The sequence below is a fragment of the Mycobacterium sp. IEC1808 genome, assembly GCF_002101935.1.
Taxonomy (GTDB): domain Bacteria; phylum Actinomycetota; class Actinomycetes; order Mycobacteriales; family Mycobacteriaceae; genus Mycobacterium.
Window position 1 is genome coordinate 57,672 of sequence record NZ_LQPV01000067.1, and the last position, 56,727, is coordinate 114,398.

Consider the following 56,727-nt stretch of genomic DNA (forward strand, 5'->3'; position numbering starts at 1 on the left):
GCTGACCTCCCCGGCGGGGATATCCAGCGTCACGTCTTCCCAAATTCTCGAGGGACCGAACGACTTCGTGAGTCCCCTCACCTCGATTGCGACGCCCATGGGGAATCCTTCCGTCGACGCTCGTGCCCGCCACCTGCCCTTTTGTGTGGCATCAGTCACTGTAGCGCACGTCAGGCACCCCGCATCAGGCTTGGATCGGACCGCTGACAAAAATTGCCCGACCTGAGACCGCTGGCGCCAGGTTTATTTGACGCGAGTGTTAGCTAGCGGGCGCCCAATTTCCGTGGAAGCCCATCGGCACCCGCTGCGGCAGGTGCACGGTAGCCACCGATTCGAGGGTCTGCGCATCCAGCAGCACCAGCTGTCCTTCGTCGCGGCCGCGGTGGTAGCCGTAGCCCATCAGGATTCCGTCGTCCTCGGTGGCCGCCGCGGGGTTCGGCACGAATGACATCTCGCCGAGCAAAAGCTCGGGGTCGATTGGGGCCACCGTGGCCGACCCCGTGACGTAGTCGTGCTTGTACAGCGGCGCCTCGGCGCCCTGGAAGGACGCGCCGACGGTGTAGCCGTAGCGGTGCCGCCCGCCGAGGCGGGTCTCGTTGATCCGCGGGAATTCCTGGGGCCGGTCGTCGCGGCATTCGGTGGCCACCGCGCCGGTCGCCAGGTTGATGGTCCACCGGTCCAGCCTGGGCGCGGTGTCGCCGGGGCCGCGCCGGTCGCGGTCGAACATCCGCGCGTAGCGCACCACGTCGACCACCAAAACCTCTGCGCCGTAGTGCATTTCGGAATAGGCGTTGAGCGGGTGGTAGACGTAGCAGGGTTCGATGTCGAACCAGCGGACGTCGGAGTTGGCGCCCTCGCGCGGCATGACGCCGATGCGCGCCGGGTAGTTGGGGTTCCAGGCGTACGGCATCCGGTCGTCGTGCCTCGGGTTGCGGTTCATCATCGCGGTGATCGGGCCCGGCACCCGGACCCGCCCGATCAGCGACTGCAGCGCCAGCCGGGCCGGCACGCCCAGCCAGCGCGGAACGTTCGCGGGCAGCACCTGCACCGGGTCGAACGTCACCGGCAGGTCATAGAGCACGACGTATTTGTCGGTCAGCGAGAAGTCGTGCATCATCGGCGACCCGGACACCTCGATGTCGACCGTGCGGCGGGCCCGCCCGCGGTTGTCGATCACCGAGTACTGCACGGTGCGCCCGCGCGCGAAAGAGTAAGACACGGCGTGCAATTCGCCGGTGTGCGGATCGCGGTGCGGATGGGCGGCGTACCCGCCCTCCAGGGTGCCGTCGAAGTCGCAGGTTCCGATGGTGTCGAGCTCGTCGGTCAGCTCGTAGTTGGCGGCCCCGCCCTCGACCAGCGCCAGGGTGCGGCCGGCGTGTGTCAGCACGTTGGTGTTGGCGCCGAAGGACAGCATGCCCGCACGCGGGTTGAGGCGGTCCGGCGCCGGCTCGCCGAGGGTGGCGCACACCGAGAGGCTGCGCACCCAGCGGTTGCGGTACCACCGGGCCTTGCCGTCGCGCAACGCGACCCCGTGCACCATGCCATCGCCACTGAACCAGTGATAGGTGGCCGGGTCGACCTCTTCGGCCGGGTTCGGCCCGTTGCGCAGGTAGCGCCCGTCGAGGTGCTCCGGGATGTGCCCGGTGACCTCCAGGTCGGTCGCGGTCACCTCGGCGCCCACCGGCGCCAGAACGCCCTCGAGATAGGGATTCCCGGACGTGACGGTTTCAGTCGTCGTCATTGCTGAGCTCCTATAACATTGTTATTTCAGCGTTATTGTGACCGTACGCGCTCGATGAGAAGATGGCAACAATGACTTCAGAGCTTGAGCCCGCCGTACGCGGCGTTCGCGACGAGTTGCTCGACGCCGCCGTCAAGCTGCTCGACGAAAACGGGCCCGACGCGCTGCAGACCCGCAGGGTGGCCGGTGCGGCGGGGACCTCGACGATGGCGGTCTACACCCATTTCGGCGGGATGCGCGGGCTGATTGCCGCGGTCGCCGAGGAGAGCCTGCGCCAGTTCGACGCCGCGCTGTCGGTGCCCGAGACCGACGACCCGGTGGCGGACTTGGTGGCCATCGGCAGGGCCTATCGCGGCTACGCGATCGACCGCCCCCACATGTACCGGCTGATGTTCGGCAGCACCAGCGCCCATGGCATCAACGCTCCGGCGGGCAACGTCCTGAAACTGACGGTTGCCGACATCGAGCGGGACATCCCGAGCTTTTCGCATTTGGTGCGTGCGGTCCGCCGGTCGGGGCTGACGGGCCGGATCAACGTTGGCGGCGCCGACGACGAGTCGGTGGTCGCCATAGCGGCCCAGTTCTGGGCACTGATGCACGGTTTCGTGTTGCTCGAACTCGCCGGGTTCTACGGCGACGACGGCACGGCGGTGCGGCCGGTGCTCGGCGCGCTGTTCACCAATCTTCTTGTCGCCCTGGGAGATTCGCCCGAACGGATTTGGCAGTCGTTCCGCGCGGCGTTCGGCGCGCGCTGAGCGCACGAAACCCCCGGGACCGCAGTCCCGGGGGTTTCGCGACGCAGAACTACTTGACGGTGACGGTGGCGCCGGCGGCCTCGAGCTTGGCCTTGGCCTCGTCGGCGGCCTCCTTGGCCACCTTCTCGAGCAGCGGCTTGGGCGCGCCGTCGACGAGGTCCTTGGCCTCCTTGAGGCCCAGGCCGGAGACGATCTCGCGGACCACCTTGATGACGCCGATCTTCTTGTCACCGGCGGCCTCGAGGATGACGTCGAACTCCGACTGCTCCTCGGCGGCCTCGGCGGGCGCGCCACCCGCGGCCGGACCACCGGCGGCGGCGACGGCGACCGGGGCGGCCGCGGTGACCTCGAAGGTCTCCTCGAACTTCTTCACGAAGTCCGAGAGCTCCAGCAGGGTCATTTCCTTGAACGCGTCGAGCAGGTCGTCGCTAGAGATTTTGGCCATGGTGTGGGTCCTTCCTTGTTTTCCTAAGTTGCGGGTTGGTTGTTATTCGGCTTCGGCCGGTGCTTCGGGGGTTTCCTCGGCGGGCGCCGCGGGTGCCTCGGGTGCCGCGGGTTCCTCGGCGGCCGCTGCGGCAGGCTCCGGCGCAGCGGCTTCGGCGGGCTTCTTCTCCTGCAGGGCGGCCAGTAGGCGGGCCATCTGCGAGGCCGGGGCGGCGAACAGGCCGGCCGCCTTGGCCAGGTTGCCCTTCATCGCGCCGGCCAGCTTGGCCAGCAGCACCTCGCGGGACTCCAGGTCCGCGATGCGCTCGACTTCGGAGACGCTCAGCGGGTGGCCATCCATGTAGCCGCCCTTGATGACCAGCGCCTTGTTCTCCTTGGCGAAGGTCTTGATCGCCTTGGCGGCGTCGACCGGCTCGCCGCTGACGAACGCGATGGCCGTCGGGCCGGCGAACAGCTCGTCGAGGCCCTCGATGCCGGCGTCGGCGGCGGCCCGCTTGATCAGCGTGTTCTTGGCCACCGTGTAGGTGGCCGATCCCGCCAGCGAGCGGCGCAGCTCGGCCAGGTTGGCCACCGTCAAACCGCGGTACTCGGTGATCAGGGTGGCCGTCGAGTCCTTGAACTGCTCCGCGATGTCTGCAACGGCGGTGGCCTTGTCAGCCCTGGCCATGCATGCCTCCTGAGGTCAAAGTTGTCGGTGATTCACCGGCGAACGCCTCAAAACGAAGTACGCCCCGGCGCAGGAAGCGGCCGGGGCGTGAATATGCACCGGCGTGCGCCGGTGTTCTGCCTCGTCCTCCTGCGTGGGCCGCCGGGATGTTCCCGGACCTTCAACCGATTGCTCGGTGACCGACGGTCTTCGGTGGATCGGCAACCAGGATAGCCCGCCGCCCCGCGGTCAGCCAAAACGGCTACGCGAGCCCGGCCAGCCTGGCCGCTCCGATCAGGCCGGCCTCGCCGCCCAGCGCCGCGGGCACCACCCGCAGGCCGGCCAGGAACTGCAGCCCGGCGTACTCGGCCAGCGCCGCCCGGAGCGGGTCGAAGAGCAGGTCCCCGGACTTGGCCACGCCGCCGCCGATGACGACGAGGTCGAGGTCGCAGACCGCCCCGACCGACGCGATCATCGCCGCCAACGCGGTGGTGCCCCGGCGAAACGCCCGCTGCGCCACTGGGTCCCCGGCCGCCGCCGCGGCGGCCAGGTCCCGGGCGCCGGCGCCGGGCGGCGCGGTCCACCCGTTTTCCCGCGCCCAGCGCACCATCCACGGTCCGGACGCGACGGTCTCGACGCAGCCGCGCCCGCCGCACGCGCACGGTTGGCCGTCATCCTCGACCACCACGTGACCGACGTGGCCGGCGTTGCCGGTGCGCCCGGTGTACGGAACGCCGTCGAGCACCAGTCCCCCGCCCACGCCGGTGGACACCACCATGCCGAGCATGAAGCGGGCGTCGCGGCCCGCTCCGAGCCAGTGCTCACCGAGCGCCATGCACACGCCGTCCCCGCCGAGGCGCACGGGCACGCCGGGGACCTCGGCCGCGACGCGGTCGCGCAGCGGGAAGCCGCGCCAGGCCGGGATGTTCACCGGGCTGACGGTTCCGGCGGGCAGGTCGATGGGGCCCGCCGAGGCGATGCCCACCGCGGTGACGGCGCCGTCGGCGACGCGCAGCGTGTCGGCGACGATCGCGGCGACCTCGGCCCACACCTCCTCCGCGGAGCCGCCGGGCGGGGTGGGCCGGATGGCGGTGTGCACCAGCGCGCCGCCCGGATCGACCAGGCCGGCGGCGATCTTGGTGCCGCCGATGTCGAGGCAGAGCGTGAGGGCGGCCATCAGTGGCGGTGGGTGTTGTCGGGTTGGCGTGGGTCGCCCGGGTGCTCGTAGCCGGGGGCGAGGCGGACGAGCTCGGCCCGCCGCCCGTCCAGCCACACCCGGAAGGCGCGCCTGCGCGCCGCGCCCTGCAGGTTCTCGGCGATCGCCGAGCGCACCTCCGCCAGCGGCGGCGCGACCTGCGCGGGGGCCCGCCAGCCGTGGGGTCCGGGGCGCGGCGCGGCGAAGCGCAGCGGGTTGCGGGCGTGGTAGCCGGCCACCTCGTCGTCGCCGACCCCGATCGCGGCGGTGACGTCGGCGAACAGCGCGCGCGCCAACGGGTCCGCCAGCGCGGCGGCGGCCACGCTGCCGATCTCCAGCCGCGCGGTCGCGTCGGGCAGCAGCTCGGCCTCAGCGGGCGCGCCGGCGGCGGTGAGGCCGCGGGCGGCGGCCTCGGCGGCGACCACCCGCTCGGTCACGATCAGTTGGGTGAGCCAGCGCCGCAGCTGCCTGCCCTCCGCGGTGCCCCTCGCCGGCAGTGTGTCCGCCCCGCGGCCGCGGCGCAGCCGTGCCTCGGCCGCGTCGACCTCGTCGACGGGCACCGGGTCGCCGGCCACGGTCGCCACCGGACCGGCGCTCATGTCACCGTCACCCGCACCGCCGGCGAGTACACCAGCCGGCCCGCGCAGCCGACCCGGACCAGCGCCCACCACTGGCCGGAATCCAGCCACGGCGGCGGGCTCAGCTCGAAGCCGAGCTCGACCGTGCCGCGGGCGGGCAGCACCGCGCCGAGCGCGGCGGGCCCCATCCACTCCCAGGTGCCCCAGGGGCTGATCAGGTGCGCCTCCAGCGCCAGCGCGGCGCGGGCGTGGGTGCCGACGGTCACGGTCAGCCGGGCGGTCTTGCCCGCCGCGAGCTCGACGTCGCGCGGCCCGTCGACGAGGTACACCAGCTCGCGCCCATCGGCGTCGGCGTGCGCGCCGACCTGCACCACGCACACGTCCTCGACCTCCTGTCGCCACGGCGCCGGCACGTCCCCGGTCAGGCACAGCCGGGCGCGCAGCGGGTAAAGCCCGGGCTGCGCGCGCGCCGGGATCCGCACCGCCACGTCGGCCTCGCGGTGGTCGCCCGCGTGCAGCGTGAACGGCAGCTCCGCCGGTGTGGCCGACCAGCCGTCCGGGCACAGCACCGTCACCTCGCCGTCCAGCGTGGCGTCGGTGCAGTCACCGGCCACCGTGATCCGCAACACCACCTCGCCGCCCGGTTCGGCGGTCACGCGCTGCGGGTGTAGGTGTGCGACGGCCGGCAGCCCACCAAGCGGCGCGGGTCCGCGGTTGTGCAGCCAGTAGCGCGCGTAAAGCGGCTGGGCGGCCTCGGCTTCCGGCGCCAGCCGCGCGAAACCAGTTGCTGCGCTTTGCGTTTCGAGGTTGGCCAGCACGGTGGCCACCTGATAGCCGTGCAGGTCGACCGGTTCCGCGCGTCGGTGCCGCTCCTCCAGCAGGTCGGCGTAGGCGAGCCCGCGCACCGCGGCCACCTCGGAGGTCAGGTCGACGCGGGTGCGCTGCCCGGTCGTCTGCACCAACCTCAGGGCCACCGCGCTCGGATTGACGGGCCGGCCACTGCCTGTGGCCAGCGGGTTGCCGGCCGCCTTGAGGGCGGCCAGCTGGACCGAGCCGGCGGGCTCGACGCTCAACAGCGACCCGGTCGACGGCAGCACACCCTCCCCTTCGCCGGGCACCAGGGCGAGCAGCGGATGGCCGAATTCCGCACTGCGCGCCGGGATCTCGGCCTCGCGCCAGTCGCCGTCGCCGCAGGCCAGCGCGTAGTCGAAGACGTGGGTCCAGTGCTGGAGCTGGAAGTTCGAGCCGTCGGGCGCCGTGCGGCGCGGATCGTCAATCCAGGTGCCCGACGGCCAGCCGGTGCAGGACCGCATCAGCGCGGTGTGCAGCGTGCCGTCGGTCTCGACGGCGAAGCTGGGCACCCCGCGGTTGAGCAGCGCGACGGTACGCGATTCGAATGCTTCCAGGCCCGACGGCGGCCGCTGGTTGACCGCGATCTCGGCATCCTCGAGGTCGTCGACCAGCGACGCGATCGCGGCGGCCAAGCCGTCCTCGGGGACTTTGGGGTCGCCGTCGACCACCAGGACCGGCAGCGCGCGGGGCGCGCGCAGGTCCGCACCGGGCACCCAGGCCGCGGCCAACGGCGTGGCGGCCGGCACCCAGACCCTGGCCCGCCCCGTCGCCGCCAGCTGGCGCTCCAGTTCGGCCGAGTATTCCGGGTCCGCTTGCGCCAGAACGGCTTTGGCAAACGCGTTGCGGTCCGGCCCGCCCAGCGCGATCCGGACATCGGGCAGGTTCGAGTCGACGTCGAGGCAGCCGTAGCGCGGCTTATCGGCGCCGCTGCAGGTGGCCGTGACGCCGGCGCGCACCAGCGCCACCATCAGCTCGCGCGCCAGCGGCCCGGACACCGCCTCCGCCGGCGACACCACCTCGGCCACCGACACCGCCCGAATCCCGGCGCCGACCCGGATCCGGACCGCCGAGGACAGGCCGAACCAGCCGTAGGCCGGGTTGTCCAGGGTCCACAGGTGTCGCGCGGTGTCCACCGAGCGCGCCCCGTCATGCAGCAGCGCGAAGCCCCGCCCGACGACGGCGTCACCCACCTCGCTGACCGGCATGGCGCCCGGCACCGGGCACGGCCAGCGCAGCCGCAACAAGCGGTCCTCGCCGGTGAATTCGTCGATGGCCGTGCGGCAGTCGAGCCGCGCCAGCCCGTTCCACAGCGTCAGGGTTTGCGTGTAGCGCAGCTGATCGCCGATGCGGCCGCGCACCACCAGGCGCTGACCGAGCGGGCCCCGGTAGGCCCGCACCCGCGCCGACGACTCCGACGAGCACACCACCGGCCCCTTGGGCAGCAGGTGCCAAGGACCCTCCCCCTGCCTGGGATGCGACGGGTATTCCTCGTAGAGGGCCAGCTCGTTGCCCAGGCGGCCCGCCGCGATCAGCTGCCGGTCGCCGGAAACCAGGGACGCGATCCCCCCGCCACGCGCCGGGTCGGCCCGAAGCCGGGAGTGCTCGTTGCCGATTTCGTAGCCGGGCATCGGTTCCCAACCGGCGGGTTCGCCCGCCGGCACCAGTCGATAGGCCCGCCAGCCCAGCGACGGCACGTCGCGCGCCAACCAGGTGACCGACCGCCCGTCGTCCTCCACGTGCGCCGGCAGCTCGGTGCCGTCGGGATCGAGCACGCGCACCCCGGGGCCGAGCGGCGCGCCGAGCCGGGCGGTGACGATGTCGGTCCGCTTGTGCGACAACGGGTTCCACACGACCACGTCGCCCCCGGCCCGACCGTCCACCAAGGCCGACAGCAGCGCCAGCGAGTTGTCCCGGGGGGCACGGCCCAGCTCCCACGCGTCGCGCCAGCCGGTCAGCAGGTCGAGGTAGACCTGGTCGGACTCCGAACCGGTGATGGCGTCATGGTGCGCGCCGTAGGCCAGCTGCACCCACGCCTTGGCCAGCGCGGCATGCGGGTACTCGGCGCCCGTCAGCAGCGCGGCGAACACGGCGAAGCGCTCGGCGGCAAGCACGGCGTTCTCGGCGGCCCGGTTGGCCTGTTTGGTGTCGATGTAGGACACGTCCTTGCCGGTGTAGATCGGGTTCATGTCCCGGGTCTGCGGCGACGGCTCGCGACCGCGCTGCGCGAGTTCGGCGCGCACCGCCGCGAAGAAGTCCCGCGGGATCGCGCACACGAACCGCGGCCAGGTGTAGCGCGCCGCCCAGTCGCGATGGATCGCGGTGACCCACTTGTTGGGCGGCGTGTAGTCGGTCCCGACGGGAAGCAGCACGTTGCGCGTCAGGGCGACCTTCTTGAGCCGATGGAACAGCGCGAGCGTGGCGCCCTCCGCCTCGGCGAGCGAGGCCGACTCGTCCATCCCCCAGCCCGCCCCGTAGTGCGCGGGCATGTAGTGGGTGAGCAGCCCGCGGCCCGACGGCGCGATCCACTCGAACTCGCTGCAGAACTGCATGGCTTCGACGTCGCCGCCCGGGCCCCATTGGTGGTGCGGTCCGCGCGCCCACGAACTGGACGTCAGGCCGGCGTCGGCGGCCAGCCCGGGGAATTGCGGGTCGTGGCCGAACACGTCGAGTTGCCACGCGGTGGCCGGGTCGGCGCCGAGGACACCGCGCTGAAAACCCATGCCGTGCACCAGGTTACGAATCGTCGTCTCCGGGCTGGTGAGGTTGGTGTTGGGTTCGTTGTAGGTGCCGCCCATCACCTCGACGCGCCCCTGCGCGATGAACCGGCGCAGGTCGGCGCGGTCCTCGGGGTGGGTGTCCCAATACGGCTTGAGGTAGTCCACCTCGGCCAGCACGAACTTGTACTCGGGCTCGCGGCGGCCCATCTCGAGGTGCGCTCGGACCAGCGCGAAGCCGTTGGCCTGCCGCCCCGGTGGGTCTTCGGCCCATTCGCTGGTGTAGGCGCCCTGGGTGTTCCACCACACCGGGTCGTAGTGAAAGTGACTGACCATGAACATGGTCCAGCCGGGCTCGGCGATGTCGAACTCGAATGGCCTGCTGACGCGCCCGGCGCGCGCCCGCGCGGCTCGGCGCTCGCCGACGACCGGGCGCTCGACCGCGACCGGGACCTCGACGACGTCGCTCCCGGGCCGGGCGATGGCCTCCCCACTCAGGCCGTCGCCGTCGATGCGGATCGGTGTCGGCTCGACGCAGCCCGTGACACCGATGCGCGCGAGCTGCAGCGGCGCGTCCGGCGGCCCGACGAACAGCTCGGTCGAGCCCGCCGAAATCACCTGCATCCCCGCACCTTACGGCGCAACCGGCCGATGTGTCGGCATCTCGACCTAGGATCGGGCCATGCCCGCACTCGCCCCGCCCGTCACCGACGAACGCAACGCCCTGCGCGAATTCCTGGCGTTCCATCAAAGCGCCTATTTCGCCGTCTCGTACGGTCTCACCGACGAGCAGGCCCGCTCCACGCCGTCGGTCAGCGCGCTGTCGGTCGGTGGGCTGGTCAAGCACGTTACGGCCATGCAACGCAACTGGATGGCCCGCGTCGCCGCCGCGCCGGACCTGCCGCCGAAGGATCCCCGGCCGTTCGAGCAGATCGCCAAGGAGTTCGGCGACCAGCACGTGATGCGGCCCGACGAGACGCTGGCCGGGCTGCTGCGGGCGTTCGAAGCGCGGAACGCGGAGTCGCTGCGGCTGGTCGAAACCGCGGACCTCGACGCCACGGTGCCCGTGCCGCGGGACATCCCCTGGTTCCCGAAGGACCAGAAGGCGTGGTCGGTGCGCTGGGTGATCCTGCACGTGATCAACGAGCTGGCCCGCCACGCCGGGCACGCCGACATCGTCCGGGAATCCATCGACGGCGCCACCATGTACGAGCTGATCGCCGGGCTGGAGAATTGGCAGATCGAGGGATGGGTCCAACCCTGGCGCAAATAGGTCAAATCCAAAGCGGCATCGCGCGCCGCGAGACGCCGCACGGCCCGGTCGAGCTCTACTACGAGGATCTCGGCGACCCGGCGGCGCCGCCCGCGCTGCTCATCATGGGCCTGGGCGCCCAGCTGCCGATGTGGCCCGACGGGTTCTGCGCGCAACTTCTCGACGCGGGTTACCGCGTCATCCGCTTCGACCACCGCGACACCGGGCTGTCCGCCAAGATGCACGGACTGCGGGCCGGCGGCTCGGTGTACCGGCGCGTCGGGCGCTACCTGCTGGGCCGGCCCAGCCCGGTGCCCTACACGCTGATCGACATGGCCGGCGACGTGGTGGCCTTGCTGGACCATCTGGACGTCGGCCGGGCGCACGTGGTGGGCGCCTCGCTGGGCGGCATGATCGCGCAGATCCTGGCCGCTACCGAGCCGCACCGGGTGGCGTCGCTGGGCATCATCATGTCGAGCACCGGCAAGCCGTTCGCCGCGTTGCCGACCTGGCGCGTCATCAGACTGGCCTTCGATCCGCCGGCCAAGGACGCCTCGCTGGAGGAGAAGTTGGCCTTCGAGGTGCGCAACGTCGCGGTGTTCAACGGCCCCAACTTCCTGCCGCCCGAGGCCGAGCTGCGCGAACGGGTGCGCCAACTCGCCGACCGCTGCAGCTACCCGCCGGGCATGCTGCGCCAATTCGACGCCGTGCTGGGTACCGGCAGCCTGCTGGGTTACAGCAAGGCGATCACCGCCCCGACCGTCGTGCTGCACGGTTCGGCGGACCCGATGGTGCGGCCGCGCAACGGGCGCGCCGTCGCCGCGGCCATCCCCGGGGCGCGGTTCGTGGTGATCGACGGGATGGGACACGACCTCCCCAAACAGGTCTGGCGGCCGATCATCGAAACGCTCACCGAGAACTTCGCGCTCGGCGAGAACCGGTGAGCGCGCTCACAGGAATTGGGACTTGACAGTCTCGATTTGGCAGACTGCACAGATGACTACTACCAAGCACCGCGAGGTGGCCAAGCTCGACCGGGTGCCGTTGCCGGTCGAAGCGGCCCGGGTAGCAGCCACCGGCTGGCAGGTCACCCGCGCCGCCGCAAACATCCTGACCAAGCTGCCCAGCAAGGGGCCGTGGCAGCAGAAGGTGATCAAGCAGCTTCCCAACACGTTCGCCGACCTGGGTCCCACGTACGTGAAGTTCGGGCAGATCATCGCGTCCAGCCCCGGCGCGTTCGGCGAGTCGCTGTCGCGCGAATTCCGCGGCCTGCTCGACCGGGTGCCGCCCGCCGACGCCAAAGAGGTGCACAAGCTCTTCGTCGAGGAGCTGGGCGCCGACCCCGCCGAGCTGTTCGCCAAGTGGGACGAAACGCCGTTCGCGTCGGCGTCGATTGCGCAGGTGCACTACGCCACCCTGCACACCGGCGAGGAGGTCGTCGTCAAGATCCAGCGGCCGGGCATCCGCCGCCGGGTCGCCGCGGACCTGCAGATCCTCAAGCGCTTCGCCCAGGCGGTCGAGCTGGCCAAGCTCGGCCGTCGGCTCTCGGCCCAGGATGTGGTCGCCGACTTCTCCGACAATCTGGCCGAGGAGCTGAACTTCCGCCTCGAGGCGCAGTCGATGGAGGCCTGGGTGTCGCACCTGCACGCCTCACCGCTGGGCAAGAACATCCGGGTGCCGCAGGTGCACTGGGACTTCACCAGCGACCGGGTGCTGACCATGGAACGCGTGCACGGCATCCGCATCGACGACGTCGCCGCCATCCGCAAGGCCGGGTTCGACGGCACCGAGCTGGTGAAGGCGCTGTTGTTCTCCCTCTTCGAGGGCGGGCTGCGGCACGGGCTGTTCCACGGTGACCTGCACGCCGGCAACCTCTACGTCGACGATCAGGGCCGCATCGTGTTCTTCGACTTCGGCATCATGGGCCGCATCGACCCCCGCACCCGCTGGCTGCTGCGCGAGCTGGTGTACGCGCTGCTGGTGAAGAAGGACCACGCCTCGGCCGGCAAGATCGTGGTGCTGATGGGCGCCGTCGGCACCATGAAGCCCGAGGCCCAGGCCGCCAAGGACCTGGAGCGCTTCGCCACCCCGCTGACCATGCAGACGCTGGGCGACATGTCCTACGCCGACATCGGCCGGCAGCTGTCGACGCTGGCCGACGCCTATGACGTCAAGCTGCCCCGGGAGCTGGTGCTCATCGGCAAGCAGTTCCTCTACGTCGAGCGGTACATGAAGCTGCTCGCCCCGAAGTGGCAGATGATGTCGGACCCGCAGCTGACGGGTTACTTCGCCAATTTCATGGTCGAGGTCAGCCGCGAGCACCAGACCGACGTGGAGGTCTAGGGCTGCCCGATGGAAATCCGCACCGGCACCGCGATCTCGGGCGACCTCAAGCTCTACTACGAGGACATGGGTGACGTCGACGACCCACCCGTGCTGCTGATCATGGGGCTGGGCGCGCAGCTGCTGCTGTGGCGGACCGCGTTCTGCGAGAAGCTCGTCGCCCAGGGCCTGCGGGTCATCCGGTACGACAATCGCGACGTCGGCCTGTCCAGCAAGACGCCGAAGGCGGGCGCCGGCGAGCCCATGGTCCCGCGGCTGCTGCGGTTCTGGTTCGGGCTACGCGCCGAGGCGGCCTACGCGCTGGAAGACCTGGCCGACGACGCGGCCGCCGTGCTGGATCACCTGGCCATCGAGCGCGCCCACATCGTCGGGGCGTCGATGGGCGGCATGATCGCGCAGGTGTTCGCGGCGCGATTCGCCGAGCGGACCAAGAGCCTGGCCGTCATCTTCTCCAGCAACAATCGCCCGTTCTTGCCGCCGCCCGCCCCGCGCGCCCTGCTTGCGGTGCTCAAGGGGCCGCCGCCCGGCTCGCCGCTCGACATGATCGTCGACAACGTCGTGCGCGTCACCAAGATCACCGGCAGCCCGCGCTACCGCGCGCCCGAGGAGCAGGTGCGCGCCGAGGCGATCGAGGGTTACGAACGCAGCTACTACCCCTGGGGCGTCGCCCGGCATTTCAGCGCGATCATGGCCAGCGGCAGCCTGCTGCGTTACAACCGGCGCACGGTCGCGCCGACCGTGGTGATACACGGCCGCGCGGACAAACTGATGCCACCCTCCGGCGGCCGCGCCGTCGCGCGCGCCATCGACGGCGCTCGACTAGTCTTGTTTGACGGCATGGGCCACGACCTGCCTCAGCAGTTGTGGGATCGGCTGATCGGCGTGCTGACTAGCAACTTCGCCGACGCCAGCTAGAGGCCAGGCTCGGCCGGTTTCCGGAGCGCTTTTGTGATTTCACGGACGCTCTTACCCCGTTGTACGGTATGGCGTTGGGAGGATGTCGAATAATGGCGGAGCTGGAACCGTATTACGCAGACTCGCAAGCGGCGTACGACATTTCGGACGACTTCTTCGGTCTGTTCCTTGACCCAACCTGGGTCTACACCTGCGCATACTTCGAGCGCGACGACATGACGCTCGAAGAGGCACAACTCGCCAAATTGGATCTGGCGCTGGACAAGCTGCAGCTGCAGCCCGGCATGACGCTGCTCGACGTCGGGTGCGGCTGGGGCGGGGCGCTGGTCCGCGCGGTGGAGAAGTATGACGTCAACGTCATCGGACTTACCTTGTCCCGCAACCACTACGAGCGCAGCAAGGCCAGGCTGGCGGCCATCCCGACGACACGACACGCCGAGGCGCGGTTGCAGGGCTGGGAGGAGTTCGACGAGAAGGTCGACCGGATCATCACCATCGAGGCCTTCGACGCCTTCCACAAGGAGCGCTACGGCACGTTCTTCGAGCGCTCGTACGACATCCTCCCCGACGACGGTCGCATGCTGTTGCACAGCATCTTCACCCACCCGCAGACGTACTGGCGCGAGCACGGCATCAAGGTGACGATGAGCGACCTGCGATTCTTTCGCTTTCTCGGGACGGAGATCTTTCCGGGCGGCGGGATGTGCAGCGAGGCCGATATCGTCGACAATGCACGAGCCGCTGGGTTCACGGTCGAAGAGATCCAATACCTGCATCCGCACTACGCGCGGACGCTCGACATGTGGGCGGCCAATCTGCGGGACAATCGGGAACGCGCGATCGCCATCCAGTCCGAAGAGGTCTACGACCGCTACATGCGCTATCTCACCGGCTGCGCGAACCTCTTCCGCAAAGGCATCTCCAACGTGGGCCAATACACCCTGACGAAGTGAGGTGTCCGGCCGGCACCGAGGGAGGAACATAACGCCATGGCCAAGGATCTGACGCCGCACTTCGACGACGTGCAGGCGCACTACGACCTATCCGACGACTTCTTCCGCCTGTTCCTCGACCCGACCCAGACGTACAGCTGCGCCTACTTCGAGCGTGACGACATGACGCTGGAAGAGGCGCAGCTCGCCAAGATCGACCTGGCCCTGGGCAAGTTGGGCCTGCGGGCGGGCATGACGCTGCTCGACGTCGGCTGCGGCTGGGGTGCCACCATGCGCCGGGCGATCGAGAAATACGACGTCAACGTCGTGGGCCTGACGTTGTCGAAAAACCAAGCGGCCCATGTGCAAAAGTCGTTCGACGCCATGGACAGCCCGCGCAACAAGCGGGTGTTGCTGGCCGGCTGGGAGCAGTTCGACGAGCCCGTCGACCGCATCGTGTCGATCGGCGCGTTCGAGCACTTCGGCCACGACCGCTATGACGATTTCTTCAAGCTCGCGCACAGAGTCCTCCCCACCGACGGGGTGATGCTGCTGCACACGATCACCGGGCTGACGGGCCCGCAGTGCGCCGAGCGCGGCATTCCGCTGACGTTCGAGACGGCGCGGTTCATCAAGTTCATCGTCACCGAGATCTTCCCGGGCGGACGGTTGCCGTCGATCGAGATGGTCCAGGAGCGGTCGGCGCAGGCGGGGTTCACGTTGACCCGCCGGCAGTCGCTGCAGCCGCATTACGCCCGGACCCTCGACCTGTGGGCCGCGGCCCTCGAGGCGCACCGGGACGAGGCCATCGCGATCCAGTCCGAAGAGGTCTACGAGCGGTACATGAAGTACCTGACCGGCTGCGCCGACGCGTTCCGGATCGGGTACATCGATGTCAACCAGTTCACGCTGGAGAAATAGCGGTACCGCCAGAAACCCGCGGCATGCGGTCTTAAATGCAAATTATGCGGCTCTGCCCGGTGTAGGGTCCCCGGGGATGGACACCTGGTCCAGGTGTGCGTCCATCGGGAGGGCACATGTCTGACAACTCATCGGTCCCCACGCGCACGCGATCTAATATCGGCGATGTCCAGGCACATTACGACCTTTCGGACGAATTCTTTGCACTGTTTGTCGACCCAACCCGCACGTACAGCTGCGCGTACTTCGCGCGCGAGGACATGACCCTGCAGGAAGCGCAGGTCGCCAAGCTCGACATGACGCTGGACAAGCTGGGCCTCGAGGCCGGCATGACGCTGCTCGACATCGGCTGCGGCTGGGGCTCGACGATGAAGCGCGCCATTGAGCGCTACGACGTCAACGTCGTCGGGCTGACCCTGTCCAAGAACCAGCATGCGTACTGCCAACAACTGCTCGATGGAGTCGACAGCACTCGTTCGCGACGGGTGCTGCTGCGGGATTGGGCGGAGTTCGGCGAGTCGGTCGACCGCATCGTCGTCATCGAAGCGTTGGAGCACTTTGGCTTTGACCGCTACGACGATTTCTTCAAGTACGCGTACGCGGCTCTGCCGGCCGACGGTGTGATGCTGCTGCACACGATCACGGGGTTGCACGGAAGGCAGCTCATTGAGCGCGGCATACCAGTGACGATGGAATTGGCCAAGTTCATCAGGTTCATCGTGACCGACATCTTCCCGGGCGGCCGGCTGCCGACGATCGAGAAAGTCCAGGAACACTCGGAGCGGGCCGGATTCAAAATCGTCCGCATGCAGTCACTGCAGCCGGACTTCGCCCGGACCCTGGATTTCTGGGCCGAGGCGCTCGAGGCGCACAGGGACGAGGCCATCGCGATCCAGTCCGAAGAGGTGTACGAACGGTACATGAAATATCTGACCGGCTGCGCCAAGGGATTCAGGACCGGCTACGTCGACTGCGACCAATTCACGCTCGCGAAGTGACCTTGGGTATCGTTGCAGGCCAGACAACGCCACGCGGCATACCTGCAGTTCAGGCGGCGAACGCGATTTCAGGAGAGCAAGACGAGAATGGCTGAGCAACCGAGCCCGACGAAGACGCGGACGCGCTTCGAAGACATTCAGGCGCACTACGACGTCTCCGACGATTTCTTCGCCTTGTTCCAGGACCCGACCCGGACGTACAGCTGCGCCTACTTCGAGCCGCCGGATTTGACGCTCAAGGAAGCCCAGCTGGCCAAGATCGATCTCAACCTGGACAAGCTCGACCTCAAGCCGGGCATGACGCTGCTTGACATCGGCTGCGGCTGGGGGACGACCATGAAGCGCGCGGTCGAGAAGTACGACGTCAACGTAATCGGCCTGACGCTGTCCAAGAACCAGCACGCCCGCAGCGAGCAGGTGCTTGCGGCGCTCGACACCGGCCGCTCGCGCGAGGTTCGCCTGCACGGCTGGGAGGACTTCACCGACCCGGTCGACCGGATCGTGTCGATCGAGGCCTTCGAGCACTTCGGCCATGAGAACTACCCCGACTTCTTCAAGCGGTGTTTCGACATCATGCCCGACGACGGCCGGATGACCATTCAAAGCAGCGTGAGCTACCATCCCTACGACATGGCCGCCCGCGGCAAAAAGATCACTTTCGAGACGGTGCGGTTCATCAAGTTCATTGTCACCGAGATATTCCCGGGCGGCCGATTGCCGTCCACCGAGATGATGGTCGAGCATGGCGAGAAGGCCGGTTTCGTTGTTCCCGAACCGCTTTCGCTGCGGCCGCACTACATCAGAACGCTGCACATGTGGGGCGATGCGCTCGAAGCCAACCGGGACAAGGCCATCGAAATCACCTCCGAAGAGGTCTACGAGCGGTACATGAAGTACCTGCGCGGCTGCGAGCACTACTTCGACTACGAGTTGCTCGACTGCAGCCTGGTGACCTACCTCAAGCCGGGTGCCGTCTCCGCCTCCTAAGTTTTTTGCGGCGACTGTCGGATCGGGGCTGCGCCGTTCGTCGAGTAGGTAGAGAGTGGAGCACGAGGCTTCGCTCACTACCCGGAGGTGACGAACATGCAGTACTTCGCCCTGTTGATCGGCCAGGAGCAAGACCGCTCACCCGACGACGCGGCCGCCGCGATGGCGGAATGGGAGAGCTTCCACGCCAAGGCCGGCTCCGCGATCAAGTCCGGCGACGCGCTGGCTCCCGCCGCCGCGGCCGCGACCATCACCGGCGGCCCGGACGCGCCGATGGTGACCGACGGGCCCTTCGCCGAGGGCGCGGAGGTGGCCTGCGGCTACTACGTGTTCGAGGCGGAAAACCTCGATGAGGCGCTGGCACTGGCGCGCGACGTCCCGATCGCCAAGTGGGGGGCCGTGGAAGTCTGGCCGACCGTCCACTCGGTTGAGCTGTCCCGCAAGCTCACCGGCAACGACTGGCTCGCGCTGCTGCTGGAACCGGCCGAATCCGCGCACACCCCGGGCACGCCGGAGTGGGAGGCGGTGGCCGCCAAGCACGCCGATCTGCATGCGGCCGCCGGCGATCGCATCATCGGCGGTGCCGCGTTGCACGACCGGTCCACGGCGACGACCGTGCGGGTGCGCAACGGCGAGGTCCTGATCACCGACGGGCCGTATGTCGAGGGAGCCGAAATCGCTACGGGCATCTACCTGCTCGGCGCCGCGGATCGCGACGAGGCCGTCAAGGTCGCGTCGATGATCCCCGCCTCGACCGTGCAGTTGCGGCAGCTGGCCGGGATCTCCGCGCTCTAGCTCAGCCGATGACAGGCCTGGACGGCGTCTTCCGCCGGGAGTGGGGTCCGGCCGTCGCCGCGCTCGCGCGGTGGTCCGGCGACCTCACGGTTGCGGAGGACGCCGTCCAGGAGGCCTGCGCCGAGGCGTTGCACACCTGGTCTCGCGACGGCGTGCCGGACAGCCCCGGCGGCTGGCTGGTGACCGTCGCGCGCAACCGCGCGCGGGACCGGCTGCGCCGCGAATCGGTGCGCCCCGGAAAGGAATTGGCGGCTGTGGTGGACGAGATTCGGGCGCGCACCGATCACACCGACCCGCACCCCGTCGTCGACGACGAGCTGCGGATGATGTTCACCTGCGCGCACCCGGCGCTGGACCGGCCGTCGCAGCTGGCGCTCACGCTGCGGTTGGTGTCCGGGCTGACCGTCGCCGAGATCGCCCGCGCGCTGCTACAGAGCGAGGCTGCCGTCGGGCAGCGAATCACCCGCGCCAAGAACAAGGTTCGGCACGCCAACATCCCGCTGCGGGTGCCACCCGCCGAGCTGCTGCCCGAGCGCACACCGCACGTGCTCGGCTGCATCTACTCGGTGTTCACCGAGGGCTATTGGTCGACCGCCGGCCCGTCGGCGATCCGCGACGAACTGTGCGACGAAGGGGTCCGGCTGGCACAGGAGCTGTGCGGGCTGATGCCGCACGAGCCCGAGGCGCACGCGCTGGCCGCCCTTGTGCTGCTGCACGATTCGCGGCGCGCGACCCGGGTGGACGCCGACGGGCTGCTGGTGCCGCTCGAGGAGCAGGACCGCCGCCGCTGGGACCGCGGCCGCATCGCCCGCGGGCTGGACCGGTTACGGCGGGCCGAGGGATCGACCGGCCCCTACCTGCCGCAGGCGGTGATCGCCGCGCTGCACGCGACGGCGCCGTCCTGGGAGCAAACGGATTGGGTCACCATCTGCGCGGCCTACGACCGGCTGCTGTCGATGACGGACTCCCCGGTGGCCCGCGCCAACCGCGCGATCGCGATCGGCTTCCGCGACGGCCCCGACGCGGGCCTTGCGGCGCTGGACAAGGCAGCGGACGATCCCCGGCTGGGCCGCTCGAATCTCGTGGCGACGCTGCGCGCCGATCTGCTTCGGCGCGCGGGACGGCTCGCCGAAGCCGTGCAGTGGTACCGAACGGCGTTGCAGTCCAACGGCTCCGAGCCGGGCCGCGAGTTCCTGCGGCGCCGCATCGCCGAGTGCGGCGGTTAGGCCTCCGCGAAGTTGCGGGTGACGGCCGGGTCCACCGGGATGCCCGGGCCCGTGGTCGTCGACACCGTGATCTTCTTCAGGTAGCGACCCTTCGATGACGACGGCTTGAGCCGCAGCACCTCGTCGATCGCGGCGCCGTAGTTCTCCGCCAGGCTCTTCTCGTCGAACGACGCCTTGCCGATGACGAAGTGCAGGTTGGCCTGCTTGTCCACGCGGAAGTTGATCTTGCCGCCCTTGATGTCGGCCACGGCCTTGGCGACGTCGGGCGTGACGGTGCCGGTCTTGGGGTTGGGCATCAGGCCGCGCGGACCCAGGATCCGCGCGATGCGGCCGACCTTGGCCATCTGGTCGGGGGTGGCGATCGCGGCGTCGAAGTCGAGGAACCCGCCCTGGATCTTTTCGATCAGGTCGTCGCTGCCCACGATGTCCGCGCCGGCGGCCTGCGCCTGTTCGGCCTTGTCGCCGACGGCGAAGACCGCGACCCGGGCCGTCTTACCGGTGCCGTGCGGCAGGTTGACGGTGCCACGGACCATCTGGTCGGCCTTGCGCGGGTCGACGCCGAGCCGGATCGCCACCTCGACGGTCGCGTCCTGCTTGGCCGACGACGTCTCCTTGGCGAGCTTGGCCGCCTGAAGCGGGGTGTACAGGTTGTCGCGGTCCACCTTCTCGGCGGCGGCGCGGTATGCCTTGCTGTTCTTGCTCATTGATTCATCCAATCTGGTGTTGGGTCGTGGTTAGCGGGCCGAAGCTGGCCCTCCCACGAGGTCTGATTTGTCGGATTCCTCCTCGGGCCGTACCGGCCCGCATCGTCACCCGACGGGTGGTGCTATTCGACGGTAATGCCCATCGACCGGGCGGTACCGGCGATGATCTTGGCGGCGGCGTCGATGTCGTTGGCGTTGAGGTCCGCCTTCTTGGTCTCGGCGATCTCTTTGACCTGATCCCAGCTGACCTTGGCGACCTTGGTCTTGTGCGGCTCGGCCGAGCCCTTGCCCACGCCGGCGGCCTTGAGCAGCAGCTTGGCGGCCGGCGGCGTCTTGAGCGCGAAGGTGAAGCTGCGGTCCTCGTAGACCGTGATCTCCACCGGAATGACGTTGCCGCGCTGGTTTTCCGTCGCGGCGTTGTACGCCTTGCAGAACTCCATGATGTTGACGCCGTGCTGGCCGAGCGCGGGCCCGACCGGCGGGGCGGGGTTGGCCTGCCCGGCCTGAATCTGCAGCTTGATCAGCCCAACGACTTTCTTCTTCGGGGCCATGAGATGTTGTGGTTCCTTCCTTGCTACTGGGCTGAATTCGCCCGGCTAAATCTTCGAGACTTGGCTGAACGTCAATTCGACGGGGGTTTCGCGGCCGAAGATCGATACCAGCACCTTGAGCTTCTGCTGTTCGCCGTTGACCTCGCTGATGGTGGCCGGCAACGTCGCGAACGGTCCGTCCATGACCGTCACCGATTCGCCGACCTCGTAGTCGACCTCGACGGTCGGGCGCTCCAGGCCACCGGCCTCGGCGACCGTGGCGGCGCTGGCCGCGCCCTTGGCGGCCTTCTTCGCCGCCCCCCGCGGCAGCAGGAACTTCACCACGTCGTCGAGCGCCAGGGCCGACGGGCGCGATGTCGCGCCGACGAAACCGGTGACGCCCGGGGTGTTGCGCACCGCGGCCCACGAGTCGTCGGTCAGATCCATCCGCACCAGGATGTAGCCCGGCAGCACCTTGCGGTTGACCTGCTTGCGCTGGCCGTTCTTGATCTCGGTGACCTCTTCGGTGGGCACCTCGACCTGGAAGATGTAGTCGCCGACGTCCAGGTTCTGCACGCGGGTTTCCAGGTTGGCTTTCACCTTGTTCTCGTAACCCGCGTAGGAGTGGATGACGTACCAGTCGCCGGGCTTGCTGCGCAGGTCCGCCTTGAGCGCGGCGGCGGGGTCGTCCTCGACCTCCTCGCTCGGCGCGGCCTGCGCCTCCTCGCCCGGGGCGTCGGTGGTCTCGAGGGTCTCGCTGGTCTCGGCGGCCTCGGTGGTCTCGGCGACGTCTTGCACGTCGACCGCTTCACCCGCGGACGTGTCACCGTCGAAGGTAGTCACGGTTCTCGGTCCTTCCTATAACTCAAGCTCAGCCGAACACCAGCAGCACCAGTTTGGCCAGGCCGAAATCAGCCAGGCCGACCAGCGCCACCATGAACGCCAGGAACGCCAGCACCACGGAGGTGTAGGTGAGCATCTGCCGGCGGTTGGGCCAGATCACCTTCCGCATCTCCGCAACGACCTGCTTGAGGTAGTTGTAGACGAATGCGAACGGGTTGACCGAACGGGCGCCGGGCTTCTTCGCGGTCTTGGCCTTGGTCGTCCGAGCCGTCCGGCCCTTCTTGGCCTTGCCCTCCTTGGCGACCTCGACCTCGTCCGGCGACTCCGCGTCGACGGACGAACCCGAGTCGTCGGCCACGCGTTGCCGCGTCCGCTTGCCGGTCGGCCGTTGGGGCCGGGTCACCACGGCCGTCCGACCACCGCTGTCGCGGCTCTCGTCAGTGTCGCCGCCGTCGCGTGCGGCGTCGTTGGCAGCGTCGCCCTCGTCGCTCACCGCATGCTCCTTTGTTTGCTAGTTTCCTGCGAGCCGTCCCGCATGATGGGGCACTTCTTCCAGTGTCCACCATGGCACGGACCGCATGCGTCCGTCAGCAGGGGCGACAGGACTTGAACCTGCAACCTGCGGTTTTGGAGACCGCTGCTCTGCCAGTTGAGCTACGCCCCTTCGCGGTTGGCAGGCCAACCTGCGCTTACCTGCCGGGGCTTACATGACAGGCGCGCTCCCCGATTACTCGAATCCCGGAAAGCGCGCTGATGCTGGGAAAACCCCGAGGTCCGAGTGTACATCGGCGTGGGAGTCAGATACTAATTACGCGGTTCTGACGACCTGGCCGGTTTCCTTGTCCCACCTGAGCTGGATGGAATTGTCGCCCTCGTGGCCCATCAGGGTGGTGTAGGCGAGCAGCAGCACCTCGCCATTCTCGTTTGTGCAGGTGTTCTTGGTGACGACGATGTCGGCGCCGAAACGCTCGTCCACCGATTCGATGTCCATACGACCGAAGAGCTTGTGGCCGACCAGCAAGGGCGTGTGGTACTGGAATCGCTGGTCGACCTGGACGATCTGCATGGTCTCCATGCCCACATCGACGTTCCGGAAGAAATCGTCCTGGATGATTTTCGCGAATATCGACACAAAGGTGAGCGGTACGACCAAGGCGTCGTACCCCAACTCGGCGGCCGCTTGCTCGTCGAAACAGGCCCGGTCGGTGCACTTGATCGCCCGCGCAAAGGCGCGATTCTGCTCCCGGCCGATCTCGAAGTAGTCCGGGTATATCCACGTCATCCCTCGGACGTCGGTTTTGAGAGCCATGGATTACGCCAGCTTGGCCGACGCGATCGCCCGACCGAAGATCTTCTTGCCGCCGGTGGTGGCCGTGAGGGCGATGGTGACCGACTTGCTGTCCGGATCCACCGATTTCACCCTGCCGCTGAAGACCAGCTCGGCGCCCTTGCCGTCGTTGGGCACCGGGACCACAGCCGTGAACCGCACGTTGTATTCCGTGACGGCGCCGGGGTCGCCGACCCACGACGTCACGTAACCGCCGCCGATGCCCATCGTCAGCATGCCGTGCGCGATCACGGTGTCCAGCCCGACGACCTTGGCGATCTCGTCGTCCCAGTGGATCGGGTTCAAGTCGCCGGAGACCCCCGCGTAGTTCACCAGGTCCTGACGGGTCAGTGGGTAGGTCTTCTCCGGCAGCCGGTCCCCGACCTTCACCGAACTGAACTCACGCAGCGCCATCAGAAAATCCCGCCTCCCCGTTTTCGCCGGCACGGCCCGCCAGGGTCGTGTAGGTCTCCTGCACGATGTCACCTGCCTCATCGGTGATGATGTTCTTGGTCACGATGATCTGCGTGCCGTGCGCCTCGCGCATCGAGTCCAACCACACATCGCAGTAGAGCTTGTCACCCGCCACGATCGGCTTCGCAAACTTCAGCACCTGGTCGACCTGGACGATCTGCGCTTCTTCGACCGAGATGTTGGCGTATTGGAAGAACGCCGACTGGGCCTTGTAGCCGAAAACGCAAATGAAGGTCAGCGGGGCCACCAGGGCCTTATAGCCGAGCTCGGCGGCGGCGTCCTCCTCGTAAAACGACTTGTCGTCGTTTTGCACCGCCACCGCGTACTCGCGGATCTTCTCCCGCTCCACGACGTAGTAGTCGGGGTAGCGGTAGTGCATCCCGACGATGTTTGCGCTCAATGACACAGGTCTAGAACCTACCTAGCCAATCTCGATGAATGCCTCGGGGCTACCGCGTTTCCCGGTGGGGCTGGTGCTTGCCGCAGTTCGGGCAGAACTTCTTCAGCTCCATGCGGTCGGGGTCGTTGCGGCGGTTCTTCTTGGTGATGTAGTTGCGGTGCTTGCACACCTCGCATGCCAAGGTGATCTTGGGCCGCACGTCGGTACTGGAAGCCATGTCCGTTCTCTCTCAAATCTCTCGCGTCGCGCTGTTGTGCTGTTGTGCTGTAGCGATGGCCGGACTCGAACCGGCGACCTAACGATTATGAGTCGTTCGCTCTAACCGACTGAGCTACATCGCCTCTGGTCCACCCCGCTTCGGGGTGTTGGCCGCCTGCCTGCTCGGCGTCCGCCGAGCCCCCTAACGGAATCGAACCGTTGACCTTTTCCTTACCATGGAAACGCTCTACCGACTGAGCTAAGGGGGCCGTTCACCCAAGCGACAGTCCTGCCGCGGGCCAAAAAGAGGGTACAGCCTGGGACGCAACGTCACCAAACCACCGACGTGGCCGTGGTCGGCTCCCGCAACGAGTTGGCGGCCGGTGGGGTAATCGATCACCCGCCCTCGCCGTGACGGGGTTGCCACGCGCTGAGATCGCTGAACTCGTCGTACTCCTCGCCGTCCTTCTCTTCCGGGTCCGACTCACCGAGCAAGGTCCGCAACGCGAGATGAACGGCCTCGCGGGTGTCGGCCAGATGGAACCGACGTATCGCCTCTTGGACCAGCTCGTCGTCGATTTCGATCTCGACCTTCCTCATGGGCCAACAATACCCACTGAGGGTGACCGGAACCGAGCGGCGAGTCGCGGACGAGCCACTAGTCTGGTCGGGTGTCAGAGGACCGGTTGTACTTTCGCCAACTGCTCTCGGGTCGCGATTTCGCCGCCGGTGACATGTTCGCGACGCAGATGCGCAACTTTGCCTACCTGATCGGCGACCGCCAGACCGGCGACTGCGTGGTGGTCGACCCCGCGTATGCCGCCGCTGATCTGCTCGACGCGCTCGAGGCCGACGGAATGCACCTGTCCGGCGTACTGGTGACGCACCATCACCCCGACCACGTGGGTGGCTCGATGATGGGCTTCCAGATGGAGGGCCTGGCCGAGCTGCTGGAGCGGGCGGCCGTCCCGGTGCATGTGAATACGCATGAAGCCGTGTGGGTTTCGCGGGTCACCGGGATCGGCCTCGGCGACCTCACCACCCACGAGAGCCACGACAAGGTCAGCATCGGCGATATCGAAATCGAGCTGCTGCACACGCCGGGGCACACCCCCGGCAGCCAATGCTTCCTGCTCGACGACCGCCTGGTCGCCGGTGACACGCTGTTCCTCGACGGCTGCGGGCGCACCGACTTCCCCGGCGGGGACTCCGATGAGATGTACCGCAGCCTGCAGCGGCTCGCCGCACTGCCCGGCGACCCGACCGTCTTTCCGGGACACTGGTATTCGGCCGAGCCGAGCGCTTCGCTGTCTGAGGTCAAGCGCACAAACTATGTGTATCGCGCCGCCGACCTCGATCAGTGGCGAATGTTGATGGGCGGGTAATTGACGTGGGGCAATTTAATGGGCCGAATACCTCTACGATCGGTTCAGCGAAATTTCCCGCCAGATCACTGTGATATAAGCGGAGGGTGGATTCAATGGGGTGGATCCAGGGCGGCTGGCACGGGGTGACAAATGTGGGGTCCAGCACCTGGTTGGCGTGGGCGGCGTGGGCCGCGATCTTGCTGGGTATCGTCGCGCTGATCTTCACAAATCGCCAGCTCAGACTCAACCGGCGGGTGGCCGCGGAGCGGATCCGACCACACGTCGCAATGTTCATGGAACCGCATCCCGCCGACTGGCACGTCATCGAACTCGTGGTCAGGAATTTCGGCCAGACGGCGGCCTACAACATCCGTTTTTCATTTCCGAATCCGCCGACGGTGGCCGAATACGAAAACGCCGCCGACGGCTACGCCGACGTCGCAGAACTGCAGCTTCCGAGCGAGTTGCCGGTGCTCGCGCCCGGGCAGGAATGGCGCATGGTGTGGGACTCGGCGCTCGACCGCGCCGAAATCGGAACCGGCATCGAATCCCGCTTCACCGGGACACTGATCTATTACGACCGCCCCGGCAAGCCGCGCGGTTGGCGGTTCTGGCAGGGCGAGCGACCCGCCCTGCAGACGAGCGTGGTGCTGGACTGGGATGCCCTGCCGCCGGTCCAGCGCATCGAGTTGATGACGACGCACGACCTGGCGAAACGGGAAAAGCAGAAGCTGGAGCTGTTGCGCGGGCTGCTGACCTACTTCCACTACGCGAGCAAGGAGACGCGCCCCGAGGTGTTCCGCAGCGAGATCGAGCGGATCAACGGCGCCGTGCAGGAGACGCAGGAGCGTTGGCGCACCCGGCTGCTCGACCAGCCCACCGACGTCAGCGTGCGCTGGGGCAACGCCGAAGCGGATCTGGCCAAACACCGCAGCCAGCACGTCTGACGCGGGGATAAAAGGAGCAACTTATGAGCGGCCCGGTCCACTACAGCAAGCAGGACTCCATCGCGGTCATCAGGATGGACGACGGCAAAGTCAACGCGCTGGGCCCGACCATGCAGCAGGCGCTGGGCGAGGCGATCGACCGGGCCGACAGTGACAATGCCGGGGCGCTGGTGATCACCGGGAACGACCGGGTGTTCAGCGGCGGCTTCGACCTGAAGATCCTGACCTCGGGCCAGGCGCAGCCCGCGATCGACATGCTCCGGGGTGGCTTCGAGCTGGCCTACCGGCTGCTGTCCTACCCCAAGCCGGTGGTGATGGCCTGCACCGGCCATGCCATCGCGATGGGCGCGTTCCTGCTGTCGTCCGGCGACCACCGGGTGGCCGCCCACGCCTACAACATCCAGGCCAACGAAGTCGCGATCGGCATGGTCATCCCGTACGCGGCCCTGGAGATCATGAAACTGCGGCTGACGCAGTCCGCCTACCAGCAGGCCGCCGGGCTTGCCAAGACGTTCTTCGGCGAAACCGCCCTCGCGGCGGGCTTTGTCGACGAAATCGTGCTGCCCGAGATCGTGGTCAGCCGCGCCGAGGAGGCCGCGCGTGAATTCGCCGGCCTGCACCAGCACGCCCACGCCGCAACCAAATTGCGCGCCCGCGCCGAGGCGCTCAAAGCCATCCGCGCCGGAATCGACGGGATAGAGGCCGAGTTCGGGCTCTGAGGCGCAGGCGCTGATGAACCGAGCAAGCGAACGCGGTGGCAGGTGAAAGACCTGGCCACCGCGTTGCTCGCCTCCTCGTGGCCAGTGTGACACGGACGCCGCGCGCCGTCACTTCACCTTCGTGGGTCAGTCGTCCGCCGACGTCCATTGGTAGGGAAGGAATTTCCCGTCGAATGTCACCACCACCCGGTCACCCGACGCGTGCGGCCGCTTTTGCAGGTCGACGCTGAAGTTGATCGCGCTCATGATGCCGTCGCCGAACTGCTCGTGGATGAGTTCCTTGATGGCGCCGCCGTACACCTGCAGGGCTTCGTAGAAGCGGTAGATGGTCGGGTCGGTCGGCACGGCGGTGGGCAGGCCGCCGCGCATGGGCGGGGCCGCCAGCACCGGCACCGCCGACTCGTCGAGGCCGAGCATTTCGACGAGGACCTTGCCGAGCTCGGCGGGGATCGGGTGCTGGCCCAGCAACGCCGACGTGGTCCATAGCACCGGCCTGTCGATCGCGTCGGCCAGCTCCTGCCACGTCAGCCCCCTGGCCAACCGCGCGACGACGACCTGTTCGGTGAGTTCGTTTCTCGTCATGCGTATCAGCATTGCACTGGACTGGACCACCAGGCACTTTGCGAATTCGATATCACCCGCGCTATCAAGTTCTGCGGTGACCTATATCCCGCACCTGCCGCGCACCCGACCGCACCTCACCCCGGCTTGGTGGCAGTGACGAGGCGAGTCGCAAACCAGGGGCCGCCGTACCACATGCGCCATCCGAGGTTGCGCCGCTTGACGTTTCGCCAGCCCAGCTCGCGCAGCCGGGCCGCGTGGTTGCCGGTCTCCCACAGGTCGGCGATGGCGAGCCGACCGCCCGGGCGCAGCACGCGAACCGCTTCGTCGAGGGCCTTTCGCCGGCCGGCGTGGGTCGGGATGTTGTGGATCGCCAGGTTGCTCACGATGACGTCCACGCTTTCGTCGGCCAGCGGCAGGGCCGTCATGTCACCGGTGCGAACCTCGACGCGGTCGGCGACCTCTTCCAGCGCCGCGTTGGCCAGCGTTGCCTGCTGCGAGTTGTCGGTCTGGTCCGCCCGCCAGAGGTCGACACCGATCGCCCGGCCCCGCGGCAGCCGCTTGGCCGCGGCCATCAACACCGCGCCGCGCCCGCACCCCAGGTCCAACACCGTCTCGTCGCCGCGCAGCCGCAGCTCGTCGAGCACCCGGTCCCAGACGACGAACTTGCCCGAGCGCGTCGCGTAGATGTACCAGAACATCGCCGCGAGCATGGCCGCGCTCGATCCCCCCGCCAACGCCGGCCGCGCCCGCCTGCCGCGCGCCCAACTGAGCCCGGCCCACGCGGCCAGGGCGGCGGCCTGCGCGACGACGCCCATGGCCTGGGCGCGCGCCGAGAGGGTCTTGAACGAACCGTCGATTCCGTAGTCGCCGCGGTGATCATGCACGAGCACAAGCATATTCGGTCGCCTGCGCTCACCACCGCCCGTGGTGAACGACCTCCGCGAACGGGCGCCGATTCGGCTTGCGGATCGGGGTGAGCGGACGGTCGGCGGGATACCCGAGGCCGAGCAGGAAGGCCACCTGGTGGTCGTCGGGCACGCCCAGGATGGCACGCGCCTTGTCCTGATCGCCCACCGACGAATGGCCCGTCCCGATGCCCAGGTCGGTGGCCGCGATCATCATCGCCATCGTGGCCTGGCCGATGTCGTAGGTGTCGGTGACCAGCCTGCGCTGGTCCGGCGGCTCGGGCACGACGATGGCGATCGCGGCCGGGGCCGCGGCGATGTGTCCGGCGCCCTGCCAGACCGTGGACAGCTGCTGCAGCTGGTCACGGTCGGTGACGATGACGAAGTCCCACGGCTGCCGGTTTTTCGCCGAGGGCGCCCGCCAGCCGGCCTCGGCGATGCGGTTCAGGTCGTCTTCCGACACCGGCTCTGCTTTGTACTGCCGCACGTTGCGCCGCGCGCTGATCGCGTCCCAAGCTTCCATAACCGTTTCGAACCGCATGTCGGCGCGGAATCATCCCCGCCCGTCGGTGCGGCGTTCTATGGTGGCAGCGCAATGGCCCTCCATCTCCACCGCGCCGAACGCACCGACTTACTCGCCGACGCTCTCGGCGCCCTGCTGGCCAACCCCCAGGCGGACCCGTTCGCCGAGGAGCTGGTGCTGGTGCCGGCGCGCGGCGTGGAACGCTGGCTTTCTCAGCGGCTGTCGCACGTGCTGGGGTCCGGGCCCGCCGGCGGTGACGGGGTGTGCGCGGGGGTCGCTTTCCGCAGCCCGGCGTCGTTGATCGCGGAAATCACCGGCACCGTCGACGACGACCCGTGGGCGCCGGACGCGATGACGTGGCCGCTGCTGGAGGTCATCGACTGCAGCCTCGACGAGCCGTGGTGCGCAACGCTGGCAACACATTTGGGCCACTTCCATACCGGCGAGGAGTCCGAGCTGCGCCGGGCCCGGCGGTATGCGACGGCCCGCCGGCTGGCGGGGCTGTTCGCGTCGTACGCCCGGCAGCGCCCGCAGCTGCTCGCCGACTGGCTGGCGGGCAACGCGGGAAACCTGGACGAGGACCTGCGCTGGCAGCCGGAAATCTGGCGGGCGCTGGTCCGGCGCGTGCCGGCCGACCCCCCACACGTGCGCCACGAAAAGACCGTCGAGCGGCTGCGGGAGGGACCGAGTGACCTGCCGGCGCGGTTGTCACTGTTCGGCCACACCCGCCTGGCGTGCACGGACGTGCAGTTACTCGACGCGCTGGCCAGCCACCACGACCTGCACCTGTGGCTGCCACACCCCAGCGACGAACTCTGGGGGGCGCTGGCCGGCGCCCACGGCGCGATTCCCCGCCGCGCCGACGTCAGCCATCGCGACGTGGGACATCCGCTGCTGGCGACGCTCGGCCGAGACCTGCGCGAACTCCAGCGCAGCCTGCCGGCGGATCCGCGGACCGACGAATATCTTCCCGGCCCGGGGCACCCCCACACGCTGCTCGGCTGGCTGCAGTCCGACATCGCGGCCAATGCCGTTCGCCCCCAAGGGCGAAAGCTCGCCGCCGACGACCGCTCCGTCCAGATACACAGCTGCCACGGCCCGGCCCGCCAAGTCGATGTGCTGCGCGAGGTGCTGCTCGGCCTCCTGCAAGACGACCCGACGCTGCAGCCGCGCGACATCCTGGTGATGTGCCCGGACATCGAGACCTACGCCGCGCTGATCGTCGCCGACTTCGGCCTCGGCGACGTGGTGCACGGCGCGCATCCCGCCCACCGGTTGCGGGTGCGGCTCGCCGACCGCTCGCCGATCCAGACCAATCCCCTGCTCGGCGTGGCCGCGCAACTGCTGGCGCTGGCGGGCAGCCGGGTGACCGCCAGCGAGGTGCTCGACTTCGCCGAGGCCGCCCCGGTGCGCGCCTGCTTCGGCTTCACCGACGACGACCTGGAGGCCATCGCCCGCTGGGTCCGCCAGGCGAACATCCGGTGGGGCTTCGATCAGGAGCACCGGCGCCCATATCACGTCGACTTCGTGCACAACACTTGGCGTTTCGGCATCGACCGGGTACTGACCGGGGTCGCGATGTCGGACGACTCGCACGCCTGGATCGACGCCACCCTCCCCCTCGACGACGTCAGCAGCAACCGCGTCCAGCTGGCCGGGCAGTTGGCCGAATTCGTCTGCCGGCTGCAACACGTCGTCGACTCGCTCACCAGGGCCCGGCCGCTGCGCGAGTGGCTGGGCGCCCTGACCGAGGGGATCACCCTGCTGGCCCGCGTCGACGATTCGGACCTGTGGCAGACCAGCCAGATGCAGCGTGAGTTCGCCCAGGTGCTGGCCGACGCCGGCACGCGCGCCGACACCGTGTTGCGGCTTCCCGACGTCCGCGCCCTGCTCGACCGGCATCTCTCCGGGCGCCCGACTCGGGCCAACTTCCGCACCGGCACGCTGACGGTGTGCACGATGGTGCCGATGCGCTCGGTGCCGCACCGGGTGGTGTGCCTGGTCGGCCTCGACGACGGCGTGTTCCCGCGCCTGGGCGTCGTCGACGGCGACGACGTGCTGGCGCGCAACCCGATGACCGGCGAACGCGATATCCGTTCGGAGGACCGGCAATTGCTGCTCGACGCCATCGGCGCGGCCACCGAGAAGCTGGTGATCACCTACACCGGCGCCAACGAGTACTCCGGCCAGACGCGCCCGCCGGCGGTGCCGCTGGCCGAATTGCTGGACACCCTCGACATGACCGTGCCGGACGGCGTCCGCGAGCGGGTTCTCGTCGAGCATCCGTTGCAGCCGTTCGACATTCGCAACGTCACCCCCGGCAAGCTGGTGCCGAAGGTCCCGTTCAGCTTCGACCCGACCGTGCTGCGCGCGGCGCGGGTGGCCGGCGGCGAACGGGGCGAGCGGCCCCCGTTCATCTCCGGGCCGTTGCCGCCACCGCCGCCCGACGACGTGATCCTCGCCGACCTCGTCGACTTCTTCAAGGATCCGGTGAAGGGCTTCTTCCGCGCCCTGGAATTCACGCTGCCACGCGACGTCGACGGGGTGCAGGACGCAATGCCCGTGGACCTCAACGCCCTCGAGGAGTGGACGGTCGGCGACCGGATGCTCGGCGACATCCTGCGCGGCATGACGCCCGACGACGCGCGCCAGGCCGAGTGGCGCCGCGGCACGCTGCCGCCGGGTCAGCTGGGCTGGCGCAAGGCGGCCGAGATTCGCGATCAGGCCGCCCTGCTCGCGACCGCAGCGCGGCGGCACCGGCGGGCGGACGCACGGGCCTACGACGTCGACGTCGAGCTCGGCCCCGGGCGCCGCCTCACCGGCACGGTGTCGCCGGTGTACGGCGACAGGCTGGTTTCGGTCACCTATTCCAGGCTGGACGGCAAGCACCTGCTCGAGTCGTGGATCCCGTTGCTGGCGTTGATCGCTCACGACCCGGGCCGCGACTGGACGGCGGTGTGCCTCGGCCGCGCCCGGCGGGGCACCACGCCGCGGGAGGAGGGGCTGGGGCGGCCGGCGGGCGATCCCGTCGATGTCTTACGCGACCTGGTGACGATCTACGATGCCGGCCGTCGGGAGCCGATTCCATTGCCCGTCAAGACATCCTATGCCTGGGCGGCCGCCCGTCATTGCGGTGACGACCCCGTCCGCGAGGCCGAATATCGCTGGAAATCCGCCAATTATCCGGGCGAGAACGAGGCCCCCGCGCACGTGCGGGCCTGGGGCCGCAACGCGCGGCTGGAGGACCTGATGCAGGCCCCGCGGCCCGGCGAGCAGTACGACGGCGAAGACACCCGCCTCGGCGCCTACGCCGCCCGCCTCTGGCTGCCGATGCTGCGCGCCGAGCGGAGGCCGACCTAGATGGAGCGCTTCGACCTGCTCGGCCCGCTGCCCGCCGACCGCTCGACCACGGTGCTGGAGGCCAGCGCGGGAACCGGCAAGACCTTCGCGCTGGCCGGGCTGGTGACCCGCTACCTCGCCGACGGCGCGGCGACGCTCGACCAGATGCTGCTCATCACCTTCGGCCGGGCCGCCAGCCAGGAACTGCGCGAGCGGGTGCGGTGTCAGATCGTCGCCGCCGTAACGGCATTCGACGGCCCGAGCTTGGTCGGCGACAATGAGTTGGTCGCCCACCTGCTGGACGGCACCGACGACGAGCGCGCGGCGCGCAGGCAGCGGCTGCGTGACGCGCTCGCCGGATTCGACGCGGCGACCATCGCGACCACCCACCAGTTCTGCCAGCTGGTGTTGCGCTCGCTCGGCGTGGCCGGCGATACCGCCGCCAGCGTGACCCTGATCGAGAGCCTCGACGAGCTGGTCACCGAGATCGTCGACGACCTGTACCTGGCCCACTTCGGCCAGCAGCGCGACGATCCGGCGCTGGCCTACCGCAACGCGCTGCGCCTGGCACGCGAGGTGGCCAACAACCCGTCGGCGCAGCTGCGGCCGCGGGACCCCCAACCCGGCTCGCCGGCGGCGGTGCGCGCCGGCTTCGCGAAAGATGTTCTCGCCGAATTGGACACCCGCAAGCGGCAATTGGGCGTCCTGAGCTATGACGACCTGCTGAGCCGGCTGGCGGACGCGCTGGCCACCGGCGATTCACCCGCCCGCGCCCGGATGCATCAACGCTGGCCGATCGTGATGGTCGACGAATTCCAGGACACCGACCCGGTGCAGTGGCAGGTCATCGATCGCGCGTTCAGCGGGCGCTCCACCGTCGTGCTGATCGGGGATCCGAAGCAGGCCATCTACGCGTTCCGCGGCGGTGACATCGACACCTACCTGCGGGCGGCCGAGACTGCGGGCGAGAAGAAGACGCTGGGCACCAACTGGCGCAGCGACGCGGCGCTGGTCGAACGCCTGCAGGTGGTGCTGCGCGGCGCCCAACTCGGCGACCCCGCGATCGTGGTCAGCGAAGTCGAGGCGCACCACCGGGGTCACCGCCTGGCCAGGGCCCCCCACAACGATCCGTTCCGGTTGCGGGTGGTGCCGCGAACGGCGTTGGGGCGCAGGGGGTTGGCGAACATGCCGATCGAGGATTTGCGGCAACACATCGGCGCCGACCTGGCCGCCGACATCCGCGCCCTGCTCGCCGCCGGGGCGACATTCGACGGACATCCGCTGCAGGCCCGCGACATCGCCGTGATCGTGGAAAGACACAAGGATGCCGCCGCCTGCTTTCGGGCGCTGTGCGATGCGGGCATTCCGGCGGTGTACACCGGCGACTCCGACGTCTTCACCTCGGACGCAGCCGAGGATTGGCTATGCCTGCTGGAGGCGTTCGATCAACCGCACCGGCCCGGCATGGTCCGCGCCGCGGCGGCAACGATGTTCTTCGGCGAGACCGCGGAATCGCTGGCGGCCGGCGGTGATGCGCTGACCGACCGGGTCGCGGAAACGTTGCGGGAGTGGGCCGGCCACGCCCGCGAACGCGGCGTCGCGGCGATCTTCGAGGCCGCGCAGCTGCGGGGCATGGGCGATCGCGTGCTGTCCTGGCAGGACGGCGAGCGCCACCTGACCGACCTGGCACACGTCACGCAGCTGCTGGGAGACGTCGCGCACCGCGAGCACTACAGCCTGCCCGCGCTGCGCGACTGGCTGCGCCGCCAGCGCGACGAGCGCAGCGGCTCGACCGAACGCAACCGGCGGCTCGACAGCGACGCGGCCGCCGTTCAGATCATGACGGTGTACGTGAGCAAGGGGCTGCAGTACCCGATCGTGTACCTGCCGTTCGCATTCAACCGCAGTGTGCCGAAACGCGACATCGTGCTGTTCCACGACGACAGGGTGCGCTGCCTGCACGTCGGCGGCGGCGACAGCCCCGACTTCGCGAGGGTCGAGACGCTGGGGCGCCGGGAGGACGCCGGTGACGCGAGCCGGCTCACCTACGTCGCGATGACCCGGGCGCAGTCGCAGGTGGTGGCGTGGTGGTCGCCGGCCTACGACGAGCCCAACGGCGGCCTGTCACGACTGCTGCGCGGCCGCCGGCCGGGCGAGTCGTTCGTCCCCGACCGCTGCGAGCCCGCCAAGATCTCCGACGACGACGCGCTCGCCCGGCTGCGCGAATGGGAGGCGGCCGGCGGCCCGGTGATCGAGGAGTCGGTGGTGGCCCGGGCCCTGCCGTCGATGCCGCCCGAGCCGGTGCCGCCGGACCTGGACTACCGCCACTTCCACCGCACCATCGACACCGGCTGGCGGCGCACCTCCTACTCGGGTCTCATCCGGGTGGCGGAAACCTCGGCGTCCCCCGGGGTGAGCAGCGAGCCCGAGGTCACCGAGCTGGACGACGAATCCGGCGCAGTTCCGTTGTCGGAGAACGCCTCCGGGCCGCAGCTGCCCTCTCCGATGGCGGACCTGCCGACGGGCGCAAAGTTCGGCACGCTGGTGCACGCGGTGCTGGAGACCGCCGACCCGCTGGCCGCCGATCTGGCGGCCGAGCTCGAGGCGCAGATCCGGAAGCACTCGGTGTGGTGGCCGGTCGATGTGGCGCCCGAGGCGCTGGCTGCGGCGCTGGTGCCGATGCACGAGACCCCGTTGGGCCCGCTGGCCGGCGGTTTGACGCTGCGGCAGATCGGCCTGCGTGATCGGTTGCGAGAGTTGGATTTTGAGTTTCCGCTGGCCGGCGGGGATCTGCGGGTGGCGGCACCGGAGATTCTGCTGGCGGATGTGGGGACGTTGTTGCGTGAGCAGTTGGCCGCCGGCGATGCGCTGGCCTCCTACGCCGATCGGTTGACGGGCCCGGCGCTGGGCGGCCAGTCGTTGCGCGGCTACCTGTCCGGGTCGGTCGATGCGGTGTTGCGCATTCCCGACGGCGCGGGGCATCGCTATGTGGTGGTGGACTACAAGACCAACTGGATCGGCGATCCCGAGCGGCCGCTGACGTCCGCGGATTACGACCGGCCGCGGCTGATCGAGGCGATGCTGCACTCGGACTATCCGCTCCAGGCGCTGCTGTATAGCGTTGTGCTGCACCGGTTCTTGCGGTGGCGCGTCTCCGGCTACGATCCCGCCCGGCATCTCGGAGGTGTCCTCTACCTGTTCGTGCGCGGGATGTGCGGCGCGGACACGCCCGTCGTCGACGGCCATCCGTCCGGCGTGTTCAGCTGGCGCCCGCCGCCGTCCTTGGTCACGGGGTTGTCGGATCTGCTCGACGCGGGGAGGGCGGTCGCGTGACGGTGCAGGCGATCGCCGCCGAGGGATTGCTGCGGCCATTCGGCGATGCCGGTGTCTTCGAGGCGGCGGATGTCCATGTGGCGCAGCGCCTTACCGCGCTCGCCGGCGAACCCGACGAGCGGGTGGCGCTGGCGATCGCGCTCGTGGTGCGCGCGCTGCGTGGCGGGTCGGTGTGCGTGGACCTGCGGGCGGTGGCCGCTCAGCTCGGCATGGCCGAGCTGCCCTGGCCCGCCGCCGACGATTGGCTGACCGCGGTGCGGGCCAGCCCGTTGCTCGGATCGCCGCCCGCGCTGCGGCTGTTCGGTGACCTGCTCTACCTGGACCGGTACTGGCTCGAGGAGGAGCAGGTGTGCGCCGACCTGCTGGCGCTCTCGGTGTCCGAGACGGTCGGCGACGTGCCCGCGCTGGAGCGGCTGTTCACCCGGCCGAAGTACGACGAGCAACGAGCGGCCGCCGAAATCGCGCTGTCGCAGGCGGTTACGGTGCTGACCGGCGGACCCGGCACCGGCAAGACCACCACGGTGGCGCGGCTGTTGGCGCTGCTGGTCGGCCAGGCCGAGCTCGCCGGCGCCCCGCGGCCCCGGATCGCGCTGGGCGCGCCGACCGGCAAGGCGGCGGCACGGCTGGCCGAGGCGGTGGCGGCCGAGGTCGAGAACCTCGAAGACGCGGCGGACCGGGCGCGCCTGGCCGGCCTGCGGGCCACGACGCTGCACCGGCTGCTGGGCTCGCGGCCGGATACGTCGGTGCGGTTCAAGCACAATCGCGGCAACCGGCTGCCGCACGACGTCATCGTCGTCGACGAGACGTCGATGGTGTCGTTGACCATGATGGCCCGGTTGCTGGAGGCCGTGCGCCCGGACACCCGGCTGATCCTGGTGGGTGATCCCGACCAGCTCGCGTCGGTGGAGGCCGGCGCGGTGCTCGCGGATCTGGTGGAGGGGCTGGCCGCCCGTCGCGACATCCGGGTGGCCGCCCTGCGCACGCCCCACCGATTCGGCGAGTCGATCGGTGCACTGGCCGAGGCGATCCGGACCGGCGACGAAGACCGGGTGGTGGCGCTGCTGCGTGCCGGCGGGGAGCACGTCGAGTGGATCGACTCCGACCACCCGGCCGACCGGTTGCGCGGGGTGCTGGTTTCCCACGCGCTGCGGGTGCGGGAGGCCGCGGTGCTCGGTGCCGCGGGGGCGGCGTTGGCGACGCTCGACGAGCATCGCCTGTTGTGCGCACACCGGCGCGGTCCGTACGGGGTGTCGCACTGGAACCGGCAGGTGGAGCGCTGGCTGACCGAGGAGACCGGGCAGCCGGCATTCTCGGCGTGGTACGCCGGCCGGCCATTGTTGGTGACCGCCAACGACTATGGGCTCAAGGTCTACAACGGCGACACCGGGGTGGTGGTGGCCGGCCCCGACGGATTGCGGGCCGCCATCGCCGGCGCCACCGGACCGCTGGACTTCGCGCCCAGCCGGCTGTCGGACATCGAGACCATGCACGCCATGACGATCCACAAGAGCCAGGGCAGCCAGGCCGCCGAGGTGACGGTCCTGATGCCGCCCGAAGATTCGCGGTTGCTGACCCGAGAGCTGTTCTACACCGCGGTGACCCGCGCCAAGGTCAAGGTCCGGGTGGTCGGTTCGGAGCCGTCGGTGCGCGCCGCGATCGGACGGCGGGCGGTGCGGGCGAGCGGGCTACGCCAGCGGCTGCAGGGCGCGGAGCGCTGACTGGGGCCCGCGAGTAAGGCCCACACTCGCGGCCTGGCCTTGGTACGGGACAATCGTGGTCACCATGGTCGACAGTTCCCAGCCTGCATCCCGGCGCCGCCACATCGCGCGACTCGCGGTGTTCGGCGCGTTCCTCGCCGCGATGTTCTACCTGGTGGCGGTGGCGCGGGTCATCGACATCGAGGCGATACGGCACGCGGTCGCGGCGACGGGCCCGGCGGCGCCGCTGGCCTATGTGGTGGTCTCGGCGGCCCTCGGCGCGCTGTTCGTGCCGGGCTCGATCCTGGCGGCGGGCAGCGGGATGCTGTTCGGCCCGTTGCTCGGGGTCTTCGTGACGCTGGGCGCGGCGGTGGGCACCGCGGTGGTCGCGAGTCGCGTCGGCCGCCGGGCCGGCCGGGATAGCGCGCGGGCCCTGCTGGGGCCGCAACGCGCCGACCGCATCGACGCGCTCATCGAGCGGGGCGGGCTGTGGGCGGTCGTGGGGCAGCGATTCGTGCCGGGCATCTCCGATGCGCTCGCCTCGTACGCGTTCGGCGCCTTCGGCGTTCCGTTGTGGCAGATGGCAGTGGGCTCGCTGATCGGTTCGGCGCCAAGGGCTTTCGCTTACACCGCGCTGGGCGCCTCCATCAGGCATCTGTCGTCGCCGCTGGCGTATGCGGCGATCGTGGTGTGGTGCGTGAGCGCCGTCGTCGGCGCGTTCGCGGCGCGGCACGGCTTCCGGAAATGGCGAGCGCATGCCCGGGGTGGCACCGACGAAGAGGGGTAGGCGTTTCAGCCCGCCGGCCCGAGCATCTGCTGCCAGCCCTCGTCGCCGATATGGGTCGAATTCGCAACGGAATACACCACGCCGTCGGGCCCGACCACCTTGCCGCTCCGCACGTCGTACAGCGCCGTCGGCAGCGCGCTCGGCGTGTAGAAGCACGGGTTGGGCTGCTGCCCGTTGCACTGGACGGTGCCCGAGCCCGGCCGCTGCAGCGGATCGCTGACCGGCGGCGGGGTGCCCGGAAGCCGGTCGGCGGGCAGCGGGTTGAGGCCGTTGTCGACCGACGGGGCCGGGATCACCTGACCCGGTTTCACCGGTTGGTCGCAGCGCGCGGCCGGCGCCGGGCAGGTCAGGATCTGGTTGGGGTCGCCGTACCACGGGTTGGTGCCCAGCGGCACATACGGCTCGGTGCTGCGGCACTCGCGCGGGCTCGCCGCCCGCTTGCCGGGCGCGTCGACGCACGGGTAATTGCGCGCCCCGCGAACCACATTCGTCGCGTCCATCGGGATCTTGCAGTAGGTGCCGGCCGGGAGCGGCGCGCTGCTGGTGTCGGCCGGGGCGCGCCACTCCGACGCGGGCAGGAAGCCGGTCAGGCACGGCGGTGGCTGGTTGAGCGCGATGGCGCCGACGCCGAGCGCCGCTTGGCCCGGGGAGTTCGCGGTCACCGACTGGGCGATCGCGCCCGACTGCGGCAAGAACACCAGCGCCTGCTCCACGCCGTTGTGGTAGCGCTTGAGCATGTCGATCACGACCTCGAGGTTGGCCAACGTCTGCGGCAGCGCCTCGCGCACGTCGCCGAACGTGGCGTTGACCTGTTCGGCGGTGGGCGGCGCGTTGGTCAGGATGCTGCGCACCGCCTGATCCTGTTGTGCGGCCTGCGCGGTCAAGGTGTTCAGGTTGGCGGCCCACCGCCGGATCGTGTCGGCGGAATCGACCTGGCTGTCGATGACGGGCGCCGACCGGTCGATGATGTCGTCGACGTCGCCGATGCTGCCACGGAAGTCGTGGGCGATCGCCTGGGTGGCGTCCACCAACCGCTGCAACGCGGGCCCGAGCCCACCCAGCGCCTGCGACGCCTCGTACAGCACGGTCTGCAACTTTTCTTTGGGCAGCACCGCCAACGCGCGGTTGGCGGCGTCGAGCGCCGGGCCGATCTGACTGGGCACCGTGCTTTTGGTGATCGTCTGCCCGTTTCGCAGGTATGGACCGCGGTTGGCGGTGGACACCAGATCGATGTATTGCTCGCCGATCGCCGAGACGGAGTGCACATTGGCCGACGCGTCGGCCGGTATCTGGTAACGATTGTCGACGCTCAGGATCGCGCGCGCCCCCCGCGCGGTCGGTTCCACGCCGGTGACCTTCCCGATGGTGATGCCCCGGTATGTGACGTTGGCGGTGCGGTACAGCCCACCGGACTGCGGCAATTCGGCGTAGACGGTGTAGCGGCCGACGCCGGCGAGGCTGGGCAGCCGCAGGTAGTACAGCCCGAGGACGAGGACGGCGGCCACCGCAACGCCTGCCAACACGGCCAGCTGCGTTCTGACGATGCGGGGCAACATCTTTCATTCGCCCCTTTCCACCAGCGGCCCGCCCGGGGCGTCGTTGGGGTTGGGCGTGTAGCGGACGTCCGGGATCATGGTGTTCGGGTCCCGGCCCCACGCCTGCTCGAGTGCCCGCAACGCCCCGGAGAATCCGGTGCCGCTGAGCATCGCGTTGTCGAGGCTGGACAGCGTCAGGTCGAGCACCGGCGACAGGTTGACGTAGTCACCGCGGATCACCTGGGTGATGTGGTCGATGTTGAACGGCGCCGTGAGGCCCAATTTCAGCGCCCCGACCACGTACGGCGAAGCCAGGCCGAGCTGGCGCAGCGGCCGCTGCAACGATTGCAGGCTCCGGTTCAGGTTGGGCCGGGCATCGGCCAGCGCCCGGTTGGCGACGTCGCTGAACCGCCCCAGGGATTCGGTGGCGTCGGCGAACAGATTGCGGGTGTCGGCGAAATGCTGGATCAAGGGCGGGATTTCGGTGAGCACCCGGTCCAGGGTGTCGTCGCGGTTCGCGACGATGGTCAGCAACTGGTTCGTCGAATCGATGGCGCGGACGAGGTCGTCGCGTTGGCGGTTCAGCTCGGCGACGAATGTGTCCAGCCGCGTGAGCAATTCGCGGACCTGGCCGGCGTGACCGTCGAGGATGTTGACCACCTCGGTCTGGATCGCGTCGAGGTTCGCCAGGCCGCCGCCGTTGAGGATCACCGCGACGCTCGCCAGGGTTCGTTCGACGGTGGGGTAGGCCGAGGAGTTCTTCAGGAAGATGGTGTCGCCGCTCTGCAACGGTTGCGCCGACGGGTTTTTCGGCGCGGCCAGCTCGACGTGCTGGGTGCCCAGCAGGCTCGTCTGGCCGATCTTGGCGGTCGCGTTCGCCGGCAGCCGCACGCCCGGATCGAGGTCGAGCGTCAGGGTGGCGATCCAGTTCTTCAGCGCGATGGCGCGCACCGTTCCGACCCACACGTCGGCGACCCGCACCCGGCTGTTGGTGTTGAGCGCCAGCGTATCCGGCATTTGCACGTAGATCGTCATCCGGTTGGCCCCGGTGCCGCGCCCGACCGGCAGCGGCACGTTGGCGATGCCCTGCCAGGTGCACGACGTCAGCACGACAGGCACCAGCAGCAAGGCGAGCAGCAGGACCAGCCCGCGGCGAAGCCCGTTCACCGGCCCGGCTCCGACTCGTCGTAGGCGTTCGGGGGCCCGGGCAGATTGGTTCCGGGCGGCGGGGGCCCGGCGTCGGGACCGCCCATCAGCTCGGCCAGCGAGTCGGGGGTCAGCATGTCGGCGGTGAACGGCTGAACCCGCGTGCCCTGCATCCCGGGCGCGACGACCCAGCCCGGTTCGTGGTTGCCGTGCGAAAACGGGGTATCGCGCGAGAAGATCCCCGGGACGGTGGTGTCCTTGTATCCCGGCGGCGGATGCAGCCGCTCCTCGGAGTACGCCACCTCCTTGGGCAGGGTGGCCGCCGAGTTGAACGGGTTGAGGCCGACCGGCAGGTAGTTGAACTTGATGGCGTCCAGAACCGGCGCCAGATACTGCGCGCACAGCTCGGCCGAGTCCTGGTAGCCCAGCCGGCTGCCGGCCTGAATTGTACTGCAGATGAACTGAATCGGGTTGGCGAAGTTGGTGAACTCGAACAAGCCCACCAGCGAGCTGTGCGCGGGGTGGTACAGGTTGTTGAAGTTGCCGGCGAAGGTGGGCAGCACGTGCAACGCGGCCTCCAGGCCGTCCCGGGCCTCGGGTTGCAGGAGGGTGGTGGTCGCGTCCGCGAGGTTGCCGACGTCGTGGGCCAGCGCGGACCTGTTGTCGTTCACGAACTTTCGGGCGGCCGTGAGCACGTCGTCGAGGTGCGTGATCGCGTCGGCCACGTCGTGGTCGGACTTGGTGAACCAGCCGGTGAACTCGGCCAGGTCGTCGTTGAGCGCGACGAACTGTTGGTCGTTCTGGTATAGCGCGGTGACGAACTGCGCCAGGCTTCGGGTGATCGCGACGAAGTCGCCGCGGCCCTCGTTGAGCGCGGTCAGCGCCCGCGACAAGCTGTTCAGGGTTTCGTTGAGCTGCTTGCCTTTTCCGGCCAGGTTGTCCGCGGCCGATTCGATGATGTCGCCGAACGGACCCCGCGGTTGCTGGGGCGTCGGGCCGAGCTGGCGCAGGATGCCGTTGATGGAATCGCGCAGCTGGTCCCACTCGACGGGCACCCGGGTGCGCTCGATCGGGATCACGTCGCCGTCGCGTAGCGCCGGTCCGCCGGTGTAGGGCGGTGACAGCTGAATGGTGCGCGAGGCGACCAGGCTGGGGTTGAGAATCGACGCGGTGGCCGTGGCGGGCAGCGTGTATTCGTTGCTGTAGTGCAACGTGACTCGCATCTTGTCGCCGTCCGGTTCGATTCTGTCGATCGCACCGACCCGCACACCCATGATCTGAACTTTGTCGCCCGGGTACAGCGCGAGGGTCTCGGGGAAGTACGCGACGACGGTCGTGTTGGTCAGCCGGCGGTACAGCTGCGCGCCGGCGACGGCCGCGGTGACGACGAAAACCGCCGCCAGTGCCGCGACGACCAACACCCGGCCGGACACTTTCGGCAGTCGCAGGTTGCGGATGTCGAAGATGGTGCTCATCGGGTCCCTGTCCCTTCCGTACGCGCCCCGGGTGGTGTGTGCGCCGGAAGCGGCGCCGGGGTGCCGGGAACGACCGGCGGCGCCTCCCCCGGCCGGCCCGCGCTCGGGACGTTGGGCGCGGGCGCTGGGCCGTCGGGGTTCGGCGGTGACGTCTGAACGTCCAGCGGCGCCGGGAAACCGCCGGTGACCGGACCGAACGGCCCTTGATCGGAAAGCGCGCACGGCAACGGGTTTGCCGGCCGCGGCGGGCTGTCGGCGGCCGGGGTGTACGAGCACGGCGATCCCGGCGGGACGGCCGGTTGCGGATGATCCGGCGTGCCCTCCAGCACCGGCGGCGCCGGCGGCGGTGCACCGTTGGAGAACCGCCCGCCGTTGGGGTCGGGCCAGCGGAACTCCGGCAGCCCGGCGCCGCGCCAGAAGTTCTCCGGGTCGATGCCCCGCTTCTTGAACGCGGCATCCACCCACGGTTGAAGGATCTGGTAGGGCAGCAGATTCGCCACGATCGCCTTGAAGTACGGACCGGAGGCGACGGCCTCGGTCAGGGATGCGGTGTATCGGCTGAGCAGCACCAGCACGTCGGCCAATTCCGTTTTGCGCTTCACCAATTCGTCGCTGACGGTGCCCAACTGCTCCAGCACGCGATGGGCGTTCGGGTTTTCGTTGATCAGGGCGGACACCTGCGTCGACACGGCCGACACGTTGCTCAGCAGGATGCTCAGCGCCTGGCTGCGCTGCCGGAACGCACCCAGCAGGGTCTTGGCGTTGACCAGCAACCCGTCGACCTGCTGGCTGCGGTCGCCGAGCACCCGGGTGAGCTTGTCGGCGTTGGCCAACAGCTGCTTGATCTGCTCGTCCCGCCCGCCGACGGTGTCGGAGAACTTGGCGACACTGTCGAGGGCGGCACTCAGGTGCGGCGCGGTCTGATCGAACGTCTCGGACAGCACGTTCAGCGACCGTTTCACCGCGTCGATGTCCCAATCGGTCGCGGCCTTGGTGACGTCGACGAACGCGTCGTAGATCTGGTAGGGCGTGGTCGTCTGCCCCGACGGGATAACGTCGTTGGGCCGCAACGCATCCGCACCGCGGTTTTCGATCGCCATGTTCTTGCGGCCGAGCAGGGTGTCCGTGCGGATCGCGGCGCGGCTCTGCTTCCCGATCGTCCGGCCGGGCATCGAGAAGCCGATCAGGACCCGGTCGCCGTGGATCGCCAGCGAGCGCACCAGGCCGACGTTGACGCCCGCGATCTCGACCTTGTCGCCGGCGCTGATGCCGCCGGTGTCGGCGAATTGCGCGTAGTAGGTGGGCGTGGCGAACAGCATCGGCACGCTGGTGAAGCTCTGGCCGACACCGACGGCGAGCAGCGTGACCAGCGCGCCCATCAGGCCGACGCGCGTGCGGTTGAACTCCGTCAGCGTCCTCATTGCGGCGTGCACCTCCCGGTGGGCTGCCCGAAGAGTTTGATGGTGCGCACCGGACCGCCAGGCTGTAATCCGTTGACCTTGATCGAGATATCGCACAGGTAGAAGTTGTAGAAGTCGCCGTAGATGCCGCCCGCACGGCCGATGACGCGGAACGCGTTCGGCAGCTTGGCCAGTACGCCGTCAAGGGTGGGCAGGTCGTTGATGAGCGGCTGGGCAATGCCCTCGAGGCGCTCGAGGGTGCCGTGCAGCAGTGGCCGGTCCTCACCCAGCAGGTCGGCCAGGGTTCCGGCGGCGTCGCTGATGTGCGCCGCCGCCGCGGCCAGCGGATCGGCCCGGTTCTTCAGCCCGGTGATCAACAGGTCCAGGTTGTCCACCGTTCGGTCGAAGTCCTTCTGATGCTTGACGGTGGTGGCGAGCACGGTGTTGAGGTTGGTGATGACCTCGCCGATCGCCTTGTCGCGGTCGGCCAGCGCCGCGGTCAGCGCGGCGGTCTGATCGAGGATGTCGTTGATGGTGGCACCCTGCCCCTGGAACACGGTGATGATGGACTGGGCGATGCTGTTGACCTTGTTCGGGTCCAACGCCTTGAAGAGCGGGCGGAACCCGCCGATCAGCGCGTCGAGATCCAACGCCGGCTGGGTGTGCTCGAGCGGGATCATGCCCCCCGGCGGCAGCCGCTGTCCGCTCTCGCCGTGTTTGAGCTCCAGGTAGCGGTCGCCGATCAGGTTGAGGTAGCGGATCGACGCGGTGGTGGCCCGATCCAGCGGCAGCGAGCGATCCACGTTGAACTGCACCAACACTCGCGCGTCGCCGTCGATCAGCGTCACCTTGGAGACCTTGCCGACCTCGACCCCCGACGCGCGGACGAACTGCCCGGGCCGCAGCCCGCTCGCGTCGCTGAACACCGCGGAGTACCCGGTGGTGTGGCCGAACCGCACCTGCCCGAAGACGATGATGATCATCACGGTGAACATCGCCAGCACCAACCAGAAGATGCCGAGTTTGACCGCGGTGCCGGTGGTTCTCATGGGTTGATCGTGTTCTCCCCGTATTGGCGGCCCCAGACGTACTCGGTCGCCAGCGGCTGGCCGAGCTCTAGGTGGTTGTACGGCACCAGGCTGGCGCCGGTGTCCATCACCAGGTACGGGGCCGGCCACAACTCCCGGGTGATCTTCTGCCAGCAGCCCGGCCGGCCCCCGGGCCCGCCGCGGGCGTTCACCCGCGGCAGATTGTCCGGATACACGTAGGGGTTCGGTGCCCCGATGAGCGATCCGGCGGCCGACAGCGAATAGCCGTTGCCGCCGGCCGCTTTGGCGACCTCGGGCGCGGCGTCGTGGAAATTGCGGATCGTGCAGAACATTTCGGGGCTGTAGGTGTCGAGCAGTTCGGCGGTCGGCACCAGGTCGGCGGCGCCGCGCGCCAGGTACGGGCCGCCCTTGGCGAAGATCTCCTCGCCGGTGCGGCCCACGCCCACCGCGGCCAACAGCGCGGCGTCCAGGTCGCCCTGCTGCCTGGTCAGCGTGCGCGCGATGGTCACCGCGTTGCGCAGGAAGTCCCACAGGTCGGGCGAAGCGCCGGTGTACACGTCGGCCAGGTCCGCCAGCCGCCGCACGTCGTAGCGGATCTGCGGCATCCGCGGATTGAGTTGCGCGAGAATCTCGTTCCCGTTGACGATCGACTGGCCGAACTTGACCCCGAGGCCATCGAGTGCCTGCGCCAGCGCGGACAGCGTCGCGTTCAGTTCGATCGGATCCACCTTCTCGGATATCGAGGTGACCGTCTCGAACAGCGTGTTGAATTCGGTTGTCACCGAGCGCACGTCGATCACGTCGTGCGGCGAGATGCGCCGCGGCGCCGGGTCCTCCGGCGAGGTCAGGGACACGTACTTGTTGCCGAACAGGGTGGCCGCCTCGATGTTGGCTACGACGTTGGCCGGAATCAGGTTGAGGTAGCGGGGATTCACGTCCAACACCAGCTTGGCCGCGGGCCGCCCGTCGCGTGCGATCTCGGAGATGTGCGACACCCGGCCGATTTCCACGCCGTTGAAGGTGACCTTCGATCCCTGCTCCATCACCAGCCCGGCCCGTGCGGCCACCATCGTCAGCTGGGTCTTGGGCGTGAAGTCGCCGCGAAACTGCATGTACACCAGCGCGAGAACCAGCCCGCAGGCCAACAGCAGGATCACACTCTCGACGTACACCCACGCGCGTCGGTTCTTTCGCGTCGCCGGCGTCGTCATGGCCGTTACACCGTGAGATTGAAGTTGGGGTCGACGCCATAGAGCGCCAACTGGGCCAACAGGACGACTACCACGACCGAGACCAGTGAGAATCGCATCGAGCGGCCCACCGCCTGGCCGACGCCCACCGGGCCGCCGCTGGCGGTGTAGCCGTAGTAGCAGTGGGTGATCATCACGACCACCGCGATGATGACGACCTCGAGAACCGACCAGCCGACGTCCTCGGGCCGCAGGAAGGTGCGGAAGTAGTGCTCGTAGGTGCCGTTCGACTGTCCGTAGAACACCGTCGTGACGACCTGGCCCGAGGTGAACGCCATGTCGAGCGCCAACGCGTAGAGCGGCACGATCACCGCCAGCCCGCCCAGGATCCGGGTGGAGACCAGAAACGAGATCGATTTGATGCCCATGACTTCCAGTGCGTCGATCTCCTCGCTGATCCGCATCGCGCCCAGCTGGGCGGTGGCGCCGGCGCCGACCGTGGCGGCCAGCGTGACCCCGGCGACGATGGGCGCGGCGATACGGGTGTTCGCCAGTGCGGCAAAGAATCCGGTGAACGCCTCGACGCCGATGTTGCCCAGCGACGCGAAGCCCTGGATGGCGATCAGCGAACCGCCGGATAGGGTGACGAAGCCGACGATCGCGACGGTGCCGCCGACGACGGCCATCGCTCCGGTGCCCATGCCTATCTCGGCGATCAGCCGCAACGTCTCCCGTCGATAATGGCGCAACGCCCACCCGATCTCCCCGACGCTGATCCGGGTGAACCTCGCGAAAATCCCGATCTGCCAAAGCCTTCGGGTTGCGCCGCCGCCATAGCGGTTAAGGTTGGCGGCGGTCCGTGGGTAGCGGGACCGGAACACGGCTGCACTCGACACGTCAGCGCCCCGTCCCGAACCGAACGCCGATCGTGGTCAGCACCACGTTCACCGCGAACAGGGCGATCACGCACAACACCAGCGTCTCGTTGACCGCGGTTCCGACGCCCTTGGGACCGCCCTTCGTGGTCAGGCCGCGATAGCAGCCGACCAGGCCGGCGATGGTTCCGAACGTGGCCGACTTGACCACGGAGATCACCACCTCGGGCAGGCCGGTGATCAGGGTCAGGGTGCCGACGTAGGCGCCGGCCGAAATGTGTTGGATGTAAACGCCGAAAATGAATCCGCCGACCAGGCCGATGGTGATCACCGCCCCGTTGAGCAGGGTGGCGACGATGGTCGCGGCGACGACGCGGGGCACCACCAGCCGGTGGATCGGGTCGATGCCGAGCACCTCCATCGCGTCGATCTCCTCGCGGATGGTGCGGGCCCCCAGGTCGGCGCAGATCGCGGTGGACCCGGCGCCGGCGATCACCAGCACGGTGGTCAGCGGCCCCAACTGGGTGACCGCACCCAGCGCCGCCCCCGCGCCGGAGATGTCGGCGGCGCCGAACTCCGCCAGCAGGATGTTGAGCGTGAAGATGATGAGCACGGTCAGCGGGATCGCGACCGCCAGGGTGGGCAGCAGCGAGACGCTGGTGATGAACCAGCCCTGCTCGATCGTCTCGCGCCATTGAAAGGGCCGGCGGAACAGGGCCTTTCCGGTCAGCACGCAGGTGCGGAAGAAGCCGCCGATGGCGTCGATGCCGGGCTGAACCTGGCCCCGCAGGTAGGCGGCGATCACGGTGTGGGTGCTCATCGACGTTTCCGCCGGCGGTCGAGGGCGGCCGTCATCGAGGTGTTGGCGAGTTCGAGTAGGTCCTGGGCGGCCTTCTTCGCCGCGGCGGGATCGCCGGCGCGGATCGCGTCGGCCAGTTTCCGGTAGGCGTCGGGGCGCTTGACGTCGGTTGTCATGGCGTCGGCCAGGGCATCAAGCGCCGGTTCGTACGCGGCACGAAAGGCGTTGTACATCAACCGGAAAACGATCGAGCCGGCGCCGTCGACCACATGATCCCAGAATGCGAGGGTGCCGCGTTGCCACTCGACCGGGTCCTGCTCGCGCTCGAGGACCCCCAACGCGTCCTCGAGCGATCCGGTCAATTCGGGTCCGCGTTGTTCGGCCGCCAGCTCCGCGACCTTCGGACCGATGCGCAGCCGGGCTTCCAGCAGGCTGTGGAAGACTGCGAGGTCGAGCTCACCGCTGCGAAAAAGCAAGCGGGGCAGCAGGTCAAGGCCGGCGTGCCGGCGGAAATCCCGCACGGTCGTGACGCCGCCCTGGCGCACCTCGACCAGGCTGGCGGCCGAAAGCCGCTTGAGCGCTTCGCGCACGGCCGGCCGCGATACCCCGAAAACCTCGGCCAACCGGCGCTCGCTGGGCAACGCCTCGCCCGGCTGCATCTCGCCGCTGAGCACGTCGGTGGCGATCTGCTCGAACACCTCTTCCGGCACCGATCGGCGGATCACTGGCTGCAGCGCCATGGGTGGAAGTGTGATTGGTCGGAGGTCAGACGTCAAGTGGTCAGACCAGTGTGTCGCGATTACAACGCCGTGCGCGGCGGGCTCAGTGCCCGGCGCAGGTGAGCTGGTAGTCCGCCTCGAGGAGCATCCACCCGCTCAGCTGGATCGAGAGATCGCGGCTCTGATTCGGCGACGACGGCGCCAGCAACGACGGCGCGGCGACCGGTCGGGCCCAATCCGCACCGAACAGCGGCAGCCCGTCCACCTCGGCGCGGTTGTCCCAGGCCGCCCGCGCGGAGGCGTGCACGAGCCGCGCCGCGGTGGTGTCGCCCAGCGCCAGCGCGGTCTGGGCGAGATACCTCGCGAGGATGCCCATGAACAGCCCGGAGTCGTTTCCGGCGGCCCCGGCGATCACGCCCGCGTCGGCGAGCCTGTCAGCGGTAGCGGCGACGAGCGCCGCCGCGCGGTCACGATGGCTCGAATCCCTTGTGCGCAGCGCTAATTCGGTCTCCAGCCCGATGGCGACGCCCTGGCAGTAGGTCCGCAGGGAGTGGTTCACCAGCCCGCTGGGTTCGTGCACGCCGTCGAAGACGAGGCTGCTCTCGGTGTCGCGCAGCCGGTTGTTCAGGAATTCGGCGAGTCGTTCGGCGTGGGACAGCTTGCCCAGGCGCGCCATCGCGATGCCGGCCGGACCGATCGAGGAGGTGCTGTAGTAATCGTGGCCGAGCTTCCAGGGCACCGCGGCGACGGCCGGATTCCAGCCGTCGAGCAGGGCGGCCCGCAGCTTCGGAACGGCATCGTCGAACCGGACGCCGAGCAGCCTGTCGGCGCGTTCGAGCGCCAGCACCAGCCACGCCATGTCGTCGCAGTACCCGTTGGTCCAGCCGGTGAGATTGCGGGTGTGAATGCCGCGCGCGATGGCGCCGATCCGGTCGATGCGTTCGGGGGTGCGAGCGCGGTAGGCGGCATCCACCGCGCAGTCCAGCAGGTGGGCCTGCCACCAGTAACACCAGCGCGCCAACAACAATTGGTCGAACAGCGACGCCGGCCAGTGCAGCGTGCCCAGTTGCGTCCGCGGCTGCCCCCACAGCGTGTGCACGTGCCGCTGGACGACCGCCCGCTCCGCCAGCTCCGCCCGCTCCCCGAGCCCCACCGGGCCGGGGGACGACTTCTCCGTAACCGCCGCCTGCGACGGCTGTGTCGCCGCGGTGAGTGGGATTGCGCCCGCGATCGCGAAAAGCACACCGCGCCGGCTGATCCCCTTGTTGGGGCGATCCATCCGCTCGAGTTCCCCTTTGCTGGCAACGATCGCCGGGGCCCGGAAACCGTGCGGCTGATTTTATCGCCGCGCGGTCACGAACAGATTCCCCGGAACCTGGTCGGCGACCTCGGTGGGGGCTTTGCGGCCGTACCCGGTCATCAGCTCGTCGGCCGGCGTCACCGTCACGGCCCAGCCGTGGCGAGAAAACCAGTCGCCGACCTCTTCGCGCTCCTCGAAATAGAACAACTCCTCGTTGTTGGGGATCTCGCGCTGCGGGTCCAGTTTGGTCACCAGGGCGCGGATGCGCTCCATGCGCGCGCGACGATTCGCGCGGAACTCGGGGTCGAGGAACTTCGGCCCCAGCGCTTCCACGGCGACCCGGCTGCCGTCGGCGGCGAGCGCGTCGACGCGTTCGAAGAGCAGGTCCTGGGCCGCGGCGGGCAGATAGGGCATCAGGCCCTCGGCCGACCAGGCGCTGGGCGCCGAGTCATCAAAACCGGCCCGCCGCAACGCCGTCGGCCAATCCTGGCGCAGGTCCACCGGAACCGCGATGCGGTTGCAGGCGGGCTGCGCCCCGTGCTCGTCCAACGTCGACGATTTGAACTCCAGCACCCGCGGCTGGTCGAGCTCGTACACCGTGACGCCGTCTGGCCAGGGCAGCCGCCACGCGCGCGAGTCCAAACCCGCCGCCAGGATAACCGCCTGGCGGATGCCCGCCTCGCTCGCGTCGACGAAGAACTGGTCGAAAAACGCCGTGCGGCAAGCCATGTAGCCGACCATCGCCTTCATCTGCAACTGCAGACTCGGTTCGGCCTGAAGGACCTCGGCGGGCAGCTGGGAGGCGGAATACCAGTTCCACAGCCCGTCGCCGGCGGCGTCGAGGAAAACCCGCGCGAACGGATCGCTGATCAACGGGTTCTCGCTCTCGGTTTCCACAGCGCGCGCCGAGGCCACGCCCAACGCCGTCGCCCCCACGCTTTCGGTGATCTCCCAGCTGTCGTTGTCGGTCCTTGCCACGCTCACTCCCTCTCGCTGCGCTCGGCGGCCACGAAAAGCGTCTTCGGGGCGGCGTCTTCGACATCCTGCGGGGGCCGACGGTCGTAGCGGGCCATCAGCTCCTCAGCCGGCGTGACCGTGACGTCCCAGCCGTGCCGGCGCAGCCAGTTCCCCACGTCCTCGCGCTCCTCGAAGTACCACAGGTCCTGGACGTCGGGGATTTCGCGCTCGGGCTCCAGCCTGGCCATCAGGTCGCGGATCCGCTGCATCGTCTCGCGTTGCTTCGCGTGCGCGGCCTCGTCGAGGAAGTCCGGACCATGCGCTTCCACAGCGATCCGGCTGCCGGCGGCGCCCAGCGCGTGGACGCGCTCGAAGAGCAGCTCCTCGGCCGCCGCCGGCAAGAACGGCAGCAGCCCCTCGGCCGACCATGCGCTCGGCACCGACGAGTCAAACCCCGCCTGCCGCAACGCGGCCGGCCAGTCGTGGCGCAGGTCGATCGGGACGTGCACCAGGTTGCACGTGGGCTCGGCGCCGTGCTCGCGCAGCGTCGAGGACTTGAACTCCAGCACCCCGGGCTGATCGAGCTCGTACACCGTGACGCCATCGGGCCAGGGCAGCCGCCACGCCCGCGAATCCAGGCCGGCGGCGAGGATCACCACCTGCGACACACCCGCGCGGGCCGCGTCGAGGAAGAACTGATCGAAAAACGCCGTCCGGGCGGCCATGTAGTCGACCATTCGCTTCATCCGGGGCACCAGGTCCGGTTCGGCCTCGGCGATCTCGGCGGGCAGGTCGGGCGCCGCGAACCAGTTCCACATGCCGTCGCCGGCGGCGTCCAGGAAGACCCGCGCGAACGGGTCGCTGATCAGCGGGTTGTCGCTCTCGGTTTCCGCCGCGCGGGCCGCCGCGACGCCCAGCGCCGTGGCGCCGACGCTCTCGGTGATCTCCCAGGTGTCGTTGTCGGTTCTGGTCACCCTCGTGTCCCCCAATTCGACTAGCTCAACTACCTATATACCTTCGCCGACCCTACGCGCGTCTCATGTGAGCAAGCTGTCCGCGAGGTTCATCCGCACTGGCGCCCAGGTATCCGGTTAAGGTCTCGACATGCGGGTTGACGGGCGCGAAATCAGCGTTTCGGGCAACCTGCTGCAACCGATCACCCGGCGAACCAACGACATCCTTCGGCTCGCCGCGACCGTGGTGTTCTTCGCGATCGTGATCGCCGGCTCGCTGATCACCCGTCCGCAGTGGGTGGCGCTGGAGAAGTCCATCTCGGAGATCGTCGGGGTGCTGACGCCAACCCAATCCGATCTCGTGTACCTCGTATACGGCATCGCGATCCTGGCTCTGCCGTTCGCGATCATGATTGGTTTGATCGCCGCGCGGCAATGGAAAATGCTCGGCGCCTACGCGGCCGCGGCTCTCCTCGCGGTACTCCCGCTCTCGATAAGCGGCACCGGCATCTCGGCGCCCCGCTGGCATTTCGACCTCACGGACCGGCCCCAAACCGCGCTGGCCCAGATCCTCGACGACCCGCGGTGGATCGCGATGCTCGCGGCCGTCCTGACCGTCTCGGGTCCCTGGCTGCCCGCGCGCTGGCGGCATTGGTGGTGGACGCTGCTGCTGGCCTTCGTGCCGATCCACCTGTTCATCAGCGCCATCGTCCCGGCGCGCTCGTTGCTCGGGCTCGCGGTCGGCTGGTTCGTCGGCGCGCTGGTGGTGCTGGTCGTCGGCACCCCCGCGCTCGAGGTGCCCCTGGAGGCCACGGTGCGCGCGCTGGCCAAACGCGGATGCGTGGTCTCCGAGCTTCGGGTGGTCCGGCCCGCCGGACCGGGGCCACTTGTGTTGTCGGCAGTCTGCATGGATTCCGATTCGGCCCGCGACGAGGCGTTGATCGAGTTGTACGGCCCGCACCAGCGCAGCGGCGGCGCGTTGGTTCAGCTGTGGCGCAAGCTGCGGCTGCGGGCCAGGGAGACCGCGCCCCTGGTCGCGTCGATGCGGCGCGCCGTCGAGCATCGCGCGCTGATGGCCATCGCCGTCGGCGACCTGGGCCTGGCGAACACGTCGGCAATCGCCGTGGCCCCCCTCGACCGGGGGTGGATGTTGTACTCCCACAAGCCCATTCGGGGAACGATGCTCGACCACTGCGCCATGACGACCCCGGTCGAGCGCTCGTGGGAATCGCTGCGCACACTCAACGACCACCAGATCTCCCATGGCGACCTGCGAGCGACCACGATCACCGTCGACGACGGCACGGTCCTCTTCGGCGGGTTCGGCAACGCCGAGTACGGGGCCACCGAGACCCAACTCCAGTCCGACATCGCACAACTGTTGGTGACGACGTCGGCGCTGTACGACGCGGAGTCCGCGGTGGGCGCGGCGATCGACGCGTTCGGCAAGGACACCGTGCTCGCCGCTTCGCGCCGGCTCACCAAAACGGCGATGCCCAAACAGATCCGGCGATCGATCGTCGATGCCGGCGCCGTCATCTCCGGTGCCCGCGCCGAGGTGAAGCGTCAAACCGGCGCGGACCAGATCAAGACCGAAACGATCACCCGGTTCACCCGCAGGCAGGTCATTCAGCTGGTGCTGCTGGTCGCGCTGGTCTACGTCGCGTACCCGTTCATCAGCACCGTGCCGACGTTCATTTCGCAGGTGAGTAGGGCGAACTGGTGGTGGGCACTGCTGGGCCTGGTGATATCGGCGCTGACATACGTGGGCGCGGCGGCCGCCTTGTGGGCGAGCGCCGACGAATCGGTGGTCTTCTGGAAGCTGTCAATAGCCCAGGTGGCCAATACTTTTGCCGCGACCACGACACCGGCCGGGGTCGGCGGCCTCGCCCTCAGCACGCGGTATTTGCAGAAGGGCGGCGGGCTGTCCGCGGTCCGGGCCACTACCGCGGTGGCGATGCAGCAAGCGGTGCAGGTGATCATGCACCTGGTGTTGCTGATCCTGTTCAGCACTGTCGCGGGCGCGTCGATGGACCTTGGGCACTACGTCCCGAGCGCCACGGTGCTGTACCTGATCGCGGGTGTCGCGCTGGGCATCGTCGGCACCTTTCTGTTGGTGCCGCGGCTGCGGCGGTGGCTGGCGACCGACTTGCGTCCGAGGGTTAAGGAGGTGGCCGGCGACCTCGTGGAGGTTGCCCGGGAGCCGAAGCGGCTGGGGTTGATCGTGCTCGGGTGCGCCGGGACGACTCTCGGTGCGGCGCTGGCGCTTTGGACCAGCGTCCAAGCGTTCGGCGGCGGCGCCTCGTTCGTCACCTGCACGGTGGTGACGATGGTCGGCGGAACGCTGGCCTCGGCCGCCCCGACACCCGGCGGTGTCGGCGCCGTCGAGGCCGCCCTGATCGGTGGCCTGGCCGCGTTCGGCATCCCCGCCGCCGTCGGCGTGCCGTCGGTCCTGCTCTATCGCGTGCTGACCTGCTGGCTGCCCGTGTTCGCCGGGTGGCCGGTGATGCGGTGGCTGACCGAGAACGAAATGATCTGACCGGAGTCAGGGCTCGTCGGGACTGCTGCGAACTAGCACGGAAACGACTGATCCCCTTACGGTTTCGCCGGCCGCGGTGCTGAGGAACACCGCGTAGTACTGGTCGGGCACCGACTGCGCCACCGCGATCTGAACGTCCGCGGTGGCCAATCCGTCGGCGCCGAATTGACCGGACGAGGGCGCCACCGTGACCCCCGCGTCGGAGGACGTGCCGGTGATGCGGTAGCGGTCGGCGCCGTCGACCATCCGTTGCAGGTCAACCTTGACGGTGCCGGTATGCCCGGGCGCGATCACGACGATGGGTCGCGAGACGTTGACGGTCACCGCCGAGCTTCCCGCACCGAACGACGGCGGCGCGGAGGACTCGGCGGTGCCCCACGCCTTGTTCGGATAGGCGGCCAGTGAAAACTTCAGCTCTCCCCCGTCGCGGACGACGCGCTCCGGGATCCATGTGCGGTCGGTGGCCTCCCCGTCGACGGACAGGCCGCCGATGTATTTCAGGCGGTGCGGTCCGGACGCGCCGGGGGCGGAGATCCGGATGAAACCGCCTTGCGGAAGGGCGATTACGGCGCGGTCGAACAGCGGCGTGGCAACGGTGAGGATCGGCGTCCCCGGGGTGCTCGGGTACAGGCCGAGCGCGGCCCAGACGTACCAGCTGGCGAGCGCGCCGAGGTCGTCGTTGCCGGGTGCGCCGTCGGGCGTCGGGCCGAACAGTCCGCGGACCCGGTCGACCGTGAGCTGAGTCTTCCAGGGCTGGCCGACGTAGTTGTACAGCCAGGGCACCCCGAAGCCCGGTTCGTTGCCGGCCCACAGATACGGCTCCTTGGGACCCACGTTCAGCTCTTCGGTGAGCCGGTCGAGCCGGCCGGCGACGGTGCTTCGGCCGCCGAGAGCGGTCACCAGGCCCGCGACGTTGTGCGGCACCCACCAGACGTACTGCTCGGCGTTGCCCTCGTCGAACCCCTCCTGGCCGAAACCCGAACCGGACTCTACGAATCCCGGGCCCGGGGGGAAGAATCCCATCGCGTTGCGGGGCGAGATGTACCGGGTGCTGGGATTGAACAGGTTCTGCCAGTACTGCGCCCGGTACTGGAATTCGGCGGCCGTCGCCGCGTCGCCGAGCGATTCGGCGAAGCGGGAGATGGCGAAGTCATCGACGGACCATTCGAGCGTGATCGAAGCGCCCGCGCCGAACCCCGCCGTGTCCGGTAGGTAACCCAACCGCAGATAGGTGGCGATGCCCGGCCGCTCCACGTAGCCGTCCAACCCGATGCCGCCCTCGGTCGCCGCGCGCACCATGTAGCGCAATGCCGTGTGGACGTCGAAGTCCTTGGCGCCGAAGGCGTATAGGTTAACGATGAGCGGGACCACGCTGTCCCCGGTCATCTCGCCGGTTGCCGCATTCGCCAGCGCCCACCGGGGAAACGAACCGCTCTGCACGGCGTCGTTGACCAGCGACTGGGCCATGTCGCTGGCCTGCTTCGGGAAGAGCAGCCCCTGCAGGGCGGCCAGGCCCCGGTAGGTGTCCCAGTCGGAGAAGTTGGCGTACTGGGTGCGCCCCTTTTCCACGGTGTGAATGAGGCCGTCGAAGCCGATGTAGCGCCCGTCGGCGTCGTTGAAAGTGTTGGGGTGCAGCAGCGAGTGGTACAGGGAGGTGTAGAAGGTGTCCAGGTTGCCAATGTTGCGTCCGGCCACCGCGATACACGACAGCGTGGCATTCCATTCGGAAGCCGCGGCCGCTCGCACCTGGTCGAAGCCGGCCCCGCCCTCGGCCGCGAGGTTCGCGCGCGCGCCGTCGATGCCGACGTAGGAGATCGCGGTCCGCACCTCGATCGCCGAGCCGGGCGGGAACTCCACGTAGCCCCCGCTGTAGGGCGACGCCGCGGTGCGGGCGCCGGCGACCACCGAATAGCCGTCCCAGGCGCCGTAGGAGATGAACGGCCGGCTGAACTTCATCGCGAAGTACACCGTGTAGGTGTTCCTCTTGCCGCAGAACCCGCCGCTGGTCGCCCACCCGGTGATCGTGGTGTTGTCCTCGCCGATCTGGATGGCGGCGCGCGAGTTGCCCGCCAGCGACGCACCGGAACGCACGTGGAACAAGGCGGGCCGGCCGTTGCGCGGGTAGCGGAACCGGCCGACGCCGGTGCGGGTGGTGGCGGTGAGTTCGGCGGTCACGCCGGTGCCGGGGAACCGAACCGTGTAATACCCGGGCTGGCCCTGCTCGGTGTCGTCGTGGGCGATCCGTTCCCACGCGTTCCACGGCTGCGCGCCGATCGGTGTGGTGGTCGGCAGCATCGAGATGTCACCGAACGCGGCGCATCCTACCGAGGCGTGCGTCATGCTGAACCCGGTGGAGCGCGAGTTGTCGTAGTTGTAGCCGGCGTAGTTGCCGACGGTGTCCGGCGAATACTGCACCATTCCGAACGGCGCGGAGGCGCCGGGAAAGTTGTTGATCTCCCCCACGGTCTCACCGCCCGTCCCGGTGCCGATCAGGGTGTCGACGTGGTCGACGGGATCGGTCACGAGCGGGGGTTCGCCGTCGTAGGCGATGGGCGGGGCCGCCGCGACGAACGTCAGGAACACGGCGCCCGCCGCGACCAACGCGATGAGGGCCCGATAACGGGCGCGTGACCGCATAGCTGTTCTCTTACTGCATGACCGCCGCTTCGCGGGTTATTTCGGCGATGCCGGGAGTTCGGAGAAATTCACTAGCAACGTTTGCCACCTTCGTCGGCTAGTCTCATTCCGCGTGGCTGGCGCTGGTACCGGCCCCATCTCCGGGAGGTTTGCTTATGAAACACTTGACCGCAGCAACCATTACCGTGGCGCTGAGTCTGGC

52 protein-coding genes and 3 tRNA genes (2 of these 55 running past the window's edge) are annotated in these 56,727 nt (G+C 68.9%); 20 read left to right on the top strand and 35 right to left on the bottom strand.

Annotation, left to right across the window (positions count from 1 at the left end):
• Together AWB92_RS26040 and AWB92_RS26045 are read right to left on the bottom strand one after the other, a co-directional pair.
• Positions 1 to 99: the start of an ABC transporter ATP-binding protein gene (locus tag AWB92_RS26040; protein WP_068104611.1), read on the bottom strand. Its footprint begins 915 nt before the window's first position; the window shows 99 of its 1,014 coding nt (coding positions 1-99); the start codon lies at positions 97 to 99; its stop codon lies beyond the left edge, outside the window.
• 160 nt (positions 100 to 259) lie between these two features.
• Positions 260 to 1,741: a carotenoid oxygenase family protein gene (locus tag AWB92_RS26045; protein WP_085190804.1), complete on the bottom strand. Its 1,482-nt coding sequence runs from the start codon at positions 1,739 to 1,741 to the stop codon at positions 260 to 262.
• A 71-nt stretch (positions 1,742 to 1,812) separates the two neighbouring features.
• Here AWB92_RS26045 and AWB92_RS26050 point away from each other — a divergent pair, with 71 nt between their 5' ends.
• On the top strand, positions 1,813 to 2,496 hold the full coding sequence (locus tag AWB92_RS26050; protein ID WP_241523583.1) for a TetR/AcrR family transcriptional regulator: 684 nt from the start codon (positions 1,813 to 1,815) through the stop codon (positions 2,494 to 2,496).
• 49 nt (positions 2,497 to 2,545) lie between these two features.
• On the opposite strand, the gene rplL is transcribed toward AWB92_RS26050, so the two are convergent.
• The 5 genes from rplL to AWB92_RS26075 form a co-directional block, all read right to left on the bottom strand.
• Positions 2,546 to 2,941: a 50S ribosomal protein L7/L12 gene (gene rplL / locus AWB92_RS26055; RefSeq protein ID WP_068133400.1), complete on the bottom strand. Its 396-nt coding sequence runs from the start codon at positions 2,939 to 2,941 to the stop codon at positions 2,546 to 2,548.
• A 42-nt stretch (positions 2,942 to 2,983) separates the two neighbouring features.
• The gene (gene rplJ, locus AWB92_RS26060) at positions 2,984 to 3,607 is read right to left on the bottom strand and encodes a 50S ribosomal protein L10 (RefSeq protein ID WP_085190809.1); all 624 of its coding nucleotides are present in this window, start codon (positions 3,605 to 3,607) and stop codon (positions 2,984 to 2,986) included.
• A gap of 241 nt (positions 3,608 to 3,848) precedes the next feature.
• Entirely contained in the window at positions 3,849 to 4,763 is a 915-nt protein-coding gene (locus tag AWB92_RS26065; RefSeq protein ID WP_085190811.1) for an ROK family protein, read from the bottom strand.
• Positions 4,763 to 5,380, bottom strand: coding sequence for a malonyl CoA-ACP transacylase (locus AWB92_RS26070; protein ID WP_085190813.1), 618 nt, complete (start codon positions 5,378 to 5,380; stop codon positions 4,763 to 4,765). Before AWB92_RS26070 ends, AWB92_RS26065 begins: the two co-directional genes overlap by 1 nt.
• Positions 5,377 to 9,549, bottom strand: a complete 4,173-nt coding sequence (locus AWB92_RS26075) for an NEW3 domain-containing protein (protein WP_085190816.1) — start codon at positions 9,547 to 9,549, stop codon at positions 5,377 to 5,379. Before AWB92_RS26075 ends, AWB92_RS26070 begins: the two co-directional genes overlap by 4 nt.
• 58 nt (positions 9,550 to 9,607) lie before the next feature.
• Here AWB92_RS26075 and AWB92_RS26080 point away from each other — a divergent pair, with 58 nt between their 5' ends.
• The 10 genes from AWB92_RS26080 to AWB92_RS26125 all read left to right on the top strand — a co-directional run bounded on the left by AWB92_RS26080 (position 9,608) and on the right by AWB92_RS26125 (position 19,294).
• Positions 9,608 to 10,198, top strand: a complete 591-nt coding sequence (locus tag AWB92_RS26080; protein ID WP_085190818.1) for a DinB family protein — start codon at positions 9,608 to 9,610, stop codon at positions 10,196 to 10,198.
• Positions 10,174 to 11,121, top strand: a complete 948-nt coding sequence (locus AWB92_RS26085) for an alpha/beta fold hydrolase (protein WP_085190820.1) — start codon at positions 10,174 to 10,176, stop codon at positions 11,119 to 11,121. Before AWB92_RS26080 ends, AWB92_RS26085 begins: the two co-directional genes overlap by 25 nt.
• A gap of 52 nt (positions 11,122 to 11,173) precedes the next feature.
• Positions 11,174 to 12,520 (top strand): AarF/ABC1/UbiB kinase family protein, encoded by a 1,347-nt coding sequence (locus AWB92_RS26090; protein ID WP_068177359.1) that lies wholly within the window; start codon positions 11,174 to 11,176, stop codon positions 12,518 to 12,520.
• A gap of 9 nt (positions 12,521 to 12,529) precedes the next feature.
• The gene (locus tag AWB92_RS26095; RefSeq protein WP_085190822.1) at positions 12,530 to 13,435 is read left to right on the top strand and encodes an alpha/beta fold hydrolase; all 906 of its coding nucleotides are present in this window, start codon (positions 12,530 to 12,532) and stop codon (positions 13,433 to 13,435) included.
• Between the two features lie 92 nt (positions 13,436 to 13,527).
• Positions 13,528 to 14,388 carry a cyclopropane mycolic acid synthase family methyltransferase gene (locus AWB92_RS26100; RefSeq protein WP_085190824.1) on the top strand — a complete coding sequence of 287 codons (861 nt, stop codon included), beginning with the start codon at positions 13,528 to 13,530 and terminating at the stop codon, positions 14,386 to 14,388.
• A 36-nt stretch (positions 14,389 to 14,424) separates the two neighbouring features.
• Positions 14,425 to 15,288, top strand: coding sequence for a cyclopropane mycolic acid synthase MmaA2 (mmaA2, locus tag AWB92_RS26105; RefSeq protein ID WP_085190826.1), 864 nt, complete (start codon positions 14,425 to 14,427; stop codon positions 15,286 to 15,288).
• 116 nt (positions 15,289 to 15,404) lie between these two features.
• Positions 15,405 to 16,286, top strand: coding sequence for a cyclopropane mycolic acid synthase family methyltransferase (locus AWB92_RS26110; protein WP_085190828.1), 882 nt, complete (start codon positions 15,405 to 15,407; stop codon positions 16,284 to 16,286).
• 87 nt (positions 16,287 to 16,373) lie between these two features.
• Positions 16,374 to 17,273 (top strand): hydroxymycolate synthase MmaA4, encoded by a 900-nt coding sequence (gene mmaA4 / locus AWB92_RS26115; protein ID WP_085190830.1) that lies wholly within the window; start codon positions 16,374 to 16,376, stop codon positions 17,271 to 17,273.
• A 96-nt stretch (positions 17,274 to 17,369) separates the two neighbouring features.
• Positions 17,370 to 18,068, top strand: a complete 699-nt coding sequence (locus AWB92_RS26120; protein ID WP_085190922.1) for a YciI family protein — start codon at positions 17,370 to 17,372, stop codon at positions 18,066 to 18,068.
• 8 nt (positions 18,069 to 18,076) lie between these two features.
• Complete coding sequence (locus AWB92_RS26125; protein WP_085190832.1) at positions 18,077 to 19,294, top strand: sigma-70 family RNA polymerase sigma factor; 1,218 nt, start codon at positions 18,077 to 18,079, stop codon at positions 19,292 to 19,294.
• Here the strand turns inward: AWB92_RS26125 and rplA are convergent.
• The 12 genes from rplA to AWB92_RS26185 all read right to left on the bottom strand — a co-directional run bounded on the left by rplA (position 19,291) and on the right by AWB92_RS26185 (position 24,370).
• On the bottom strand, positions 19,291 to 19,998 hold the full coding sequence (rplA, locus tag AWB92_RS26130; protein ID WP_068177375.1) for a 50S ribosomal protein L1: 708 nt from the start codon (positions 19,996 to 19,998) through the stop codon (positions 19,291 to 19,293). The genes AWB92_RS26125 and rplA overlap by 4 nt on opposite strands.
• 122 nt (positions 19,999 to 20,120) lie before the next feature.
• Positions 20,121 to 20,549, bottom strand: a complete 429-nt coding sequence (rplK, locus tag AWB92_RS26135) for a 50S ribosomal protein L11 (RefSeq protein ID WP_066907205.1) — start codon at positions 20,547 to 20,549, stop codon at positions 20,121 to 20,123.
• A 45-nt stretch (positions 20,550 to 20,594) separates the two neighbouring features.
• Positions 20,595 to 21,371, bottom strand: a complete 777-nt coding sequence (nusG, locus tag AWB92_RS26140; RefSeq protein WP_085190834.1) for a transcription termination/antitermination protein NusG — start codon at positions 21,369 to 21,371, stop codon at positions 20,595 to 20,597.
• A 28-nt stretch (positions 21,372 to 21,399) separates the two neighbouring features.
• Complete coding sequence (gene secE, locus AWB92_RS26145; protein WP_085190836.1) at positions 21,400 to 21,864, bottom strand: preprotein translocase subunit SecE; 465 nt, start codon at positions 21,862 to 21,864, stop codon at positions 21,400 to 21,402.
• Between the two features lie 98 nt (positions 21,865 to 21,962).
• A tRNA-Trp gene (locus AWB92_RS26150) sits at positions 21,963 to 22,035 on the bottom strand.
• A gap of 144 nt (positions 22,036 to 22,179) precedes the next feature.
• Positions 22,180 to 22,680 carry a (3R)-hydroxyacyl-ACP dehydratase subunit HadC gene (hadC, locus tag AWB92_RS26155; RefSeq protein ID WP_068104644.1) on the bottom strand — a complete coding sequence of 167 codons (501 nt, stop codon included), beginning with the start codon at positions 22,678 to 22,680 and terminating at the stop codon, positions 22,180 to 22,182.
• A 3-nt stretch (positions 22,681 to 22,683) separates the two neighbouring features.
• Entirely contained in the window at positions 22,684 to 23,112 is a 429-nt protein-coding gene (gene hadB, locus AWB92_RS26160) for a (3R)-hydroxyacyl-ACP dehydratase subunit HadB (RefSeq protein WP_068104646.1), read from the bottom strand.
• Complete coding sequence (hadA, locus tag AWB92_RS26165; protein ID WP_085190838.1) at positions 23,099 to 23,578, bottom strand: (3R)-hydroxyacyl-ACP dehydratase subunit HadA; 480 nt, start codon at positions 23,576 to 23,578, stop codon at positions 23,099 to 23,101. The genes hadB and hadA overlap by 14 nt, the downstream gene beginning before the upstream one ends.
• Positions 23,579 to 23,621: 43 nt before the next feature.
• Positions 23,622 to 23,789, bottom strand: coding sequence for a 50S ribosomal protein L33 (gene rpmG, locus AWB92_RS26170; protein WP_066907182.1), 168 nt, complete (start codon positions 23,787 to 23,789; stop codon positions 23,622 to 23,624).
• 50 nt (positions 23,790 to 23,839) lie between these two features.
• A tRNA-Met gene (locus AWB92_RS26175) sits at positions 23,840 to 23,913 on the bottom strand.
• Between the two features lie 53 nt (positions 23,914 to 23,966).
• Positions 23,967 to 24,039 (bottom strand) — tRNA-Thr (locus AWB92_RS26180).
• A gap of 127 nt (positions 24,040 to 24,166) precedes the next feature.
• Positions 24,167 to 24,370 (bottom strand): type II toxin-antitoxin system VapB family antitoxin, encoded by a 204-nt coding sequence (locus tag AWB92_RS26185; RefSeq protein WP_068104650.1) that lies wholly within the window; start codon positions 24,368 to 24,370, stop codon positions 24,167 to 24,169.
• A gap of 71 nt (positions 24,371 to 24,441) precedes the next feature.
• On the opposite strand from AWB92_RS26185, the gene AWB92_RS26190 reads away from it, so the two are divergent.
• From AWB92_RS26190 to AWB92_RS26200, 3 genes are all read left to right on the top strand, one after another.
• Positions 24,442 to 25,155, top strand: coding sequence for an MBL fold metallo-hydrolase (locus tag AWB92_RS26190; protein WP_085190840.1), 714 nt, complete (start codon positions 24,442 to 24,444; stop codon positions 25,153 to 25,155).
• Positions 25,156 to 25,250: 95 nt separating this feature from the next.
• Positions 25,251 to 26,084: a hypothetical protein gene (locus tag AWB92_RS26195; RefSeq protein WP_085190842.1), complete on the top strand. Its 834-nt coding sequence runs from the start codon at positions 25,251 to 25,253 to the stop codon at positions 26,082 to 26,084.
• Positions 26,085 to 26,107: 23 nt separating this feature from the next.
• Positions 26,108 to 26,803, top strand: coding sequence for a crotonase/enoyl-CoA hydratase family protein (locus AWB92_RS26200; RefSeq protein ID WP_085190844.1), 696 nt, complete (start codon positions 26,108 to 26,110; stop codon positions 26,801 to 26,803).
• A 126-nt stretch (positions 26,804 to 26,929) separates the two neighbouring features.
• Here AWB92_RS26200 and cynS read toward each other — a convergent pair whose 3' ends face one another.
• The 3 genes from cynS to AWB92_RS26215 form a co-directional block, all read right to left on the bottom strand.
• Complete coding sequence (gene cynS / locus AWB92_RS26205) at positions 26,930 to 27,397, bottom strand: cyanase (protein WP_068104729.1); 468 nt, start codon at positions 27,395 to 27,397, stop codon at positions 26,930 to 26,932.
• Between the two features lie 104 nt (positions 27,398 to 27,501).
• Positions 27,502 to 28,251 (bottom strand): class I SAM-dependent methyltransferase, encoded by a 750-nt coding sequence (locus tag AWB92_RS26210; RefSeq protein ID WP_085190924.1) that lies wholly within the window; start codon positions 28,249 to 28,251, stop codon positions 27,502 to 27,504.
• Between the two features lie 28 nt (positions 28,252 to 28,279).
• Positions 28,280 to 28,795: a nitroreductase family protein gene (locus AWB92_RS26215; protein ID WP_085190926.1), complete on the bottom strand. Its 516-nt coding sequence runs from the start codon at positions 28,793 to 28,795 to the stop codon at positions 28,280 to 28,282.
• Positions 28,796 to 28,867: 72 nt separating this feature from the next.
• On the opposite strand from AWB92_RS26215, the gene recC reads away from it, so the two are divergent.
• The 4 genes from recC to AWB92_RS26235 all read left to right on the top strand — a co-directional run bounded on the left by recC (position 28,868) and on the right by AWB92_RS26235 (position 37,951).
• A complete protein-coding gene (gene recC, locus AWB92_RS26220) occupies positions 28,868 to 32,155 on the top strand; it encodes an exodeoxyribonuclease V subunit gamma (protein ID WP_085190846.1) in 3,288 nt (1,095 codons plus the stop codon).
• The gene (gene recB / locus AWB92_RS26225; RefSeq protein ID WP_085190848.1) at positions 32,156 to 35,467 is read left to right on the top strand and encodes an exodeoxyribonuclease V subunit beta; all 3,312 of its coding nucleotides are present in this window, start codon (positions 32,156 to 32,158) and stop codon (positions 35,465 to 35,467) included.
• Positions 35,464 to 37,185, top strand: coding sequence for an exodeoxyribonuclease V subunit alpha (gene recD, locus AWB92_RS26230; RefSeq protein WP_085190850.1), 1,722 nt, complete (start codon positions 35,464 to 35,466; stop codon positions 37,183 to 37,185). The genes recB and recD overlap by 4 nt, the downstream gene beginning before the upstream one ends.
• A gap of 64 nt (positions 37,186 to 37,249) precedes the next feature.
• Positions 37,250 to 37,951, top strand: coding sequence for a TVP38/TMEM64 family protein (locus AWB92_RS26235; protein WP_085190928.1), 702 nt, complete (start codon positions 37,250 to 37,252; stop codon positions 37,949 to 37,951).
• A gap of 5 nt (positions 37,952 to 37,956) precedes the next feature.
• Here AWB92_RS26235 and AWB92_RS26240 read toward each other — a convergent pair whose 3' ends face one another.
• The 12 genes from AWB92_RS26240 to AWB92_RS26295 all read right to left on the bottom strand — a co-directional run bounded on the left by AWB92_RS26240 (position 37,957) and on the right by AWB92_RS26295 (position 51,370).
• A complete protein-coding gene (locus tag AWB92_RS26240; RefSeq protein WP_085190852.1) occupies positions 37,957 to 39,507 on the bottom strand; it encodes an MlaD family protein in 1,551 nt (516 codons plus the stop codon).
• A 3-nt stretch (positions 39,508 to 39,510) separates the two neighbouring features.
• Positions 39,511 to 40,653 carry a virulence factor Mce family protein gene (locus tag AWB92_RS26245; RefSeq protein ID WP_085190854.1) on the bottom strand — a complete coding sequence of 381 codons (1,143 nt, stop codon included), beginning with the start codon at positions 40,651 to 40,653 and terminating at the stop codon, positions 39,511 to 39,513.
• Positions 40,650 to 42,107, bottom strand: a complete 1,458-nt coding sequence (locus AWB92_RS26250; protein WP_085190856.1) for a virulence factor Mce family protein — start codon at positions 42,105 to 42,107, stop codon at positions 40,650 to 40,652. Before AWB92_RS26250 ends, AWB92_RS26245 begins: the two co-directional genes overlap by 4 nt.
• Complete coding sequence (locus tag AWB92_RS26255; protein ID WP_085190858.1) at positions 42,104 to 43,528, bottom strand: virulence factor Mce family protein; 1,425 nt, start codon at positions 43,526 to 43,528, stop codon at positions 42,104 to 42,106. Before AWB92_RS26255 ends, AWB92_RS26250 begins: the two co-directional genes overlap by 4 nt.
• Positions 43,525 to 44,556 (bottom strand): MlaD family protein, encoded by a 1,032-nt coding sequence (locus AWB92_RS26260; RefSeq protein WP_085190860.1) that lies wholly within the window; start codon positions 44,554 to 44,556, stop codon positions 43,525 to 43,527. Before AWB92_RS26260 ends, AWB92_RS26255 begins: the two co-directional genes overlap by 4 nt.
• Complete coding sequence (locus AWB92_RS26265) at positions 44,553 to 45,767, bottom strand: MCE family protein (protein ID WP_085190862.1); 1,215 nt, start codon at positions 45,765 to 45,767, stop codon at positions 44,553 to 44,555. The genes AWB92_RS26260 and AWB92_RS26265 overlap by 4 nt, the downstream gene beginning before the upstream one ends.
• A gap of 5 nt (positions 45,768 to 45,772) precedes the next feature.
• Complete coding sequence (locus AWB92_RS26270; protein ID WP_085190864.1) at positions 45,773 to 46,642, bottom strand: ABC transporter permease; 870 nt, start codon at positions 46,640 to 46,642, stop codon at positions 45,773 to 45,775.
• A 1-nt stretch (position 46,643) separates the two neighbouring features.
• On the bottom strand, positions 46,644 to 47,441 hold the full coding sequence (locus tag AWB92_RS26275) for an ABC transporter permease (RefSeq protein WP_068104685.1): 798 nt from the start codon (positions 47,439 to 47,441) through the stop codon (positions 46,644 to 46,646).
• The gene (locus tag AWB92_RS26280; RefSeq protein ID WP_085190865.1) at positions 47,438 to 48,160 is read right to left on the bottom strand and encodes a FadR/GntR family transcriptional regulator; all 723 of its coding nucleotides are present in this window, start codon (positions 48,158 to 48,160) and stop codon (positions 47,438 to 47,440) included. The genes AWB92_RS26275 and AWB92_RS26280 overlap by 4 nt, the downstream gene beginning before the upstream one ends.
• 82 nt (positions 48,161 to 48,242) lie before the next feature.
• On the bottom strand, positions 48,243 to 49,418 hold the full coding sequence (locus AWB92_RS26285; protein WP_085190867.1) for a glycoside hydrolase family 76 protein: 1,176 nt from the start codon (positions 49,416 to 49,418) through the stop codon (positions 48,243 to 48,245).
• A gap of 60 nt (positions 49,419 to 49,478) precedes the next feature.
• The gene (locus AWB92_RS26290) at positions 49,479 to 50,417 is read right to left on the bottom strand and encodes a class I SAM-dependent methyltransferase (RefSeq protein WP_085190869.1); all 939 of its coding nucleotides are present in this window, start codon (positions 50,415 to 50,417) and stop codon (positions 49,479 to 49,481) included.
• A gap of 2 nt (positions 50,418 to 50,419) precedes the next feature.
• Positions 50,420 to 51,370, bottom strand: a complete 951-nt coding sequence (locus AWB92_RS26295; RefSeq protein WP_085190871.1) for a class I SAM-dependent methyltransferase — start codon at positions 51,368 to 51,370, stop codon at positions 50,420 to 50,422.
• A 130-nt stretch (positions 51,371 to 51,500) separates the two neighbouring features.
• On the opposite strand from AWB92_RS26295, the gene AWB92_RS26300 reads away from it, so the two are divergent.
• On the top strand, positions 51,501 to 53,888 hold the full coding sequence (locus tag AWB92_RS26300; protein ID WP_085190873.1) for a lysylphosphatidylglycerol synthase transmembrane domain-containing protein: 2,388 nt from the start codon (positions 51,501 to 51,503) through the stop codon (positions 53,886 to 53,888).
• Positions 53,889 to 53,894: 6 nt separating this feature from the next.
• Here the strand turns inward: AWB92_RS26300 and AWB92_RS26305 are convergent, their stop codons facing one another.
• Positions 53,895 to 56,525 carry a GH92 family glycosyl hydrolase gene (locus AWB92_RS26305; protein WP_085190875.1) on the bottom strand — a complete coding sequence of 877 codons (2,631 nt, stop codon included), beginning with the start codon at positions 56,523 to 56,525 and terminating at the stop codon, positions 53,895 to 53,897.
• 155 nt (positions 56,526 to 56,680) lie between these two features.
• On the opposite strand from AWB92_RS26305, the gene AWB92_RS26310 reads away from it, so the two are divergent.
• Positions 56,681 to 56,727, top strand: partial view of an LpqN/LpqT family lipoprotein gene (locus AWB92_RS26310; RefSeq protein WP_085190877.1) — the 5' portion only. 628 nt of this gene lie beyond the right edge of the window; the window shows 47 of its 675 coding nt (coding positions 1-47); its start codon is at positions 56,681 to 56,683; its stop codon lies off the right edge, out of view.

Coding starts and splice junctions, on each gene's coding strand:
- AWB92_RS26045 (WP_085190804.1), bottom strand. CDS start 1,741: ATGACGACGACTGAAACCGTCACGTCCGGGAATCCCTATCTCGAGGGC.
- AWB92_RS26050 (WP_241523583.1), top strand. CDS start 1,813: ATGACTTCAGAGCTTGAGCCCGCCGTACGCGGCGTTCGCGACGAGTTG.
- rplL (WP_068133400.1), bottom strand. CDS start 2,941: ATGGCCAAAATCTCTAGCGACGACCTGCTCGACGCGTTCAAGGAAATG.
- rplJ (WP_085190809.1), bottom strand. CDS start 3,607: ATGGCCAGGGCTGACAAGGCCACCGCCGTTGCAGACATCGCGGAGCAG.
- AWB92_RS26065 (WP_085190811.1), bottom strand. CDS start 4,763: ATGGCCGCCCTCACGCTCTGCCTCGACATCGGCGGCACCAAGATCGCC.
- AWB92_RS26070 (WP_085190813.1), bottom strand. CDS start 5,380: ATGAGCGCCGGTCCGGTGGCGACCGTGGCCGGCGACCCGGTGCCCGTC.
- AWB92_RS26075 (WP_085190816.1), bottom strand. CDS start 9,549: ATGCAGGTGATTTCGGCGGGCTCGACCGAGCTGTTCGTCGGGCCGCCG.
- AWB92_RS26080 (WP_085190818.1), top strand. CDS start 9,608: ATGCCCGCACTCGCCCCGCCCGTCACCGACGAACGCAACGCCCTGCGC.
- AWB92_RS26085 (WP_085190820.1), top strand. CDS start 10,174: ATGGGTCCAACCCTGGCGCAAATAGGTCAAATCCAAAGCGGCATCGCG.
- AWB92_RS26090 (WP_068177359.1), top strand. CDS start 11,174: ATGACTACTACCAAGCACCGCGAGGTGGCCAAGCTCGACCGGGTGCCG.
- AWB92_RS26095 (WP_085190822.1), top strand. CDS start 12,530: ATGGAAATCCGCACCGGCACCGCGATCTCGGGCGACCTCAAGCTCTAC.
- AWB92_RS26100 (WP_085190824.1), top strand. CDS start 13,528: ATGGCGGAGCTGGAACCGTATTACGCAGACTCGCAAGCGGCGTACGAC.
- mmaA2 (WP_085190826.1), top strand. CDS start 14,425: ATGGCCAAGGATCTGACGCCGCACTTCGACGACGTGCAGGCGCACTAC.
- AWB92_RS26110 (WP_085190828.1), top strand. CDS start 15,405: ATGTCTGACAACTCATCGGTCCCCACGCGCACGCGATCTAATATCGGC.
- mmaA4 (WP_085190830.1), top strand. CDS start 16,374: ATGGCTGAGCAACCGAGCCCGACGAAGACGCGGACGCGCTTCGAAGAC.
- AWB92_RS26120 (WP_085190922.1), top strand. CDS start 17,370: ATGCAGTACTTCGCCCTGTTGATCGGCCAGGAGCAAGACCGCTCACCC.
- AWB92_RS26125 (WP_085190832.1), top strand. CDS start 18,077: ATGACAGGCCTGGACGGCGTCTTCCGCCGGGAGTGGGGTCCGGCCGTC.
- rplA (WP_068177375.1), bottom strand. CDS start 19,998: ATGAGCAAGAACAGCAAGGCATACCGCGCCGCCGCCGAGAAGGTGGAC.
- rplK (WP_066907205.1), bottom strand. CDS start 20,549: ATGGCCCCGAAGAAGAAAGTCGTTGGGCTGATCAAGCTGCAGATTCAG.
- hadC (WP_068104644.1), bottom strand. CDS start 22,680: ATGGCTCTCAAAACCGACGTCCGAGGGATGACGTGGATATACCCGGAC.
- hadB (WP_068104646.1), bottom strand. CDS start 23,112: ATGGCGCTGCGTGAGTTCAGTTCGGTGAAGGTCGGGGACCGGCTGCCG.
- rpmG (WP_066907182.1), bottom strand. CDS start 23,789: ATGGCTTCCAGTACCGACGTGCGGCCCAAGATCACCTTGGCATGCGAG.
- AWB92_RS26185 (WP_068104650.1), bottom strand. CDS start 24,370: ATGAGGAAGGTCGAGATCGAAATCGACGACGAGCTGGTCCAAGAGGCG.
- AWB92_RS26195 (WP_085190842.1), top strand. CDS start 25,251: ATGGGGTGGATCCAGGGCGGCTGGCACGGGGTGACAAATGTGGGGTCC.
- AWB92_RS26200 (WP_085190844.1), top strand. CDS start 26,108: ATGAGCGGCCCGGTCCACTACAGCAAGCAGGACTCCATCGCGGTCATC.
- cynS (WP_068104729.1), bottom strand. CDS start 27,397: ATGCTGATACGCATGACGAGAAACGAACTCACCGAACAGGTCGTCGTC.
- AWB92_RS26215 (WP_085190926.1), bottom strand. CDS start 28,795: ATGGAAGCTTGGGACGCGATCAGCGCGCGGCGCAACGTGCGGCAGTAC.
- recC (WP_085190846.1), top strand. CDS start 28,868: ATGGCCCTCCATCTCCACCGCGCCGAACGCACCGACTTACTCGCCGAC.
- recB (WP_085190848.1), top strand. CDS start 32,156: ATGGAGCGCTTCGACCTGCTCGGCCCGCTGCCCGCCGACCGCTCGACC.
- AWB92_RS26235 (WP_085190928.1), top strand. CDS start 37,250: ATGGTCGACAGTTCCCAGCCTGCATCCCGGCGCCGCCACATCGCGCGA.
- AWB92_RS26240 (WP_085190852.1), bottom strand. CDS start 39,507: ATGTTGCCCCGCATCGTCAGAACGCAGCTGGCCGTGTTGGCAGGCGTT.
- AWB92_RS26250 (WP_085190856.1), bottom strand. CDS start 42,107: ATGAGCACCATCTTCGACATCCGCAACCTGCGACTGCCGAAAGTGTCC.
- AWB92_RS26255 (WP_085190858.1), bottom strand. CDS start 43,528: ATGAGGACGCTGACGGAGTTCAACCGCACGCGCGTCGGCCTGATGGGC.
- AWB92_RS26260 (WP_085190860.1), bottom strand. CDS start 44,556: ATGAGAACCACCGGCACCGCGGTCAAACTCGGCATCTTCTGGTTGGTG.
- AWB92_RS26265 (WP_085190862.1), bottom strand. CDS start 45,767: ATGACGACGCCGGCGACGCGAAAGAACCGACGCGCGTGGGTGTACGTC.
- AWB92_RS26275 (WP_068104685.1), bottom strand. CDS start 47,441: ATGAGCACCCACACCGTGATCGCCGCCTACCTGCGGGGCCAGGTTCAG.
- AWB92_RS26280 (WP_085190865.1), bottom strand. CDS start 48,160: ATGGCGCTGCAGCCAGTGATCCGCCGATCGGTGCCGGAAGAGGTGTTC.
- AWB92_RS26285 (WP_085190867.1), bottom strand. CDS start 49,418: ATGGATCGCCCCAACAAGGGGATCAGCCGGCGCGGTGTGCTTTTCGCG.
- AWB92_RS26300 (WP_085190873.1), top strand. CDS start 51,501: ATGCGGGTTGACGGGCGCGAAATCAGCGTTTCGGGCAACCTGCTGCAA.
- AWB92_RS26305 (WP_085190875.1), bottom strand. CDS start 56,525: ATGCGGTCACGCGCCCGTTATCGGGCCCTCATCGCGTTGGTCGCGGCG.